The organism is Methylobacterium sp. OAE515 (assembly GCF_041806315.1).
Taxonomy (GTDB): domain Bacteria; phylum Pseudomonadota; class Alphaproteobacteria; order Rhizobiales; family Beijerinckiaceae; genus Methylobacterium; species Methylobacterium tardum.
This window is the reverse complement of sequence record NZ_JBGMUV010000001.1, coordinates 4075001-4129863: the sequence shown is the minus strand read 5'-3', so window position 1 is coordinate 4129863 and position 54863 is coordinate 4075001. Positions and strand designations below refer to the sequence as shown.

Here is a 54863-nt window from a genome sequence, read left to right as displayed (position 1 = left end):
GTGCTGGTGGTGGTGGTGTTCCTGCTCATGCAGCGCGAGGACCTGCGCAACCGCATGATCCGCCTGTTCGGGTCGAGCGACCTGCATCGCACGACAGTGGCCATGGACGACGCGGCCGGCCGCCTCGGCACCTACTTCCTGGCCCAGCTCGGCATGAACGCCGCCTTCGGGGTGCTGATCGGCATCAGCCTCTGGTTCATCGGCGTGCCCAACCCGATCCTGTGGGGCGTGTTCTCGGCGATCATGCGCTTCGTCCCCTATATCGGCGCCTTCGCCTCCGGCCTGCTTCCCGTAGCCCTCGCCGCCGCCGTCGACCCGGGCTGGTCGATGGTGATCGCGACCGCAGCGCTGTTCCTGATCGCCGAGCCGATCTTCGGGCAGGTGATCGAGCCGCTGCTCTACGGCCATTCCACCGGCCTCTCGCCCTTCGCGGTGATCGTCTCGACCCTGTTCTGGGGCTTCCTGTGGGGCCCGATCGGCCTGATCCTGGCCACCCCGTTCACCGTCTGCCTCGTGGTGCTCGGCCGCCACGTCGACAGCCTGGAATTCCTCGACGTCCTGCTCGGTGACCGGCCGCCGCTGACGCCGGTCGAGAACTTCTACCAGCGCATGCTGGCGAGCGACCCGGACGAGGCGCGCGACCTCGGCGAGGCCATGCTGAAGGAGCGCTCCCTGTCCTCGTACTACGACGAGGTGGCCCTCAAGGGGCTGCAGCTCGCCGCGAACGATTTCGCGCGCGGGGTCGTGACGCCGGCGCAGCTGGAGAACATCCGCAACTCGGCCCGGGCGCTGGTCGAGGATTTCGAGGACCACCCCGATGCCGAGCCGGCCGGGGACGACGCGACGGTCAACCCGAGCGCGACCCCGACCTTGGCCGAGCGGACCCACACCCGGACCGAGGCGGTGCCCGGCCAGGCGCCGCCGCGCGAGGCCCTCCCGGAGGCGTGGCGTGGGGAGGCGCCCATCCTGTGCGTGGCGGGGCGCGGCCCCCTCGACGAGGCCTCCTCGGCGATGCTGGCCCAGTTGCTGCGCAAGCACGGGCTCGGGGCCCGGGTCATCGGCTACGAGGCCGTCTCGCGCGACCGCATCCGCGACCTGGACCTCGCGGGCGTGGCGATGGTGTGCATCTCCTATCTCGACATCAGCGGCAGCCCCGCGCATCTGCGCTACCTGCTGGAGCGCCTGAAGCGGCGTGCTCCGCAGCTGCCCGTGCTGGTGGGCCTCTGGCCTGTGGGCGAGAAGGTGCTCACCGATGCCGCGCTCGGCCGGGCGATCGGGGCCGACGTCTACGTGTCCTCGCTGCGCGACGGGGTCGAGGCCTGCCTGCGGACCGCGCAGGCCTCCTCGGGCAGGGGCGCAGAGGCCGCCTGAGGGCCCTGTCGTGTCGGCGTGCCGCGCCCAGGCCGGGCCTGTCGGAGCTGGGCTGCGCCGCTAAGCCCGGCCGGACCCCATCCGGGGCGTCGATACTTCTGCTATGGATCGCTGTCGGAGCTTCGCGTTGAGGAGGCGTTGGGTGTCGCGTTGCGTCGTCGCCATCCGGGATGGTGAAGGGTCGGCTGAACCGGATCCGGTTCGGCGCGCGTGCTGGCGCGCCCCGTGCGCGGCGCCGCGCCGCGGCCCGATCGTCGCCTGGGCGCCATGACCGGCCCGGACGCCGCCACGGACCCGGGCTCGGCTCCGCCGCCGGCGCGCTACCGGCTGCAATGTGTCGTGCACCGGGAGAGCGCGAGCGGCATCATCATCCACGACGAGCCGATTTTCGGGCTCTCCGAAGACGCTGCGGTTGCGGACGCGAAGGCGCGGTTTGCGCATCTGCTCGCCGGCCGCTCGGGCTCGGCGGCCCTGCGGGATGCGGCCGGACGGGTCGTCTGGTCCACGCAGCAGAAGGCTTCGGCCGGGGTGCCCAAACCCCTGTAACGGCCTGTCCGGTCGCGCGGTGCCGCCGGCAGCCCTCAGCGATTCGGTTCCAGGTCGATCACCGGGCCGCCGACATCGAAGAACTCGTCCTCGAAGGACAAGCTTTCTCCAAGTTCATCGTCCTCTCTCCGCCGCAAAGGCACGATCGAGGACAGTACTCCGAGGCAGAGCGCTCCGGCAATGAAGGCAATCAGGATGGCGATGCTCATGACGGAACACCCGGACGCAGCGTGCAGCTGCAGCAAGCACCGACAAGATTAAGACTCGGTTCCCGGTCGACGCAATCGAAATCGGCGCCGCCGGTGACCGCAGGCCGGATCCGGCCCCGAACGGCAGGGTCCGGCCCTCGCCCGGCGGCCGTCAGCCCAACGGCCGGTGCAGCCCCGAGCGGGACCGGAGTCCCTGCACGCGGGCCGTGATTCGCGCCCGGCTCAACCCTGCGCGGGGACCTTATCCTTCTGGTGATCGACCTCGTCGCGGATGCCGTGGCCGGCCATCAGGATCTCGGCCATGAACGCGCCGATCGCCGCCACCGTGCAGACCAGCGCCGCCCCGAAGCACGCGAACAGGATCGACGCCGTGGCGGCGTCGCGCAGCGCCCCGACGAACAGGGTCAGCACCGCCATGCCGATCAGGCCGCCCCCCAGCGAGGCCAGCACGACGGCGAGGTCGAGGACGAAGGAGCGCCGCCGCAGGAAGGTCAGGCGGCGGCCCAGGCGTGCGGCCTCGGCGCTCGTCGCCTTGGCGGCCTCCGCCGAGAGCGCGTCGACCTTGTCGGAGATCCGGCCGAGCCGGGTCGAGAACACGTTCAGCAGGGTCGCGAGCGCCGAGAGCAGGAACGCGGGCGCGAGCGCCACCTGGATGATATGCGCGATGCTGTCGGGCTCGGTGGAGCTGAGGGAGAATCCGAACATCGACGCTACGCCCGCGGCCGCGTCATGCCCGGGCAGATCGCGGGGCCGATCCCGGGGATGGGCCGGAAAGCGGCAGGGACTCGCGAATGGACCATGCCGGGAGGGTCACCACGGGAGGCCCTCCGCGTGCAACCCGACGACGAGCAGCGCCAGGGCCGTGAGGAACGCGACCGTGAGGTAGGGAGCCGGGGTGTCGGTCACCGGAGCCTCCACACCCGCGGATTGGTGGCGACCACCGCCAGGACATAGAAGGCCACGCCGAGCGGCGTCCCGTAGGCCACGACGGCAACGCCGATCCCGATCCAAGCCGACAGAAGGGCCAGCATCGACAGCAGCGCGAGCGGGTTCATGCGCGTCTCCCCGAGGTTTCAACCGCTGGCCCGGATCGTCATCGCGCGGGCGCCCGTGCCTGCGCGACGAACGCCGTCGGCACATAGCGCCGGATGCAGGCGAGGGAAGCCGCGAGCGCGGGCCGGCTGAGGAACGGCCCGAACACGACCGGCGCATCGCCCGGCGGCGCCGCGAAGGCGTCGCCCGCATCGAAGCGGGCCGAGAGCCCGCAGCCCCGGCCCGCTTGCGCGATCGCCGCGCCCGCGGGCGTGGGGTCTTCCGGCCCGATGAAGCGCGTCAGCAGCGTGCTGCGGATCGAGCCGGCATAGATCCACCAGCCGACCGTCTCCTCCTCGACCGCCCCGGCCGGCCTCGACAGCCCGGACAGCGCGGCGGCGACGAGCCCGCACGCCGCGAGCTGCCGCGCGATCCGCCCGTTTACCCTCGGCATCCGTCGCTTCTCCACAGGTCGCCTGTCCCGTCCCCGCACAAGTCCTGCCGACGGCAGAGCGTGTGTGGCCTGCGGTTCCGACCCGCAACCCGGCGGGTTCGAGCCAGGTTACGATGATCAGAACGGTGATGCCAAGAACTGGTCCGCGCCGGGACAGTTTCCGAGCGCAGGGACTTCGCCGCGCGCCTGGATCAGGACTGTGCGGCGACCGCACCGGCCCGCAGGACAACGTCCCGGATGCGGACCGAACCCGGACGGCGATTGCCAGGCTGCCGGCCGTTCACGCCGGCACGGCAACCGGCCGCGTCGTAAATTAATGTTAACCGCGTTCCGCACCCCGGAGCAGGCTTGCGGGCCGATCGCCGGTAGGATCTAAGAAATGATGAAGCTTCCTGGTTGGTCCTGGGAACATTCACGAGCGAACTCAAGCCCCGTCCGCCACCGTGCGGCGGGGCTTTTTGTTTCCGGAAACATTCGGATACGCTCTCGCATCGCTGCTTGAGCCGCCGAAAAGCGGGATGTGCTCTAACGCACCAGGCCGCCTCGGCCCGAAAGCCTGGATTCCAGGCTGTTGCAGCGCTGCACTATCGCGTCCTCGCATCCTGTCGTTCTTGTCGCCGGGTCAACATCCCGCCCAACGGGAGACAGAGGACCAGATGATCAAGACGCTTCTTCTCGCGAGCGCCGCCACGGCTCTCCTGGCCGGCGCCGCCTCGGCCGCCGACCTGCCGCGCCGCGCTGCTCCGCCGCCGGTGTTCACCCCCGTCCCGGTCTTCACCTGGACCGGCTTCTACGCGGGTTTCAACGCCGGCTACGCCTTCGACGCCAGCAGCAACAACACCAACAGCTTCGCCGTGCCGGGTGGCCCGGGTGGCTTCACGGGCGGCGGACCGGGCACGACGGCCTTCTTCAGCCAGCGGAACCAGGAAGGTTTCACCGGCGGTGGCCAGATCGGCTACAATGTCCAGTTCACCCCGGGCTCGGGCGTGGTCGTCGGCATCGAGGCCGACGCGCAGTACCTCGACTTCGGCCGCAACCGGAACAACGGCTTCGCTGCCGGCCTGTCGCCCGCCTACTACGTGACCGACCCGCGCGGCCTGTCGAGCCTCGACTTCTTCGGCACCGTGCGTGGCCGTATCGGCTACGCCTTCGACCGCGTGCTGGTGTACGGCACCGGCGGCTTCGCCTACGGCTCGGGCAGCGCTGACCGCTCGTTCGGCGGCTTCGCCGGCAACGACAGCTTCCGCACCGGCTACGCGGTCGGCGGCGGCATCGAGTACGCCCTCCCGACCGACTCGTTCCTGAACTTCTTCCGCTCGTCCGCCGTGACGCTGAAGGTCGAAGGCCTGTACGTGAACCTCGACCGCAACACCCGCAACCAGGGTGCGCTCGTGATCAACGCCGCCTCGAACGCCCCGGCCTATTACAGCCCGGTCGGCCGCCGCGACGACGAGTTCGCCGTCGTCCGCGCCGGCCTGAACTACAAGTTCGGCTCGTACTAAGGGCGCTTCGCGAACGCTCCCTTCGCGCCGAACGGCGCGGAGGGGGCCTCCCGGTGATCGGGACCTTGCGTGGCCTCCGGCCTGCCGCACCCCGCTCGACCTTGAGCATCCCCAGCCCGATCAGACTGGCCGCTTGAGCCGAGGAGCGTTCCGGGAGTCACTCCCGGGACGTTTTGCTGTCTGGAGAGCCTCTGGCCGGGTTCAGGCGTGGACGGCGTGCTCGAGCTGCGCCTTCGACATCCGCGACCGGCCCGGCACGTTCTGCGCGCGGGCCTTGCGCATCAGCTCCGCCTTCGTCGTGGTGTCCTTGTCGCCCTTGCCGGTCTTGCGCGCCGCGGCGGACTTCTCGGCGGCCGCCTTCGGCTGCTTCGAGAACTGCTTGCCCTTGCGCGTGTCGGCCCGCTTCTTGGCCGTGCTGGCGGCGTATTCCGTGTCGGTCAGGCTCTCACGGGCCTTCTTGGGCAGATAGCGCTCGCCGGTCTTGCCGCTCGCCTTGCCCGACTTCGTGCCCCACTCCTCGTCGGTCCACTGCTTGAGGTGGTTGTCGTCCGCCTTCTTGCCGGCGTAGCCGCCCCCTTCCTTCTTGTATTCGGCCGTCGCCATCTGCGCCTTGCGCGCCGACCACTGGCCAGGCTTGCCGCCCTTGTTCGACTTCGTGACCTGCGTCTTGACCTTGTCCCACAGCTTGGGATCGGTCCTCTTGGCAGTTCCTGACATCGCCGCGCCTCGCGAATTAAGATTTGGCGGACAACACGGGACCTGCTGCTCCGTTCCTGCGGTCCGGTGACCCGGCACGAAGCCGGGCCCCGGGGCGGGGGCGATCCCGGTCACGGCGGCCGAAGGACGCGCATCCTGTTCCCGGCCCATCCGCTCCTGGCGCCTTGCTCGCGGCCCTGCAGAACGTCCCGGATACGTCGGCGGTCTTGCCGGGTTGGCCACGAGGGACAGGCGCGCCGGACGTCGACCTCACGGACTTCGAAAAGGATGCAGCATGGCCGACGCGCCGAACGACACGCAGGCCCAGCGGATGCCCCACGGCAAGCCTGAGAGCGAAGGGCTGGCGAACGCGCCCCTCGACACCGCGACCGGCACGGTCAAGCCGCAGGACGGTCCGATGGAACGGGCCGGTACCGAGAAGGAAGAAGCGCGCCGGGGTGGAACGAGCCTCGGGGCGGAGCGGGACCGGCCGAGCGGCAGCCGGGGCTGAGCGCGGACGGCGCGTCCGGGTCCGGACCCGGACGCGCGATCATGGAGAGAGGAAGACGCATGCGGATTCGGCACAAGCCCCTGCGCGAGCAGGTGATCGTCATCACCGGCGCCTCCAGCGGGATCGGCCTTGCCACGGCCCGCGCGGCCGCGCGCCGGGGCGCCCGCGTCGTCCTGGCGGCGCGCAACGCCGCCGCCCTCGACGACATCGTTCACGACATCCGGGAGCAGGGCGGCGAGGCATGCGCCGTCGTGACCGACGTGTCGCGCCGGGAGGATATCGAGGCCCTGGCCGCCGAAGCCGTGAGCGCCTATGGCGGCTTCGACACCTGGGTCAACAATGCCAGTCTCTCGATCTTCGGCCGCCTCGAGGAGGTCTCGGACGCGGACCATCGCCGGCTGTTCGACGTCAATTTCTGGGGGATCGTCTACGGCTCGACCGTGGCGCTGCAGCACCTGAGGCGATCGGGCGGCGCGCTGGTGAACCTGGGCTCGGTGGCCTCCGATCTCGCCTTCCCGATCCAGGGCATGTACTCCGCCTCCAAGCACGCGATCAAAGGCTTCACGGACGCGCTCCGGATGGAGCTGCAGGAGGAGGGCGCTCCGGTCTCGGTGACGCTCATCAAGCCGGCCTCGATCGACACGCCGTTTCCGGAGCACGCCCGGAACTACATGACGCGGGCCCCGAAGCTGCCGCCGCCGGTCTACGATCCGGCGGATGTCGCGGAGGCGATCCTGTACGCCGCGGAGCACGGTCCGCGGGATGTCTATATCGGCGGCGGCGGCAAGCTGATGAGTTCGCTGCGCAAGCGCGTTCCCGCGGTGACCGACTGGATGGGCGCCGCCGTGGTGTCCAAGACCCAGAAGGCCGGGGTGGCTGGGCGGGACCGGAACGGAGCCCTCTACGCGGCCGGCCGCGACGGCGCCGTCCGGGGAGGCTCGCCCCACCACGTCATGCGCAGCGTCTACACGCGGGCCTCGATCAACCCGGTCCTCACCGGGATCCTGCTCGCGGGCGCCACGGCGGCCGCGGCCTCGCTGCTGGGCCGCCCGGGCCGGTCCTAGGCGCCCGCGACGCGAGGCCGTCCCGGCCGGCAGGGAAGCCGATCTTTCAGCGCGGGATCGCGCGCATCCGAGCGCGCGATCCCGCTTCTGTCGGGAGAGTTCATGGCCCGATCAGAGCGGCGGCGCGACGCCGTCTCCCGAGGAACGGGCGGCGGGGGCCCGCGCCGGCCGGAAGCACCTCGGCGAGGACGGCCGGCCGCAGACGCGCCCCACCCCCGAGGCGCAGGAGGCTGACCGCACCGCGATGACGGTGGCCGGGAAGCCGGAGCCGATCCCGCGCGCCACCGAGGACGGCCTGGACGAGGCCTAAGCTCTTCACGGGCGCGTTCGCCGGCGACGGCCCGGGAATAAAGCCGGCGGCCTGTCGGTTCTTGATCCCGTGACTCAGGGCTGCAGGGTGGCGCCCCATGGCTTCGCTGGATCTCGACGGAGGCCCCCCGGCCCGCTGCGCCGCCGGGTGGACCCTATGACCACCCTGGCGCGCGCGCGCTTCAGCCAGCTCGTCCTGCCGCGCCTCGACGAGGGCTACCGCCTCGCGCGCTGGCTCACCGGCAACGCCACCGATGCCGAGGACGTGATGCAGGAGGCCTGCCTGCGCGCCTACCGGGCGATCGAGGGTTTCGCCGAGGGCAACGCCCGGGCGTGGTTCCTGACCATCGTCCGCAACACGGGCTATTCCTGGCTGCAGCGGCACCGGCCACGGGCCGTGATCTTCGCCGAGGACCTCGCGCCGGAGGCCCAGGCCGCGCTGGAGACCGGAGGCCTCCTGGCCCAGGCGCCGGAGACGCCCGAGGCGGCGCTCATCGCCCGCGACGATGCGGGGCATCTCGCCCGGGCGGTGGAGGCCCTGCCGGTCGCCTTCCGGGAGGCGCTGGTCCTGCGCGAGTATCACGGCCTCAGCTACCGGGAGATCGCCGCCGTGACGAACGTCCCGATCGGAACCGTGATGTCGCGCCTCGGCCGCGCGCGGCAGCACCTGCTGGCTCGGCTCGCGGAGGACGGGCGATGACCGACGACGACGAGACCCTCCTGCTCCTCAGCGCCTACGCGGATGGCGAGCTGTCGCCCGGCGAGGTCCTGGCCATGGAGCGCCGTCTCGCGGCCGAGCCCGGAGCACGGGTTACGGCGGAGCGTCTGCGCACCCTCTCGACGGCGCTGCGCGAGACCCTGGCCGGCCCCCCCGCCCCGGAGGCCCTGCGGGCGCGCGTGATCCAGGAGATCGGCTTCGCAGATCCGCCGCCCGAGCACGCATCGGAAGGCGCGTGGGGCGGCCGTTCGGGAGGAGGCTGGCGCGGGTCCTGGCGCGGGTCCTGGCGCGGATCCTGGCGCGGATCCTGGCAGGCGCTGGCCGCGACGCTCCTTCTCGGCCTCGTCGGCGGCGCCGCGCTCGGCAGCGGCGCCTATCGCGATCGCCCCGAGACACCGGCCACGATCGAGGCCGTGCTGGCCGGCCACCTGCGCGGCCTCGCGGCGCCGCAGCCCTTCGACATCGCCTCCTCCGACCGGCACGTGGTCAAGCCCTGGTTCAACGGCCGGACGACCATCGCCCCCGACGCGCCGGATCTCGCCGACCAGGGCTTTCCGCTGATCGGCGGCCGGGTCGACATCGTCACCCACACGCCCGTGCCGACCCTCGTCTATCGCCGGGACCGGCACGTGATCAGCGTCACGGTGGTCCCGGCCGCCGACAGCCCGCCGGCCGGCGAGGAGCGGCGGGACGGGTCCACGATCGAGCGCTGGAGCCTCGGCGATCTGACCTACTGGGCGGTTTCGGACCTGAACGCGCGCGACCTGCGCGGCTTCGTCGACCTGTACCGGTCCCGGACCGGGCGACCGGGATAGGACGTCCCGGGAATACAATCATCGTCCCACGGTTTATCACTCTATCGCCCCATCGATTTGATGAGGATCCGCGCGTGATCGCCGAACTTGGACCGAATAGGGCAATAGCCGGAGACGTATCCGGATCCGAGCCCGGACCCGTGCGGGCCTGGTGGCTCATTGCCGGCGGGAGCGACCGCACCGCCTTCGACCCGGTGCTCGTCGAGACGGCGCTTCACCTGCTGATCGAGCATTTCGAGCAGGGGCTGGCGGTCACCGACCGGTGCGGACGCGTGCAGTTCCTGAATCGCGCCGCCCGCGCCTATCTCGGCCGGGGCCTCCTGCGCCTCGAGCGAGGCTGCCTGCGCGGGACCAAGCCCGCGGATTCCGCGGCCCTGCGCAGGATCATCGCGGATGGCGTCGCCGGGCATTGCGGCTCGGTGCGCCTCGAAGGCGACGGCGCTCCGCTGCTGGTCGCTGCCTGCGCGATCCCTCCGCCCGCCGGCGCAGTGCCTGAGGGCGCCGTGCTCCTGCGTCTCGTCGATCCCGCGGCGGCGCGCCTGCCGACCGCCGCAATGCTGCAGGACCAGTTCGGCTTCACCCCCGCCGAGGCGGCTCTGGCGGTGGACATCCTGGCCGGACACGACCTCGCGGCGAGCGCGGCGCACCGCCGGATCACCCGGAACACGGCGCGCGTGCATCTGCGCCACCTCTTCGAGAAGACCGGCGCCCGCCGGCAGGCGGAGCTGATGCGCCTGCTCCTGCTCTGCCCGCAGCCGATCGCCGCCGCACAATCTGGCGGCACCGAAATATCCGCTTTCGGGCCGTTCAGTAGTTCAAATGGAGGATGCAAATACAGATCAATACAGCGAAGTTGACTCGGCCGATCGTGGATAGACCACAGATCTTTCGGCTCAACGGAGGCTGAATAATGATCTTCTCGCTCCTGAGCTCTATCCAGAAGCGTCGCACGGCGGCGCGGAATTTCCGTGTCCTCTCGGCTCTCGACGACGAGATGCTCCACGATATCGGTCTGGACCGGCGGACGCTCCACGCCTTCTGCGAGAACGGCTGCACGCACACGCCCGTCCCGCCGAGCCGGCCGGACGCGCCCTGGGCGGCCGTGATGCCCGGCCCGCTGGGGGCCGCCTTCCGCTGAACGCCCGATCCGTCCCCCCGGGGCCGCTCAGATCTCGACGCAGATCTTGCCGAAGTGGCGGTTGCTCTCCTGGTGGCGGAACGCCGCGACGAGCTCGTCGAGCGGATAGCGACTGTCGACCACCGGCCGCAGCCCGCAGGCCTCGATCCCACGGACCATCTCGATCTGGTGGCGGCGGCTTCCGACCAGCACGCCCTGCAGGCGGATCTGCTTCAGAAGCGCCGGGACCAGCGGTAGCTCGCCCGCCACGCCCGTCAGGATGCCGATCACCGAGATGTGGCCGGCGACCCGGACGGCGGCCATGGACTGTTCCAGCGTCGCCGGCCCGCCGACGTCGAGGACGTGATCGACGCCGCGCCCGTCCGTCAGGCGCCGGGCGGACTCGCCCCAGGCCGGGTCGGCGCGGTAGTTGATGACGTGGTCGGCGCCGAGCGCGCGCAGGCGCTCCAGCTTGGCGTCGCTGGAGGAGGTGGCGATCACCGTGGCGCCGGCCGCCTTGGCGAATTGCAGGCCGAACAGCGATACGCCGCCGGTGCCCTGCACCAGCACGACGTCGCCGCTCTTCAGGCCGGCATCGGCGTGCAGCGCCCGCCACGCGGTCAGGCCGGCGGTGGTCAGCGTCGCCGCCTCGGCGTGATCCCAGCCCCGGGGGGCGCGGGTGAAGGCGGTGGCCGGTGCGGTCACCCGCTCGCGGGCGTAGCCGTCGACCCCGTCGCCCGGAACGGTGGCGAAGCCCTCGACCAGCGGCGTGCCCTCGAGCCAGGTCGGGAAGAAGGTGCTGACCACCCGATCGCCCACGGTGAATTCGGTCACGCCCGGCCCCACGGCCTCGACCGCGCCGGCCCCGTCGGACATCGGGATGCGCGGCTCGCTCGGGCCCCACATCCCGCTGACCACGGCGTAGTCGTGGTAGTTGAGGGAGCTCGCCCGCAGGCGGACGGTGATCGCGCCGGGCCCCGGCTCCGCTACCGGCCGCTCCCCGAAGGTCACGCGTTCGAAGCCGCCGCCCGGCTGGACGATGACGGCCCGGGCTGTCGATCCGGTCATGACGCACCTGTCGCTCCGCGGCCTCCGCCGCCGGGAGGCGGACCCTGGCAGGCGGCGCGGCCGACGTCGAGGGGCCGGGCGGCCTCGGTCAGCCCGAGCCCGTAGCCCGCGGCGGACGTTCCGGCCCGGATGGGCGCGCATGCGCCGCGCGCCCTTGCCGCTGCGCTGCGGCACCGGCAAGGTCATAGGTCAGATTCCGTCCGTCGAAGGAGGACAGACCGTGTTGACCGAGCGCGTCGTTCTGACCGAAAGCATAGCGCCGACAGCGTCCAAGGTCTTCACGCAGGCCGGGATCGGCGACATCCGGCAATGGCCTCGGGCCGTCGGCCCCGGGGATGCCGGTGATCTTGCCGGCGCCACCGTCCTGGGCATCCGCTCGCGCACGAAAGTCACCGCCGCGCTGCTCGACGCGCTGCCCGACCTGACCGCCGTCGGGTGCTTCAGCGTCGGGACCAACCAAGTCGACCTCGAGACGGCGCGCGCCCGCGGCCTGCCGGTCTTCAACGCGCCGTTCTCGAACACGCGCAGCGTCGCCGAACTCACGATCGGCGAGATCGTGATGCTGCTCCGGCGCATCCTGCCACGCTCGGAATCCGCCCATGCCGGCGGCTGGGACAAGTCGGCCACCGGTGCCTTCGAGGTGCGCGGCAAGACCCTCGGGATCGTCGGCTACGGGAATATCGGCGCGCAGCTCTCGAACCTCGCCGAGGCGATGGGCATGCGCGTGATCTTCTACGACCTGACCGACAAGCTCCGTCACGGCAACACCGAGCCGGCCGAGAGCTTCGAGGCGCTGCTCGCCGCCAGCGACGTCGTCAGCCTGCACGTCCCGGAGACGCCGCTGACCCACGGGCTCATGAGCGCGGACCGGATCCGCGCGATGAAGCCCGGGGCTTACCTGATCAACAACAGCCGCGGCACCGTCGTGGACCTGGACGCGCTGGCCTCGGCCCTGCGCGACGGGCATCTCGCCGGGGCCGCGATCGACGTCTTCCCGGTGGAGCCCACCTCCAACGCGGAGCGCTTCGTGTCGCCCCTGCAGGGCCTCGCGAACGTCATCCTCACCCCGCATGTCGGCGGTTCGACGGAGGAAGCCCAGGACCGCATCGGCGCGGAGGTGGCCCGCAAGCTGGTCGACTACGTCCAGACCGGATCGACGCTGGGCGCGGTGAACTTCCCGCAGGTGCAGCTGCCGCCGCGCCTGTCCGGCGCGCGCTTCCTGCACGTGCACCGGAACGTGCCCGGCGTGCTCGGGCAGATCAACGCGATCTTCTCGGGCCGCGCGCTCAACATCGACGCGCAGTACCTCCAGACGGACGGCGAGTTCGGCTACGTCGTGGTCGATGCCTCGGTGCGGCCGGACGAGGCGGAGGCGGTGCACCGCGCGCTGCGGGCCATCGACGGCACGGTCCGGACGGGGCATCTCCGGCCGGCGGGGTGAAGAGCCCGGATTCGAAAGGTCCGGGACCTGCTGCGGGTGCAGGACGAAGCCCTGCCGAGACACAGCATCAGGGCTCCGCCCCGATACCCCGCCCAAGGGCATGCCCTTGGGGATCCCGCAACAGGGCGCCGGCTCAATGCCGCGGCAGGGTGTGCAGCGCCCTTAGGAAGGCGTCGACATCCGCGCGGGTGTTGTAGAAGGCGAGCGAGGCCCGCACCGACTGGTCGACCCCGAACCGGCGCAGGGCCGGCAGGGCGCAGTGGTGGCCCGAGCGCACCGCGATGCCGTGCGCGTCGAGGTGGTGGGCCACCGCCTCGTTCTCCTGCCCCTCGATCACGAAGGACATCACGCTCGCCTTCTCCCGGGCGGTACCGATCAGGCGCAGGCCCTTCACGTCGGCAAGGCCGCCCTGCGCATACGCCAGGAGGTCGTGCTCGTAGGCGGCGATCGCCGGCAAGCCGAGGCCCGCGAGGTAGTCGAGCGCCGCTCCGAGACCGACCGCCCCGGCGATGTCGGGCGTGCCCGCCTCGAACTTCTCGGGCGCGCCCTTGTAGACGGTCTTCGCGAAGGTGACGTCCTCGATCATGTGGCCGCCGCCCTGCCAGGGCGGCATCGCCTCGAGCAGGTGGGTCTTGCCGTAGAGCGCGCCGATGCCCGTCGGCCCGAACACCTTGTGGCCGGAGAAGACCAGGAAGTCGGCGTCGAGGGCTTGGACGTCCAGCGGCATGTGCGGCGAGGATTGCGCCGCGTCGACCAGCACCGGCACTCCGTAGGCGTGGGCGAGCTGGATGATCTCCCGCACCGGGTTCACGGTGCCGAGCGCGTTGGCCACCTGCGTCACCGAGACGATCTTCGTGCGGCCCGACAGCAGCGCCGCGTACTGCTCGAAGATGATCTCGCCCCGGTCGTTGACCGGGATCACCCGGAGCGTCGCCCCGGTCTGCTGCGCCAGCAGCTGCCAGGGCACGATGTTGGCGTGGTGCTCGATGGTCGAGACGATGATCTCGTCGCCCGGGCCGATATGGGCCCGGCCGTAGGAATTGGCGACGAGGTTGATCGCCTCCGTGGTGCCGCGCAGGAAGACGATGTCGTCCTTCGACGGGGCGTTGAGGAAGCGGCGCACCGCCTCGCGGCCGCCCTCGAACAGGTCGGTGGAGCGTGCCGCCAGGGTGTGGGCGGCCCGGTGGATGTTCGAGTTGTGCCGCCCGTAGAATTCCGCGGTCGCGTCGATCACGGCTTGCGGCTTGTGGGTGGTGGCGGCGTTGTCGAGCCAGACCAGCGGGTGGCCGTTGACGCTCTGGTGCAGGGCCGGGAAATCCCGGCGGACATGCTCCACGTCGAAGGGCGCCGCCACCGGGCTCGACCCGTGCGACGTCACCCGCGGCGCCGGGCCCGGGTCGCGGGCCGGTTCGACCCGCGGGCTCGCCGGCACCCTGCGGGCCGGCCCGGGGCCGAGGTTCAGGAAGTAGTAGTCGGAGGGCGGCGCCTCGGGCGCCCGGGACAGCCGGCCGGTCCGGGCGGAGCGCTCCTGCGCCGCATCGCGCCCGGCCTGCGACGGGTCGGCCGGCACGAGCTGCGGGGCGAGGGCGTGCGCGAAGGCGTTGGCGCGCGGGTGGTCCGCGGCGATCTGCCGGTGCAGCTCCGGACCGCCGGGGAGGGCGGCCGCCAGCGCCGGGGCGCCGGCGAAGGCGAAGTCCGGCAGCACGGGGCGCGGGCTCGCCGGGTGGACCGGCGGGATCGCCGCCGGGATCACAGCCCTTTCCGCGAAGGCCGGGCTCGCGGGTGCGAGATTCGGCAGGGTCGGCCCGGAGAGGCCCGGCAGGCCGACCGTCGGCGCCCCGAAGGAGCGCGCCGCCAGCGCCGACGCGTCGGGCTGCAGGCCGGCGGGCTGGCCGCCGGCAGGCGCCGAGGGCACGCCCAGGGACGCGCTCGGCAGCGGCGCGCCGCCCGGGCCTTGGGGCAGGCTCTCGAGAGCCTGCCGGACCTGGGGGCTGGCGGGGATCGACGGGGCGAAGGGCTGGCTCGCGGTCTGCCCCTGCCCGACGATCTCCCGGGCGAGGCGCCCGACGAGATCCGCGTGGAGACGGTCGGACGGCGCCAGATCGCCCGGGCTCGCCCCGGGCAGCCCGAGGGCGAAGGCCTCAGGCGTAGTCATGGTAATTGCCCAGCAGCACGTTATCGAGGCGGGCGATCGCGTCCTCGACCAGCACGGCGGCCGAGAAGTAGCGGGTCACGAGGTGCGAGGCGATCGAGTGGTCGTTGGTGCCCATGTAGCGCACCGACAGGCCGGGCTCGATCTCGCCGGTCACGCCGGACTTCTGCAGGCCGACCACGCCCTGCTCGCCCTCGCCGACCCGCAGCAGCAGGATCGAGGTGGTCTCGGCCCCGGTCACCGGGTCGATGTCGATCGGCAGCTTGTCGCTCGGCACCAGCGGCACGCCGCGCCAGGTGATGAACGGCGCGCCGAACAGGTGGACGACGACCGGCGGCACGCCGCGGCGGGTCGCCTCCCGGCCGAAGGCCGCGATGGCGCGGGGATGGGCCACGAAGAAGGCGGGCTTCTTCCAGACCAGCGTCAGCAGCTCGTCGAGGTCGTCCGGGGTGGGCGGGCCGCCGCGGGTGGGGATGCGCTGGCGCGGGCCGACCTCGTGGAGCAGGCCGAACTGCGAATTGTTCAGGAGCTCCCACTCCTCGCGCTCCTTCACGGCATCGACCGTGAGGCGGATCTGCTCGCGGAGCTGGTCGATCTCGTTGGAGTAGAGATCGGTGACCCGCGTGTGGGTGTTGAGGATCGTCTGGATGGTCGAGAGGTGGTACTCGCGCGGATCGACCTCGTAATCGACGAAGGTCGTGGGCAGGCGCGGCTCGCCGGCATGGACCGCCAGCAGCTCGATGCCCTGCTCGCCGTAGGAATTGGTGTGCCCTTTGAGGCGGTCGCGCTCCTCGCGGTACTGCGCGATCTTGGCGCGGATCTCCTCGCTCTGCACCGCCGCGGCGTCGAGGGTCAGGAGGGTCACGGCCGACAGGGCCTTCACGGCCGGGGCGGGGGCGCGCTCACCGGCGAGACCGGCATCGCCGAAATAATCGCCCTTCGTGGCCAGGCCCTGGCGCAGGCGGCCCTTGTAGGGGCCCGACAGGGTCAGCTCGACCGTGCCGTCGGCCACGACCGTGAGGCTGCGGCCCGCGGAACCCTCCTCGTGGATCACCGCGCCGGCCTGGTGCCGGCTCTCGGTGAACTTGGCCGCCAGCGCGGCGAGCTCGGAATCGCCGAGCCGGCTGAACAGCGGCACGGCGCGCAGCGAGGCGGGACGGATCACCCGGTTCTTACCATCTCCCTTGCCGTCGCCCTTGTCCTCGGCGGCGAGATCGATCCGGCCGGGCTTGGCCAGCACGACGGCGCGGCGGTTGACGCGGTAGACCCCGCCCGCCAGGTCCACGAAGGGCAGGAGCCGCAGCAGCCAGCGCGGCGTGTTGGCCGCGTTCTGGACCGAGGTGACGGTCGCCGTCGCAAGATTGCGTGCCGCCGTGGCGCTCACGCTCAGACCCGGTCCGCTCATCGTTCGTCCTCACTCCAGTCAGGGTTGCAGGCGCGCCGCATCGATCCGCTCGGCGGCTTTTCGCCCCGCAGCCTGTGCAGGGCGGTCGTAAAACGTCACGATCAAGAATTGATGACGAGAACGGCCCGTCGAAGCCGCATCGTCGATAGATGAGTCAGGTGTTTTCCGGCGTTCGGATCACATTTCTTCGCCGCTCATCCGGCCTCAATGCATCCCGTCTCCGTCAGAGCCTGGATAAAGTCTGATTCGGCCGGGGGTCAACGAAATGATTTACCCATTTTGATCTGAAACCTGGAAGGCGGTCCTCTGGCATGCACAGCGCATAGGACATCACATTCGTCCGGACGCGAGTTCCGAGAATTTAATTTTGTCGGGTGAGCGTGCGCGGCGGCGGCCGGACGGCTTTGTTTCAAGAGAAGAATTTCTCGGCGCGTCTCAGATCCCGTCCCCGTAGCCGAAGGACTGGTCCATGCTGAGTGCCGGCTCCTCGTCCACGGGCAGGCGCGAGACGACCCGGGCCGGCACGCCCGCCACGGTCGTGTGGGGCGGCACGTCCTGCAGCACCACCGCGGCGGCCGCGACCTTGGCGCCCGCGCCGACCCGGATGTTGCCCAGCACCTTGGCGCCGACGCTGAGCAGCACCCCGCGCTCGATCTTGGGATGCCGGTCGCCGCTCTCCTTGCCGTTGCCGCCGAGCGTCACCGACTGGAGGATCGAGACGTCGTCGGCGATCACCGTGGTCTCGCCGATCACCACCCCGGTGGCGTGGTCGATGAACACGCCGGAGCCGATCCGGGCCGCCGGGTGGATGTCGCAGCCGAAAACCTCGGAGATCCGGCTCTGGACGTGCAGCGCCAGGGTCGCCCGGCCCTGGTGCCAGAGCCAGTGACCGACCCGGTAGGCCTCCAGCGCCGCCAGACCCTTGTAGAACAGGAACGGGTCGAGGTAGCGGCGGCAGGTCGGGTCGCGCTCGCGGATCGCCACGAGGTCGCGCACCGCGTGGGCGCCGGCCTGCGGGTCGGCCTCGAAGGCCGACAGGCACAGGTCGCGCATCGACAGCCGGGCCAGGTCGCCGTCCCCGAGCCGGTGGGCGAGGCGGTAGGCGAGGGCCTGGGCCAGCGAGCGCTGGTCGAGGATCGTCGCCTGGATGATCCCGGCATAGAGCGGCTCCTCGATCAGGGCCGCCTCGGCCTCGGCGCGCAGGGCCGCCCAGACCTCGGATTCCGTGGTGCTGCGGCTCGTGGCGCGCAGGGGCGGCTGGGTCGAAGCCAGGGCGGTCATCGCAGAACGATCACGGCACGGGCCGGAACAGGTCGGGCAGGTAGCGCTCCAGGATGGCGTACCCCTGGAACTCCACGTCCACCGTGGCCGGTGCGTCGCCCGCGCGGTGGATGCCCACCACCCGGCCCCGGGCGTGACGCCAGATGCCCAGGATCTCGGCGAGGTCCGGCCGCGCGAACACGACCGCGTCGCCCTGCATCATCGTCGCTGAGGCCATCCGGCCGGTCCCCCTGGATTGGCCGCGCGCGGCGGCCCGATTCTGCGGCGGTCGTCGCCGGACCTGCGATCGGCCCGGTCGCGAAAAGTCGTTTTCGGATGCCCCGGGCGGCGGAGAACGTTTCGGTCGCACAGGGCCGGAACGGGAGCATCATTTTTCGCTAAGCCGTTGTAACGGAACGATATTTATGGATCGGACCGCATTTGGCAAGTCCCGCGCGCAGGGACGTGTCCGCCGGTGCGGGGCGCGTGATCGCACGCAGCCGCGGCGGCCGCTCCCGCGCCAGACCTCACCTTCTGCTCCGGGATGCGCCTTCGACGAACAACCTGCGCTGCAAGTCATCGCCAATTTGGCAGCACATTCTCGAGCCCGGCCCCTAGATTGAAGGGATCGACGGACAGTCGATGCAGAGCCGGATGAGGTTTGCCGTGAGCGCCAGCAAAGATCGGATCGCCCTGATGACTGTGCCGTGTCTGCCGTGTTGCCGCGCCCAGGAGAAGGAGACCGCACGACATCAGTCACGAGAGGCGACCAGCGATGCTGACCTATGAGACGGCCCGGAACACCCAACCTGACCTGAGCGCCGAAACGGCCGCGTCCCTCGGCCGAGCCCTGTCCCGGAGCGTCCGCTCCCACCCCTCCCATGAACGCGCCGCCCTGGCGAGCGCCCTCGACGACGGGCTGATGCCCGACGAGGTGGCCCGGATCCTCGCCGGCCGGCGGGTGGCCGAGGCCTTCCCGGTCCGCTGGGGCGAGAGCCCGGAAGCCTACGCGTCCCGGACCGTCTCCGAGATGTTCGTCGCCTACCTCCAGTAGCCGCGCCCGCCGCCCCGATCACCTGGACTGGAAACCTGCCATGTCGGTCTTCCCCCGCGGGTGGAAGCGCCGGACGGGAACGGCTGCCTGCGCGCTTGCCCTGGCGCTCGGCACCGCGGGCCCGACCGCCGCCGGGCACCTTCCGAAGGGCCGCGCCTCTGCGGCGGGCGGGCCGGACATCCCGGCCCGGCTCACGATCGGCCCGGGCGGCCGGGACCTGCGGCTCGCGGGCGACCTCACCGAGGGCGTCGCCGCGCGGGTCGCGGGGATCCTCGCCGCGCAGCCGCAGATCGGGCGCATCCACCTCACCAGCGACGGTGGCCTGGTGGAGGAGGGGGCGGCGATCGGGGCGCTCGTGGCGGCGCGGGGGCTGTCCACCTACGTGCCCGATGCCTGCGCGTCAGCCTGCACGCTGATCTTCGTCCGCGGCCGGACCCGCGCCCTCGCGACCGGAGGACGGCTCGGCTTCCACGCGCCCTACGAGCTCGGCGCGCACGGCCGGATGCGCCCGGTGGATTCCGCGCCGGAGCGGGCGGCCTATCGCGCCGCCGGCCTGCCGGCCGCCTTCGTGGCGCGGGCCCTGGCGGTGCCCCCGGCCGGGATCTGGATCCCGGAGGCGGAGGAGTTGCGCGCGGCCGGCATCGTCACCGAGATCGTCGGACCGGACCGCTTCCCCGATTCCACCCTCGACGCGGATCCGAGCGAGGCCGGGGCTCGGGCCGCGATCCTGCGCGCCCTGCCGATCCTGCGGCAGGGCGAGGCGGCGGGGCTCGATCCGATCGCCCGGTGGTACCGGGACGGCTACGCGGCGGGACGGCCGGAGGCGGAGGCGGCGGCGGGCCTGAAACGGCTGGCGGCCGCCTATCTGCGGCGGCGCTTCCGGGCGGCCGATGACGGCGTCGTCCGGGCGCTGGGGCGCCGGGTCCTGGCGATGATGCGGGCCGCCGAGCCGCGGGACGCGTCCGCCTGCGGGGCTCTGGCCGCCGGCGACTTGGTGGCGCTCGACGCGCGGCTCCGCGCCGAGAGGCCCGGCGCGTTCGGGCTGGCCCCGCTCCTCGCGCGGACGCGCGGGGCGCAGCCGGGCCGGAGGGACCCGTCCGATCCCGTGGCGGGCGCCCCGATCCCGAGCCCGCTCCGATCGGAGAATTGCGCCGGGCGGATCGCCGGCGCGACGCACGCCCTCGCGCTGCCGCCCCGCCAATCGGCGGCGGCGCTCCGGTCCCTGTTCCTGGCCGAGCCGCAGCAGACGCTCGCCAACGGCGCTGCGCCGTAGCGCCCCCCTCGACACGCGGCGCCGGCGCCTATCTTCGCACCGTCGGTCGGGCCACGGCAGGGCGCCGACCGGTCGGGAGGGAGGACGGATGCCGGATTATCGCCTGCGCGGGGCGGCTCGTGGCGAGGACGGGGAGATCGGCGCGCCGATCGTCGACGAGGTGCTCACGGCGGTCGACGCCAAGGAGGCGGTGCGGCTGGCCAACAGCCGCTCGGTCACGGTCGACGACGAGGCGGTCAACGCCCTCTGGCTGGTCGATGCGAACGGGACCCTGCTCTGGTCCCTGCGCCGGGCCGACCGGGAGAGCTGACGGCGCCGTCCCGCGTCGCCCGGCGCGGTCGTCAGGCCGGCGCGGGGACGCGCGAACCGGGCGACCGGTCGGAGGCGGGGCGCGCGGCGCCGCCGAGATACAGGGCCTGGACGTCGTCCCGCGCCCGCAGGGCCGCCGCGCTGCCGGCGAGCGCGCTGCGTCCGTTCTCCAGCACCACGGCGTGGTGGGCGTGGCGCAGGGCGAGGCGGACATTCTGCTCGGCCACCAGCAGGGTCAGGCCCTCCGTCCGGTTCAGGCCGGTGAGCACCCGGTAGATCGCCTCCACCACCTTGGGCGCGAGCCCCATGGAGGGCTCGTCGAGGACGAGCAGCCGGGGCCGGCCCATCAGCGCCCGGCCGATCGCCGCCATCTGCTGCTCGCCGCCCGAGAGCAGGCCCGCGGCGACGTCCCGCTTGGCGGCGAGAGCGGGGAACAGGCCGTAGACCCGCTCCAGGTCGGCGCGCACGGCCCCGCGGCTCGAGCCGCGCCCGAGGCCGCCCGCGACGAGATTGTCCCGGACGCTCAAGCCCCGGAAGCAGTGGCGCCCCTCCAGCACGCCCACGAGCCCGGCGCGGACGAGGGCATCGGTCCGGGTCCGCGTCACGTCCCGTCCGTCGAAGGCGAGGCGCCCGGCCGTGACCTGCCCGCGCAGGGCCGGCAGCAGGTTCGACGCCGCCCGCAGCAGCGTGGTCTTGCCGGCGCCGTTGGCGCCGACCAGGGCGGCGATCTCCCCCGCCCGGACCGCGAGGCCGACGCCATGCAGGGCGTGGACCGCCCCGCCGTAGACGACCTCCAGCGCTTCGACCTCGAGGAGCGGCCGACCGGCGCCGTCGCTCATCGGCCCGCCGCGGCGGCCTGCTGGCCGCCCTTGGTCTCGGCGGCCTCCTCCGCCGCGCAGTCGCGCGGGGTGAGGCCGTGCTCCTTGGCGTAGGCGGTCGACGAGGCCTCGATGATCGGGCGCAGGCTCGCCCAGTCGGGGGCGATCCAATCGGACACGACATTCCACTTCGCCCCGTCCCATTGCTGGAAGGTGACGCGGCCGTCGCCCTCGTGGTTGGCGCAGGTGACGTTGATCGAGTGGAACAGACCCTTGGCGCCCAGCGCCGCCACCCGGGCCTCGTCGAGGCGGAGGTGCTCGAAGCCCCAGCGCACCTCGTCGCCCGTGAGGGTCCGGTGGCCGAACTTGCCTTGCGCGATCCGCACCGCCTCGACGTTGAGGATGCCGTTCAGCACCCCGAGATTGTGGTAGACGCTGCCGATCCGCTTCCGGTCGGCGAGGTTGCCGTTGCCGGCCCCGTAGACCTTGCCGACGACCTCCTGGATCACCGGGTAGGCGGTGCCCGAGGCCTGGGTCGTGATCGCGACGTAGCCCTTGGCGGCCTCGCCCGCCGGGATCACGTCCTCCTCCGAGTTCGACCAGACATTGCCGACGATGCGGTCGGCCGGGAAGCCGGTCTTCTGGGCGGTCTTCAGGGCCACCGGGTTCATCACGCCCCAGCCGCGCAGCACCACGAAGTCGGGCCGCAGGCGCCGGATCGTGAGCCACTGCGACTGCTGCTCGTTGCCGGGATGGGGCACCTCGATCTGCGCGACGGTGAAGCCGTAGCGCTTGGCGAGCTGCGCGTAGATCGGGATCGTCTCCTTGCCGTAGGGCGAGCCGTGGTAGAGCACCGCGACGGTCTTGCCCTTCAGCTTGTCGAGCCCGCCCGCCCGGGTGCCGAGATACTGGATGATGCCGCTCGTCTCGCTGTAGGGGTTGAGCAGCAGCGGGAAGACGTAAGGAAAGACCCGGCCGTCGGTGGAATCGGTGCGGCCGTGGTTGATCGTGATCAGCGGCACCTTGTCGGCGGTGATCCGATCGATCATCGCGTAGGCGATGCCCACGGAGAGCGGGTTCCAGGCGGCGATCCCGGGCCGGGATTTCAGCCGCTCGTAGACCTCGACGCCGCGCTCGACCTCGTACTGGGTCTCGCCCTCGCTCCAGGTGAGCGTCACGCCGTTCACGCCGCCGTCGCGGGCGTTGATCAGGGTCAGGTAGTCGATGAAGCCCCCGAAGAAGCCGGTCCCGCCGGCCGCGTAGGGGCCGACCCGGTAGCTCTGGAGCGGGAAATACTGCTCGTCGGCGGTCGCGGCACCGGCGAGGAGGGTCGCGCCCGCGAGGAGCGCGGCGCGGAGGCGGATCTTCGGCATCATGGGCGTCCTGTGGTTGGTCGGGCAGGGGGAGGCGGGTGCCAACCCCGTCAGTCCGGGGCGCCGCAGGCGAGCCCGGACCCGAAGGGGCACGCCGGAGGCGGGCAATCCAGAACCACTGGCGGTGCCGTGACTTGGCATGTCGGCGGCTCTGGATCCGGGGCTCCGCTGCGCGGCCCCGGGATGACGGGGTGTTGCGCGGGGCAAGCCGATTGGCCGTCGGCGAACTGGGTCCGGGTGGTGCGGCGGCGCAGGCGATCGGATCGCCTGACGGCGGCCACGGCCCGGTCGAGCAGGGCCGCGAGCCCCGCGGGCTCGCGGATCAGCACGGCGACGATCAGGGCGCCGAGCACGATGCGCTGGACCATCTCCAGGGTGCCGGAATCGAAGCCGTCGCCGAGGAGCGCCGCGCCGAGGCGGGCGAGCAGCAGGGGCAGCACCACGATGAAGCCCGCGCCCAGGAAGGCGCCGCGCAGGGTGCCCAGGCCGCCGATGATGACGATGAACAGGATCTGGAAGGAGCGGTCGAGGTTGAACCCCGCCGGCTCGACGGTGCGCAGATACGCGAAGGCCCACAGCACCCCGGCGATCCCGATCACGAAGGACGAGACCGCGAAGGCCAGGAGCTTGGTCCGGGCGACCTTCACGCCGACCAGGCGTGCGGCGGTCTCGTTGTCGCGGATCGCCACGAGGTTGCGGCCTGTGGGCGCGCTCACGAGGCGCCACGCGAGGAAAGTCAGCAGCGTGACCGCGCTCAGCGAGAACAGGTAGCGCCCGCGCGGATCGTCGAAGGACAGGCCGGCCACCACCAGCCGGGGCGCCGTGATGATGCCCGAGGGGCTGTCGTTGGAGATCCAGCCGATCCGGTTCAGCGCCCAGGCGACGAAGAACTGCACGGCGAGCGTCGAGACCGCGAGGTAGAAGCCGCGCAGCCGCAGCGCCGGCAGGCCCGCCGCCAGCCCGGCGAGGGCGGAGACGAGGCCGGCGAGCAGGATCGCCGCCGGCAGGGGCAAGCCGGGCAGGCGCAGCGACAGGTTGAAGGCCGCGTAGGCCCCCACCGCCATGAAGGCGGCCGAGCCCAGCGAGAGCAGCCCGGCATAGCCGGTGAGCAGGTTGAGCCCGAGGCCGGCCAGCGCCAGCGCCAGGAACGGCGTCAGCAGCGCCTCGAACAGGTAGCTCGTGCCGACGCGCGGCACGATCCCGTAGGCCACGACCAGCAGGGCGGCGAGGCCGAGGGCGCCGGCGGACAGGCGGGGGCGCGGCACGGCGCGGGAGAGGGCGACCATGGCGGCTCAGACCCGCTCGACGGCGCGCAGGCCGAACAGGCCCGAGGGCCGCACCAGCAGGAATCCGAGCGCCGCCACGTAGGCGATCCAGCCCTCGATCCCGCCGCCGATGACCGGCCCGAGATAGACCTCCGACAGCTTCTCCACCGCGCCGACGATCAGCCCGGCCACGATCGCCCCGGCGATCGAGTCGAAGCCGCCGAGGACCAGGACCGGCAGGGCCTTGAGCACCACCAGCGACAGGGAGAACTGCACGCCGAGCCGCGCGCCCCAGAGCAGGCCCGCCACCAGCGCGACGATCCCGGCGGCGATCCAGACCGCCGACCAGATCCGGGGCAGGCGCAGGCCGGTGTTGAGGGCGGCCAGCGGATCGTCCGCCACCGCCCGGAAGGCGAGGCCCGTGCGGGTGTAGCGGAAGAAGGCGGAGAGGAGCGCCACCATCAGGCCGGCGGTCGCGGCGGCGAACAGGTCGAACCGGCTGACCAGCACGCCGCCGAGATCGAGCGGCGTGTCGTCGATGCCGAGGTCGAGCCCGTGGACCTGGGTGCCCCAGGCGAGCTGGGCCGCGCCCTCGATCACGTAGGCGACCCCCAAAGTCGCCATGAACAGGGTGATCGGCGGCTGGTTGACCAGCGGCCGCAGCACGATGCGCTCCACGCCGAGCCCGACCACCACCATCACGGCGAGCGTCGCGGCCAGTGCCGCCGGGAAGGGCAGGCCGCGCTCGGTCAGGCTCACGAAGGTGAGGGCGGCGAACAGCACCATCGCGCCCTGCGCGAAGTTCAGCACGCCGGAGGTCTTGTAGATCAGCACGAAGCCGATCGCCACGAGGGCGTACATGACGCCCGAGAGCAGGCCGCCGACCACGACCTCGACCAGGAAGGCGAGATCCGGGCTCATGCGGTCTCCGCGTCCGCATCGGCATCCGCGAGCCCCAGATAGGCGGCGATGACGGCCGGGTCGGCCTGCACCTCCGCCGGCGTGCCGGTGGCGATGCGGCGGCCGTGGTCGAGCACGGTCACCCGGTCGGAGAGGCGCATCACCACGCCGATATCGTGCTCGATCAGCACGATCGCGGCCCCGGAATCCTCCCGCGCCGCCTGGATGAAGCCGGACATCTCGGCCTTCTCGGTGGCCGTCATGCCGGCCATCGGCTCGTCGAGGAGCAGGAGACTCGGCCGGGCCACGAGGGCCCGGCCGAGTTCGACCCGCTTCTGGAGCCCGTAGGGCAGGCGGCCCGCCGGTCGGTCGGCCACGGCGGCGAGGCCGAGGCGGCCGATCACCGTCTCGGCGGCGTCGCGGTGCGCCCGCGCCTCCCGCCGGGCCGCCGGCAGGCCCAGGATCTGAGCCCAGAGCCCGGCCCGCCGCGCCGCGGCGAGCCCCGACAGGACGTTGTCGCGGACGCTCAGGCCCGCGAACAGGGCGAGGTTCTGGAAGGTCCGGGCGACGCCGAGCGCGGCGAGCCGCCCCGCCGGGACCCGGGCGAAGGCAGCCTCTCCGATCCGCACGCACCCGGCCCCCGGCGCGTAGAGGCCGGTGATCGCGTTGATCAGCGAGGATTTCCCGGCGCCGTTCGGCCCGATCACCGCGTGGATCTCCCCCGCGCCGACCGCGAGATCAATCTCCGCAAAGGCCACCGTCCCGCCGAAGGCGAGGGACAGGCCCTCGACCGACAGAACCGGCTTCAGGCGGTCCTGATCCGCCGCACCGCGCGGCGCCGACTGTCTGCCCGCGCGGGCAGCCAGTCGGTGGTCGGGCCGGGGCACGACCTTCCTGTCCCGTCCCGATCGGACGCGGCGCAGCGCAGGCTGCATGATCTCGAAATCCGTCCCGGACGCGGCGACCGCGTCGGCAGAACCCGGCGGCGCCTGTTTAGAGAAGACGATACGCCAGACGACGGCCGATCGTTGCTTGACAGGCCAGCGTCTTGACACGCCAATCTTTGATGCGGGACTTCCGGCAAGTCAAAAGCATAGCCGTTCTTATTTCGGCAGACCGCGCGAACATTCTCCCGCGGCCAGCCCGGCGCGCGGGATCATTTCCGCCTTGCCCGGCCCGGCCGCGGGGCAGCGTCATAGCCTGTCGGCTTGGACCGACCGGTTTGGACCGGCTGGCTTGGACCGGCCGCAGAGCGCGCCGGCGGAGGATCGATCAGCCTGCGTCCTACGGCGGCCCTTTCGATACCATAATCTAATCTGTATAAGTATTCACTGGCTGTATCTCAATGTAGGCCCCTGTTCCCACGCCAATGCGGAGAACCAGTCGTGTCAAATCCGCTCGTGCGCAAACTGGAACGCTACGTCCATCTCCCGGAGGCGGACCGGCTGTGCTTGGCCGGATCGATCGGCCCGGAGCGCATGGTCGCCGCGCGCACCGACATCATCCACGAGGGTGACGACCCGCGCGCCGTCAACGTCATTCTCGACGGCTGGGCCTGTCGCTACCGGCAATTCGCCAACGGGCGCCGCCAGATCGTCTCGCTGCTCCTGCCGGGCGATCTGTGCGACCCGCACATCTTCCTCCTCGACGAGATGGACCACACGATCGGGGCGATCACACCCGTGCTCCTCGGCCAGATCTCCGGGCCCGCGCTCCAGGCGGCCGTGGCGCGCAGCCCGCAACTGGACCTCGCCTTCCACCGCGAGGCGCTGGCCACCGCGGCGATCCAGCGTGAGTGGACGGTCAGCCTCGGCAGCCGCACCGGCATCGAGCGCCTCGCCCACCTGTTCTGCGAGCTGCACGCCCGACTGTCCGCCATCGGCCTCGCGGACGGACAGACCTGCCCGATGCCGATCACGCAGAACGACCTCGGCGACGCGATGGGGCAGACCAGCGTCCACATCAACCGGACGCTGCAGGAGCTGCGCGGCATGGGGCTGATCACCCTGCGCAGCCGTCGCCTGACCATCCACAATCCTGCGGCCCTGGCCCGGCTCGCGCATTTCGACGTCGCCTACCTCCACCTGACGGCGGAGAACAACCGCCCCGTCGCACGCCAGGCGTGAACCGCGCCCGCGTCGCGGCGATTGAGCCCAGTTGGACGACATCCGGAGAGGCCCTGCATGACAGACCCCCGCGACCTGGCCGCCCGCGACATGGCGGAGCGCCTCGCCGCTCTGGAGGCCGACAATACCCGCTTGCGCCGGCTGCTCGACGAGGCCGGCGTGCCCGACAGCCTGCGCCACGGGATGCGCAACACGATGGCGATGATGCGGACGGTTATCCACCGCTCGGCCGAGCAATCCGCGGATGTCGAAACCTATGTCGCGCATCTCGACGGCCGGTTCGGGGCCGTCATGCGCGTGCAGGCCGCCACGGACGCGTTCGGCGATGCCGACCTGCACACCCTGATCTCCGACGAGCTGATGTTCCACCTCGTGCGCGAGGGCGAGCAGGCCGCGCTCACCGGGCCGCGGGTGCGGCTCCGGCCGAAGGCCGCCCTGGTCCTGGCGCTGGCGCTGCATGAGCTGACGAGCAACGCGGTGGAGCACGGGACCCTGGCGCTCCCGCAGGGCCGGGTCACCGCCGCGTGGCGGGTCGCCGACGCGGAGCCGGGGCCGCCGGTCCTGACCCTGGACTGGGCCGAGACCGGAGGCAGCGGGGTGCAGGCACCGGCCCGGCGGGGCTTCGGCACGGACGTGCTAGAGGACATGCTGGCCTACGATCTCGGCGCGCAGACGAGGCTGCGCTACGCGCCGGACGGGCTGCGCTGCACGATCCGCCTGCCGCTCACCGCCCGCGTCGGGCACAGCGTGGCGGAGGATCCCGAGACGGCCTGGGAGAGCGAGGCCCGGTGAGGCATGCCCGCACGGGGACGCGTCCGCGTCCCTAGAGGCGCTTGAACGCGCACACCTGCGCAGTGAACCGGCGTCTCCTCCGGCGGAGCGCGCTAGGCGCCCCCCGCGGGGCCGTAGATGGCGCCCGCCAGATCCTCCAGCTTCTCGCGGTCGACCACCGTGATGCGCCCGCGCCGCGCCCGGATCATGCCGGCGCCTTCGAGCAGGTGGGTCGCGGTCGTCACGGTGGGCCGGCGCACGCCGAGCATCTTCGAGAGCACTTCGTGGGTCAGGGGCAGCTCGTCCTGCTCCAGGCGGTCGTGGATCATGAGGATCCACCGGGCGAGCCGCGCCTCGACGGTCAGGTCGGCATTGGCGTAGACGGTCTGCCCCACCTGCACGAGCAGGCTCTGCACGTAGCGGCCGAGCACCCGGCGCAGGCTGGCGCTCGCGTCGAGGGCATCCTCCAGCGCGCCGGCCGCGATGCGCAAAGCCTCGCCGCTGGCCTGCACGATCGCCGTCTGGGGCGTGGTCTGCGCGCCGAGCACGATCGGCACGCCGATGAAGCCTTCCCGTCCGGTGAGGCCGACCTCGATGCGGCCCTCGCATGTGTCGGCCACCAGGGAAACGATCCCCTCCTCGACGAAGTAGGCCTGCGCGATCGGCTGCTGGGGCGCGATCAGCACCGCGTGCAGCGGCAGCGGGACCGGCTCGAGCTGCGCGGCGAGACGGCTGAAATCCTCCGGCGCCAGGGCGGCGAGCAGACGGTTGCGGACGGCAGATTGCTGCGGCTGAGCCATGGGCTGCTCCCGGTCCGGGCAGGAGCACGGGCGACCTCCCAGTCACCCGCGCCCGACGATCCGGCGGATGATCGCCACTGTCTCACACCAGACCGAAGGCCAGTATGGGGTAGATTAGTTTTCGCCAGCCGATCCAACCGGATACCTGTTTCGCGGCGCCCGCGGCTCCGGATTCGTGCCTCCGGCGCCGCCGGGACAGGCAGCTGCCGGCCCGCGAGACGGTCGCGCGGCGGCGACTGCCTAAATATGTGGCACATGAATTGCGAGGCCGCAGCGTCTCAACGAAGACGACGAAGGGCACCGCCGTGAAAGCATTTGGAACTTGGGCGTCAGCCGCCGCGCTGGCTGCCGGGCTCGCGATGAGCACGCTGGGGGCGGGCGCCGCCCGGGCGCAGGAGACCATCAAGGTCGGCATCCTGCACTCGCTCTCGGGCACGATGGCGATCTCCGAGACCACCCTCAAGGACGCGATGCTGATGCTCATCGCCGAGCAGAACGCCAAGGGCGGCGTGCTCGGCAAGAAGCTGGAGCCGGTGGTGGTCGATCCGGCCTCGAACTGGCCGCTCTTCGCCGAAAAGGCCCGCGAGCTGATCAGCAAGGACAAGGTCGCGGCCGTGTTCGGCTGCTGGACCAGCGTGTCGCGCAAGTCGGTGCTGCCGGTGTTCAAGGAGCTCGACAACATCCTGTTCTACCCCGTCCAGTACGAGGGCGAGGAGAGCGAGCGGAACGTGTTCTACACCGGCGCCGCCCCGAACCAGCAGGCGATCCCGGCGGTGGATTACCTGATGTCGGAGGATGGCGGCGGCGCCAAGCGCTGGGTGCTGGAGGGGACCGACTACGTCTACCCGCGCACGACCAACAAGATCCTTGAAGCCTACCTCAAGTCCAAGGGTGTCAAGGACGAGGACATCCTGATCAACTACACGCCGTTCGGCTTCTCGGACTGGCAGACCGAAGTGTCGAAGATCAAGGCGTTCGGCTCGGCCGGCAAGAAGACCGCCGTGGTCTCGACCATCAACGGCGACGCCAACGTGCCGTTCTACAAGGAGCTCGGCAACCAGGGCGTCAAGGCGACCGACATCCCGGTCGTGGCCTTCTCGGTGGGCGAGGAGGAGCTCGCCGGCATCGACGCCAAGCCGCTGGTCGGCCACCTCGCCGCCTGGAACTACTTCGAGTCGATCAAGACGCCGGAGAACGAGGACTTCATCAAGAAGTGGCAGGCGTTCCGGAAGAACCCGAAGGCCGTCACCAACGACCCGATGGAGGCCCACTATATCGGCTTCAACATGTGGGTGAAGGCGGTGGAGAAGGCCGGCACCACGGACCCCGACAAGGTGATCGACGCGCTGCCGGGCATCGAGCAGAAGAACCTCACCGGCGGCACCGCGAAGATGCTGCCGAACCACCACATCACCAAGCCGGTCTTCATCGGCGAGATCGAGGCGAACGGCCAGTTCGACGTGGTGTGGAAGACCGAGGGCCTGATCCCCGGCGAGGCGTGGTCGAAGCAGCTCGAGGGCTCGAAGGACCTCGAGGCCGACTGGGTCAAGCTCAAGTGCGGCAACTACAACACCAAGACCAAGTCCTGCGGCGGCGCCTGAGGCGCTGCTCGTCCCCTCCCCAGGCGATCCCGGGCCTGCCCGGGATGCGCTCAAGCTTGCGGGGAGGGGTAGGGGTGGGAGTGGTTCAGAAGGCACCGCTCCGCTCGATCCTGCACCACCCCACCTCCGGCTCCTCCCCGCAACGGGGAGGAGAGTTCGGCCGCGCCAGAAGTGCCATGCTCCGTCTCCTCACCCTCCTCCACCTGCTGCTCTGCGCCCCGGCCCTCGCCCAGGCGCCGGATCCCTACGCGCAGCTCGCCGGTGACGGCTATGCCGAGATCGAGGCCGGCGTCTCCGGCCTCGCCGCCTCCGGCGCCCCGCGCGCCGACGCGATCCTCTCGGCCCTGTCGGACGGCCGCCTGCTGGTGAGCCCGGACAAGACCCTGCTCATCCGGCAGGGCGGCGCCGTCGTGGATGCGAAGACCGGCGCCCCGGCCGCCGACAGCCCCGACCTCAAGCCGGTGCGCGCCAACAACCGCGTCCGCCGGGCGATCGAGGCCGCCCGCGGGCAGCTCGACCTCGCTAGCCCCGACCCGGCCAAGCGCCGCGCCGCCGCCGACGCGGTGTTCAAGGCGCGGGATGCGGCGGCGCTGCCGGCCCTCGACGCGGCGCTGGCCCGCGAGACCAATCCGGGCGTCCGGCAGGCGCTGACCGAGGCGCGGGCCGCCGTGCTGCTCGCCAGGTCCGGCACCGCGGAACCCGACCGGATTGCCGCAATTCCCGCCATCCAGGCCCGGGGCGATGGCGACGCGATGGGCATCCTGCGCGGTCTCGCGGCGGATCCGAGCGAGGCGGTGCGGGGAGCCGCCGCCCGCGGCATCGCGGCGATCGAGACGCGGCTCGCGATCCTCGGGGCCCTCCAGAACGTCTGGTACGGCATCTCGCTCGGCTCGGTCCTGCTGCTCGCCGCCATCGGGCTCGCCATCACATTCGGGGTGATGGGCGTGATCAACATGGCGCACGGCGAGATGGTGATGCTCGGCGCCTACACGACCTATGGCGTGCAGGAGCTGATCCGCACCCAGGCGCCGTCCCTGTTCGGCTGGTCGCTCGCGATCAGCATCCCCTGCGCATTCCTGGTCGCCGGCCTCGTCGGCGTGCTGATCGAGCGGTTCATCATCCGCTTCCTGTACGGGCGGCCCCTGGAGACGCTGCTCGCCACCTTCGGGGTCAGCCTCGCGCTGCAGCAGGGGGTGCGTTCGCTCTTCGGCCCGACCAACCGCGAGGTCGGCGCACCGGCCTTCATGAGCGGCGCCTTCGATTTCTACGGCCTGTCGATCACCTGGGGTCGGATGTGGATCATCGTGTTCGCGATGGCCGTGTTCCTCGGGCTGCTCTTCGTCCTGCGGAAGACGTCGTTCGGCCTGAAGACCCGGGCGGTGACCCAGAACCGCCGCATGGCCGCCGCGATGGGCATCCGCACGCCCTACGTCGACGCGCTGACCTTCGGACTCGGCTCCGGCATCGCGGGGATGGCCGGGGTGGCGCTCTCGCAGATCGACAACGTCTCGCCCAATCTCGGCCAGGGCTACATCATCGACTCGTTCCTCGTGGTGGTGTTCGGCGGCGTCGGCAACCTCTGGGGGACGCTGGTGGCGGCCCTGACGCTCGGCGTCGTGAACAAGCTGGCCGAGCCGTATATCGGCGCGGTCCTGGCCAAGATCGGCCTCCTGATCTTCATCATCCTGTTCATCCAGAAGCGCCCGCGCGGCCTGTTCGCGCTCAAGGGCCGGGCGGTGGAATCGTGAGCCCCATGCCGCCCCGCACCCCCCTCATCGACCTGAAGGGCTGGATCTTCCTCGCCGTCCTGGCCGCCTTCTGCCTCGCCGTGCCGGTGCTGAACCTCGCGGTGCCGGAGGGCTCCGGCCTGCACCTGCCGACCTACCTCGTCTCGCTGTTCGGCAAGTACCTCGCCTACGCGCTGCTCGCGGTCAGCCTCGATCTCGTCTGGGGCTATTGCGGCATCCTCTCGCTCGGCCACGGCGCGTTCTTCGCGCTCGGCGGCTACGCGATGGGCATGTACCTGATGCGCCAGATCGGCTCCCGGGGCGTCTACGGCAACCCGGTCCTGCCCGACTTTATGGTGTTCCTGAACTACAAGGCGTTGCCCTGGTACTGGTACGGCTTCGACCACTTCGCCTTCGCGGCCCTGATGCTGCTGCTGGTGCCGGGCCTGCTGGCCTTCGTGTTCGGCTGGCTCGCCTTCCGGTCGCGGGTCACGGGCGTCTACCTGTCGATCATCACCCAGGCGCTGACCTACGCGCTGATGCTCGCCTTCTTCCGCAACGACATGGGGCTCGGCGGCAACAACGGGCTGACCGACTTCAAGGATTTTTTGGGACTCTCGGTTCAGGCCCAGAATTTCCGTGTCGGCATCTTCGTGGCGACGGGCCTCGCGCTGGCTTTGGGCTACCTGATCGCCCGGATCATGACCGTGTCGGCCTACGGAAAGATCCTGATCGCCGTGCGCGATGCCGAGAGCCGCACGCGCTTCCTCGGCTACCGCCCGGAGCACTTCAAGACGCTGGCCTTCACGGTCTCGGCCATGATGGCGGGCGTCGCCGGCGCGCTCTACGTGCCGCAGGTCGGCATCATCAATCCGGGGGAGTTCGCCCCGACCAATTCCATCGAGACGGTGATCTGGGTGGCGGTGGGCGGCCGCGGCACGCTGGTCGGCGCGGCCCTCGGTGCGGTGCTGGTCAACTACGCCAAGACCGTGCTCACCGGCGCGATGCCCGACGCGTGGCTGTTCGCGCTCGGCGGCCTGTTCGTGGTGGTGACGCTGTTCCTGCCGCGCGGCCTCGTCGGCACCGCGATCGAGCGGTTCGGCTCCCGGCGCGCCGCCGCCAAGCTGCCGCCGGAGCCCGACATCGCCCCGAAACTCGCGGAAGAAGGGCAGGGCTCGTGAGCACCGACCTCCTCGAACGACCGGATGCCCGCGGCCCCGCCAACCGGAAGCGCGAGACCGACGCGCTCCTCTACCTCGACGACCTGCGGGTGACCTTCGACGGCTACAAGGCCCTGCGCGGCCTGTCGCTGACGCTGGCCCGCGGCGAGCTGCGGGCGATCATCGGCCCGAACGGCGCCGGCAAGACCACCATGATGGACTGCATCACCGGCAAGACCCGGCCGGACAGCGGCATCGCCCTGTTCGACGGCACCCACGACCTGCTCAGGAGCGACGAGCCGGCGATCGCCGACCTCGGCATCGGCCGCAAGTTCCAGAAGCCGACCGTGTTCGAGAGCCACACGGTGGCCGACAACATCCTGCTGGCGCTCAAAGGTCCGCGCGCGGCCTTCGCGTCCCTGTTCGGCTGGCGCAACCGGGTTGAGGCCGCGCGGATCGATTCCCTGCTGGAGACCGTCGGCCTGCTGGCCCACCGGGGCCGCCCGGCGGCCGACTTGAGCCATGGCCAGAAGCAGTGGCTGGAGATCGGCATGCTGCTCGCCCAGGACCCCAAGCTCCTGCTGGTCGACGAGCCGGTGGCCGGCATGACCGACGCCGAGACCGCCGAGACCGCCCGCCTGCTGCGGCGGATCGCCGGCGAGCACGCCGTCTTGGTGGTCGAGCACGACATGCACTTCGTCCGCGACCTCGGCTGCCGGGTTACCTGCCTGCACGAGGGCGCGGTGCTGGCCGAGGGCTCGATCGACGCGGTCTCGGCCGACCCGCGGGTGGTCGAAGTCTATCTGGGACGATGACCATGCTCTCCGTCGACGGCATCGACCTCTATTACGGCGCCGCGCAGGCGCTCCGCGGCGTCTCCCTGACGGCCGAGGCCGGGCGGGTCACGACGGTTCTGGGCCGCAACGGCGTCGGCAAGACCTCGCTGCTGCGGGCGATCGTCGGCCAGCAGCCGGTCCGCTCCGGCGCGATCCGCCTCGACGGCCGACCGATCCAGGGGCTCGCCCCCTACGACCGGGCCCGGGCCGGGATCGCCTTCGTGCCCCAGGGCCGCGAGATCTTCCCGCTGCTCACCGTCAAGGAGAACCTCGAGACCGGCTTCGCCCCGCTCAAGCGCCGCGACCGCCACATCCCCGGGGAGATCTACGATCTGTTCCCGGTGCTCAAGGACATGCTGCACCGGCGCGGCGGCGACCTCTCGGGCGGCCAGCAGCAGCAGCTCGCCATCGGCCGGGCGCTGGTGACCCGGCCGAAGCTCCTCGTGCTCGACGAGCCGACCGAGGGCATCCAGCCCTCGATCATCAAGGATATCGGCCGGGCGATCACCTACCTGCGCGGCAAGGGCGAGATGGGAATTGTGCTGGTCGAGCAGTATTTCGAATGGGCCCGCGACCTCTGCGATTCCTATGCGGTGATGGATCGCGGACAGGTGGTGCTGGCCGGGCCCCGGGCCGGGATGGTCGAGGCCGACGTGCTGCGGTGGATGTCCGTCTAGCTCCGGCGACGCGCGAGGGCCGCCAGGCGCCGCGACTGCGCGGAGTGCGTCGGCGGCGCCGTCGGGCGGCCGCAGCACAGGCGCATAGGGGCGACGGAGGCGCCGGTCCGCGGAGGGGCTCCAGGCTGAAAACCGTGCCGATGATGTCGAAGGCGGCCACCTTCGGACGCTGTGCCATGGAGGCCTCGCGGCGCGGCGGCCGGCGGGAACAGGCCCGCGTCCGCTTCCGGACGTATTCAGGAATCGCGGACGATTACACGAACATGTCCGGCGGAAACTGTGGATTTTGCCCTAATTGGCCAAGTTAAACCACAATTCGGGTTCGCCATGGTGGCTCAACACAGGAGCGCCCATGACGATCCTCGATCCGATTACCGGCGAACTGGTCACCATCTCCGTGCCGCGGCCCCGTCCGCGAGGCGGCGCCCGCTGAGCGGGCAGGGCGGGATCCCGGTGACCGCCCCCGAGCGCCAAGCCCACCGACGCGCCGGCGGCCGGACCCGGCCGGCCGTGCGGCTCCAGATCCGGACGGCCCCGCCGGGCCTGCTGCTGGTCAGCGGGGATCCGGGCGGCGAGCGGACCGGCGCGGACCTGATCGCGCAGGCCCGGGCGGCCCGCCGGGAGGCCGCGGACCGCGCCGCAGATACCGCGGACCGGGGCTGACGCGTCCCGGCCGCGACTCAGGCGGGCACCGCCTGGATCACGTTGCGCAGGGTGCCGAGGCCGACGATCTCGGTCTCCATGACGTCGCCGGGCTTGAGGAATTCGGGCGGCTTGCGCGCGTTGCCGATGCCGGGCGGCGTGCCGGTGGCGATGATGTCGCCGGGCACGAGGGTGAGCCCGCGCGACAGCTCGGCGATGATGCGGGCGACCTTGAAGTACATCTGCTTGGTCGAGGCGTCCTGCTTCACCACACCGTTGACCCGCGTGATCAGGTGCAGGTCGCCCGGATCGAGATCGGAGGCCGGCACGATCCAGGGGCCGATCGGGCCATAGCCGTCCAGGCTCTTGCCCTTGAACCACTGGCCGCCGTGGAGCTTGATCTGCATGTCGCGGGCGGTGGTGTCGTTGATGACGCTGTAGCCGAAGACGTGGCCCATCGCGTCGGCTTCCTTGATGTTGCGGCCGGCCGTGCCGATGATCACCGCGAGCTCGACCTCCCAGTCGATCGCGGTCGAGACCTCCGGGTCGTACGGGATCGGGTCGTAGGGCCCGTTCACGGTGTTCACGCCCTTGGTGAAGAACACCGGATGCGCCGGGTACTCGGCGTTCGTGCCGCGGACCGCCTGCCCCTCCGCGAAATGCTCCAGGTAGTTCCAGCCGACCGCGTAGATGTTGCGCGTCGGCGCGGGGATCGGCGCCAGCAGCCGGACGGTCTCGACCGGGGGGCCGTCCCCCGAGGCCGCGGCCTGGCGGACGGCCGCGAGGGCGGCGGGCCCCGCCTCGATGAGCGAGACCATCCGGGCCGGGTCGAAGCCCTGCGCCGCGCCGCGCGACAGGTCGACGACGCGCCCGTCCGCGCGCACGGCGCCGAGGCGCGGCGCGCTGCCCGCGTCGGGCCTGAAGGTGACGAGGCGGAGCGCATCGCCGCCGGCGGGCGGGATCGGATGCCCCGGGCCGGAGGCGGCGGAATTCTGCGCCGGGGCCTGCGCGAGGGCCGGCCCGGCCAGGGCACCGGCGGCCGTCGCGGCCGCGGACAGGTGCAGGAAATCACGCCGGGTGCTCATGGGTCGCTCTCCTCCGCGCCCGCCCTTCGACGGGGCGATGCGCGCGGAGCTTCGAATACCTGCATTCAAAATGCAATCACGGGGCAGGGGGCTGCGGGGTGCGGATCGAGAACACGTGACCGGGCCGCGCAGTCAGGCCGGCGGGTCGCCCGCGAGCGCCTCGGCCGCGTAGCGCGCGCGGGCCGCCGCATCCGGCGACAGCCCGGCCCGCGCGCACCAGGCCGCGAAGGCGTCCGGCGCGATCGGGACGCGCACGACCGAGACGCCGCTGCGCTGGACCTCCCGCTCCATCTGCTCGGTGGCGACGCGCCACGTCTCGTAGAGCGGCGGCAGCTTGTCGCCATCCGCGAGGCGCGCGCGCAGCGCCGCGTAGGAGTCCTCTTCATACCAGGGCAGGCCGACAGAGCGGGGGCGGTCCATCATGGGCCTCTTCGAACGGTCACGCTGACGGGCGTCAACGGTCCGAGACCGCCGCCGGTTCGGCGCCGCCCCTGTTCAGCCTTCCGCCGGTCCGAGGGTGTCGGCCGCGTAGGCCTCCCGGGCTCCGAGCGGCTTCGGCCGACCCGTCGTGCTGTCGCGCGCCGTCTGCCGCTCGATCTCGGCGTTCAGCTCGGCGCCGAGCAGCACGATGACGACCGAGAGCCAGATCCACGTCATGTACCCGACGGCGGCGCCGAGGGAGCCGTAGACCCGGTTGTAGCTGTCGAAGCTGGCCACGTACCAGGAGAAGGTGACGGAGGCGCACACCCACGCGACGGAGGCGGCGACGCCGCCCCAGCTCACCCAGCGCCATTTGGCCTCGCGCCGGCTCGGGCCGTAGCGGTAGGTCAGGGCCAGCCCGAGGCCGACGAGGAGCAGCAGCCCGGGCCAGCGGACGATGCGCAGCGTCACGTCGGTCAGCACGCCGAGGCCGAGCCGGTTGAGGACGATCGGCAGGATCACGACCATGCCGGTGGCCGTAAGGGCGAACAGGATCCCGGTGAGCGTGAACAGGAGCGTCGTGGCGTAGAACCGGACCAGCGAGCGCTTCTCGCGCTCCTTGTAGATGACGTTGAGCGCGTCGAAGAGGGCGCTCACCCCCGAATTCGCGCTCCAGAACGCGATCGCGACGCTCGCGAGCGAGGCCGTGCTGAGGGCGCCGGTCCCCTGCCGGGCGATGCGGACGAGCTGGTCGGACAGGAGCGTGAGGACATCGTTCGGCAGCACGCCCGCGAGCAGGCGCACGTGCTGGCTGATGACGTTCGGGTCCGAGAACAGGCTGTAGACCGACACGATGGTGGCGAGGGCCGGGAAGGTCGACAGCAGGGTGAAGAAGGCGACGCCCCCCGCCGTGGCGAGCACGCGGTCGCGCGGCACGGCGCGCAGGACGCGCCAGAGGATGTCCCGCCACCCCGGGGCCGGGATCTGGGCGGGATCGTCGGCGTCACGCCCGCGGCCGGGCTCGCGCGCGAGGCGGCGGGCATCCGCCGGGTCGGGCCGCCGCGTGCCGACGGAGCGCCAATCCTCGGCCTCGTCCTCGTCCTGAATCTCGTCCGGGCTCACGAGAGATCCTGCGCGGCGTTTCCCCGGCCCGCACTATGACGTGGATTGGCGGCGCGCCAAAAGCCGCGGGCGCCCGGAAACCGCCTGTTAAGCCTCTTGGCGCTTCCTCGTGGCCCGGAAGGCTCGCCCCGCCCGGGCGCGCGAGACCACTCGAGACGCCGCGCTTGTCCCACGCACGCGCCCACGACCCCGCCGCGCATTGCGGCGTGGAGACCGGCATCGGCCGCGCGGCGGCGGGCCCGGATTGCCTGCTGACGATCCTGATCCCCTGCCTCAACGAGGCGGAGACGCTGGCGGCCTGCATCCGCCACGCCCTGGCCTATCTCGCGGAATCCGGGGTGGCCGGCGAGGTGCTGGTCGCCGACAACGGCAGCACCGACGGCTCGCAGGCCATCGCGGCGGCGCTCGGCGCCCGGGTCATCCCGGTCGCGGTGCGCGGCTACGGCGGCGCCCTGGCCGGCGGCATCGCGGCGGCGCGCGGGCGCTACGTCATCATGGGCGATGCCGACGACAGCTACGACCTGCGCAACCTCGACGCCTTCGTGACGGAGCTGCGGGCCGGGGCCGACCTGGTGATGGGCAACCGCTTCCGCGGCGGCATCGGGGCCGGCGCGATGCCGTTCCTGCACCGCTACCTCGGCAACCCGGTCCTGACCGCGATCGGCCGCCTGCTGTTCCGCAGCCCGGTGCGCGACTTCCACTGCGGCCTGCGCGGGTTCGACCGCGCCCGGATCCTCGGGCTCGGCCTGCGAACCACCGGCATGGAATTCGCCAGCGAGATGGTCGTCCGGGCGAGCCTCGCGGGCCTGGTGATCCGGGAGGTGCCCACCACCCTGCGCAAGGACGGGCGCAGCCGGCCGCCGCACCTGCGCACGTGGCGCGACGGCTGGCGGCACCTGCGCTTCCTGCTCCTGCACAGCCCGCGCTGGATGTTCCTCTATCCCGGCCTGGCGCTGTTCCTCGGCGGCGCGGTGCCCGCCCTGGCGCTGCTCGGCGGCCCGCGCCACATCGGCCCGCACCTGTCGCTCGACATCCACACCTTCGTCGTCGCCTGCGTGGCGATGCTCGTCGGCATCCAGATCGTCACCTTCGGCATGATCGCCCGGCGCTACGCCGCGCGGCAGGGGCTGCTGCCCGGTGGCCGCCACGGCCGCGTGCTCGGCGCGCTCAGCCTCGAGACCCTGCTCATCGCCGCCCTCCTGCTCCTGGCGGCCGGCGGCGCCGGGATCGGGTGGTCGGTCCTCGCCTGGAGCCGCACCGGCTTCGGCGAGCTCGCCGGCGGCGCGCTGCTGCGGCCGCTGATCCTCTCGGCCTGCTCGGTGGCGGCTTCGGTGCAGCTGGCCTTCTCGGCCTTCCTGCTGGGCATCCTCGAGCTGCCCGGCGGCGACGCCCGCGCCCGCCTGGCGAGCCTGCACGCGGCGATCGGCGCGGTCGAGGCCTAGCCCATGGCGGAGATCCGGCACCTGATCGTCACCGGGGCGAGCGGCTATGTCGGCCGCGGCCTCGTCGCCGCGGCGCTCGCCGAGGGACGCGCCGTCACGGTGCTCGGGCGCGGGGCGCGCGGGCTGCCGGCCGGCCTCCGGGTCGTGCCCTGGAGCCTCGGCGACCCGCTGCCGCCCGCCTGCCTCGACCCGGCCCTGCCGCCGGACCACCAGGCGCTGGTCCACCTCGCCCATGACTGGCGCGAGCGGGCGCCGGGCGACGACCGCAACCGCGTCGGCACCCGCCTGCTCCGGGACGGGGCGCGGGCCCTCGGCCTCGGCCGGATCGTGTTCGCGTCCTCGCAATCCGCCCGGCCCGACGCGCCCAACGCCTACGGGCGCGCGAAATGGGCGATCGAGCAGCTGTTCGACGGCCCCGGCGAGCTCTCCCTGCGGATCGGCCTCGTCTACGGCGGCCCGCCGATGGCGATGTACGGCCTCCTCCGGCGTCTCGCGCGGCTTCCGGTCATCCCGATGGTCGCCCCCGGCACGCGCGTCCAGCCGATCCATCGAACCGAGGTCGCGCGCGGCGTCCTGCTCGGCCTCGACGGGCCGCTCCGCGGTGCCGTGGGCCTCGCCGGTCCGGTCCCGGTCACGTTCGGGGCCGTGCTGACCGCGCTGGCTCTCGGCACCGGCGGCCGCCGGCCGATCATCGTGCCGATCCCGCTGCGCCTCGCGCTCCTCGGCTGCGCGGCGCTGAACGCGATCCCGTTCGGCCCCCGGATCGACCGCGAACGCATCCTCGGCCTCGCCGGCACGCGCCCGATGCCGAGTGCGGCGGATCTGGCGCGCCTCGGCCTGCCGGTCCGCCCGCTCGCGGACGGCCTGCTCGGCGAGCCCGCCGCCCGCCGGGCGCTCCTGGAAGAGGGCCGGATCCTGGAGCGCTACGTCCTGCGCGCGCGGCCGGGCGGCGCCCTGGTCCGGCGCTACGTGCGGGCCCTGACCCGCGACGGCGCGGTCGCCCCGCTGGCGCTGCCCCGGCCGGTCCGGGCCGCTCCGGGGCTGCTGCGCTTCATCGAACCCCTCGACCGGAACGCGCCGCTCGCCCGGCGCCTCGCCCTCGCCACGCGGCTCGTCGAGGCGAGCCCCGCCGGCGAGGCGGCGCTCGGCCGGCCCGGCCGGGCGCGGCGGCTCGCCGGCCTCGCCGCCGACGGCGCGCTCGAGATCCTGGCGATGCCTTTCCGCGCCACCCGCGCCCTGCTGCGATGACGGCACCGGACGCCGACGTGGTCGTCGTCGGCAGCGGGCCTGCGGGCGTCAGCGCCGCCTGGCCGCTGGCGGAGGCAGGCCTGCGCGTCCTCCTGCTCGACGCCTCGGAGCCGGGCGCGGGTCCCGGCCTCGCCCCGGCTCGGGACCGGGCCGATCCGGACCATTGGAAGACGCGCTTCGGCGCCGACCTCGCTGCGGTCGAGGCGCCGCCGGACGTGTCGCCGAAATTCGGCACGCCCCGCGCGCGCGCCGCGCGCGCCGGCTTCCCGGATCGGATCGGGCTCTCGACCGCCGGCTTCTTCGCCGCCGGCTCCCTCGGGCGCGGCGGCCTCTCGACGATCTGGGGGGCGCTCGCGACGCCGTTCACCGCCGCCGAGCGCGCCGACCTGCCGTTTCCCGCCGCCGAGCTCGACGCCGCCTACGCCCGCGTCGCCCGCAGGATCGGGCTGGGCCCGCCCGCACCGCCATCGAGTGCGGCGGCCCGGTTCGTCCTGGCGCGGCACGCCTCCAGGCCCGGGCGGACCGATGTCCGGCTGGAGCCGGCCCCGAACGCCGTGCTGGACGCGCCCCTCGACGGCCGGCAGGCCTGCAACCTGTGCGGGCTGTGCCTCTACGGCTGCGACCGCGGCAGCATCTACGCCAGCGACCTGGAACTGCCGGCCCTGACCCGCCGGCCGAACGTCGCGTACCGGCCCGGCCATCTGGTCCGCGCCGTCGAGGCCGACGGCGCGGGCCACCGCCTCCGGATCGAGACGCGCGGCGGGGCCGTGACCGTGACGGCGCCCCGGGTGGTGCTCGCCGCCGGCACGATCGCCACGACCGGGCTCGCCCTGGCGCGGCTCGGCCTGTTCGACCAACCGGTGCGGCTCCTCAGCAACCCGGCGGCGGCGGCGGCCTTCCTGGTGCCGCGCCTCGTCGGGAGCGATCGGCCCGCGGGCGGCCTGGGCCTCGGGCAGGTGTTCTACCGGGCGGGCGACGCGGCGGGCGTGCTCTACGGCGCCGACACGCTCCCCCTCGACATGCTGGCCGGGCGCCTGCCGCTGGGGCGACCCTTCGCCCTGCGCATGGCCCGCGCGCTCGCACCGGCGCTGCTGCTGGCGACCTGCTACCGGCCCGGCGCGCAGAGCCGGAACACCCTGACGGTGTCGCGGGTGGACGATGCGACCCGGCTGTCGATCCGCGGCGCGCGGACGGCCGAGGCCACGGCGAGCCTCACGGCGGACCTGTCCCGGCTCGGGCGCGCCCTGCGGCGCGCCGGCGCGCTGGCGCTGCCGGGCTCGACCGCGCTCCTGGAGCCCGGGGCGGACGCGCATTACGCGGGAACGCTGCCGATGGGCGGGGGCGGCCCGGCCGCCACGAGCGCGGACGGCGCGCTGGCCCGGGCGCCGGGCCTCTACATCGCCGACGGCGCCGCCCTCCCGACGCTCCCGGCCACGCACCCGACCCTGACCATCATGGCCAATGCCGACCGGATCGGCCGCGCGCTCGCCCGCCGCGCGCGCTCCGGCGAAGCGCCGCGATGACCGGCGCGCTCCCCCTGCAGCCGGATCGGCCCGGGCGCTCCGGGCTCCCGGTCCGATCCGGGGTCCCCGCGATCCGCGCCGGGACGGGCGGCGCGGCCCTGCCGGAGCGCGGGCCGCGCTGGATCGACCGGACCGCCCTCGGACTGACCGCCACCGCGTTCCTGGCCTATCTCTGGGTCGCCCTCGCGGCCTCCCTGAAACCCTACTGGATGGACGAGGTCCTCGCGGTCTGGACGGCGCGCCGCGGCAGCGTTGCGGCGGTGTGGGAGGCGCTGCGTCAGGGCGCCGAATTCTCGCCCCCGCTCTACCATGTCGTGCTGCGGGCGATCCTGGCCGCCGGGTTCGACGACCCGGTGATCCTGCGCCTGCCCTCGATCCTGGCGATCGCCGTCGTCGCGCTCGCCGCCTTCGTGCTGGCGCGTCGACGGTTCACCCTCCCGGTGGCGTGCCTCGCCCTGGTCTTCTGCCTGTCGGGGCCCCTGGTCACCTACGCCATCCAGGCCCGGCCATATGCCGGCGTGGCGGCGTGCTTCGCGCTGGCCTGCCTGCTCTGGGACGGGCCGGCCGCGCGGCCCGTCTCCGGCCGGCGCGCGCTCGGGATCGCGCTCCTGCTCGCCCTCGCCGTGGGGATGCATTTCTACGCGATCCTGCTGGCCGCCGCCCTCGGCCTGATGGAACTCGCCTGGATGCTCCGGCACCGGCGCATCCGGTGGCCGATCGTCCTGGCGCTCCTCGCCGCCGCGGCCTCGCTCCTGCTCTGGCTCCCGATCATGCGGGCGGTGAGCGCCTACAACCATGGCGACACGGCCGCGCCGGACTACTACGCCCGGCCGACGATCGAGCGCCTGGTCGCCACCTATGTCGAGCTGGCCGGCGGGGACGATCTGCTGCCGCCGGCGCCCCTCGTGATCCTGCTGGCCGCGATCGGCGCCCGGCTGCTCGCCGGCCGCGGCGGCGCGCGGGCGGACGGCCTCGGCCCCGTCGCCGGAATCATCTGCGCCGTCCCCCTGCTGGTGTTCGCCTTCGCGGCCGTCGTGACCGGGACGTTCAACGCCCGCTACGTGATCGTGACGGTGCTGGGCGTCAGCCTCCTCGTCGCGCAGGGGGTTGCCGCGCATCGGCGCAGCGGCGTCATCGCCTGTGCCCTGATCGGGGTCTCGGCCGCCGCCCTCCTCTGGACGGCGGGCAGGCCGTGGACCTTCCGCAGGGAGGCGGCGATCGACCTCGCGACCCGTGCCCCGGCGGGCCTGCCGATCGCGACCGGCAACGGGCTGCGCTTCTTCGAGATCTACGACGGCGTCGACCGGGCGACGCGCAGCCGGCTGGCCTTCCTGCAGGTCCCCGATCTCAGCCGAAGCCCGGATCCGACCAACGATCATCAGGTCGAGCGCTGGGCGCGGATCGATCCCGCGCTGCCGATCGGGCCGATGGACGCGTTCCTCGCCGCCCATCCCGAATTCCTGTTCTACACCGACACGACCGCCCCGGATCAGGCCGCGGACCTGCTGCGGGCGCGCGGCTACGCGGCCGCGCCGGTCCTCGCACGCGCCGGGATGAGCCTCCAGCTGGTCCGCCGCCCGGCCGCGGGGCGTCCGGATCCGGACGCGAGCCGGCGCTGACGCTCGGCGCTCCACGCCGCGGCATCCGACACGCGGGCGCGACGGCTGTGGCCCGGATGGCCGGCCAACCGCCGAGCCCGATGCGCCCCCGGACCGGAACCGCGCTCCGCGCCCGGGTCCCGGCGCCTCAGTGGCGCGGCTCGTCCTCCGGCTCGGGCAGGAAGCGGGCGAGTTCGAAGCCGATCTCGATCATCAGGTGCTCGATGCGGTCCGTGAGCGCGGGCCGGTGCAGGGCGCGGGCGAGGTCGCGCAGGGCGATGATGTGCTCCGCCATCCGGTTCACGACGCGCTCGCTCTGCACGAGATTGGCCGCCTGCTCCTCGGTCCGGTCGATGGCGATGCCGCGGCCCCGGATCGCCCGGCCGGTGGGATCGCGCTCGATCCGGCCGCGCATCAGCAGCGTGCGGATGCCGGTCCGGGTGTCCCGGGTGCGGAACTCGGCCTCCATGGGACCGCCGGTCTCGGCCACCGCGTGCAGGTAGCTCTCGATCCGGATGCGGTCCTCGGGATGGGTGCGGTCCAGGAAGGCTTCGAGGGACACGCCGCGCGCCGCCGCCTCCGGGTCGAGGCCGAGCAGGCCCGCCAGGGAGGCCGAGAGCGCCAGCTGTCCGGCCCAGTAATCGTGGACCCACGTGCCGACCACGCCCGAGGCGTCCAGGACGGATTGCGGGATCGGGGCTTCGGCCATGCCATTCCTCGCCGAGACGTCCGAGATCTCTAAACTTGAGGTTTCCACCTCCAGCAAGCTCCTCATCTCACCTGCGAGCACGCTACGGTATCCTGGTGGCGCTGGGAAGGCTGTTAACCCATTCTACGCCAGAAATCTTAACCTGAAGTTTAAGAACCTGTCGCCGAGGACTGCCACGCGCAGGTAAAGTCCTGGCAGGACGCCCTCTTAACCCCCCGTTAACCATACCGGCCGCACCGTACCCGGGAGCATCCTTGGGTCACAGGATCGTGGCACGCCGCGACGCAGTCACCTGAGGTTGATCCCGTCGGTGCAGCGACCGGGAGTCGCGGCCGCCCGGACGGAGTCACGGGGCCTTCTGGAGGACGCCCAGGATGAAAGCGATCACCTTCGTCACGCAGAAGGGCGGCAGCGGCAAGAGCACGCTGTGCATCTCCCTGGCGGTGGCCGCCCGGGAGGCGGGCCATACGGTCTGCATCCTGGAGATGGACCGCCAGGCCACGATCTCGGACTGGCTGGACCATCGCACGGCCGACGGGCCGGAGGTCGCCCAGATCGACGCCACGCAGATCGACGCGGTGATGGAGCGCCTGCGCGACTCGGCCTACGACTACGTGTTCATCGACACGCCGGGCGTCGATTCCACCGGCACCCTGTCGGCGATCCGCGCGGCGGATCTCTGCATCATCCCGTGCCGGCCGACGCCCGCCGACCTGCGCGCCTTCAAGCCGACGCTGGCGGCCGTCTACCGGCTGGAGAAGAAGTTCGCCTTCGTGCTGAACCAGACCCCGCCGCGCTCGTACCGGGTCCGCGATGCGGCGGACGGGCTCGCGGTGCTCGGCATCCTGCCGGACGTGAACATCGTCGCCCGCACCGACCATCAGGACGCGATCGGCCTCGGCCAGGGCGTCACCGAATTCAACCCCAAAGGCCAGGCCGCCGGGGAGGTCCGCCGCCTCTGGTCCTGGATCGAGCGCCGCACGCAGTCCCTGAGGACGGGTCAGAATGTCCAAGCCGCCTAAGCTCAGCCTCGCGGCCATCGTCGCCTCGGCGAGCCCACCGGCCCGATCCGTCCCGGCCCATCGGCCTCAGGGCGCCGAGATCGTGGCGCTGGCCCTCGCGCCGCCGGCGCCGAAGCCGGCGGCCACGCTCAAGCAGCGCGCCCGCCAGATGTCGGTCTACCTGGAGCCGCCGGTCTACGATCAGCTGCGGGATCTCGCCTATGCCGAGCGGACCAAGATGCACGCCCTCCTGCTGGAAGGTCTCGACCTGCTGTTCAAGCAGCGCGGCGCCCGGTCCATCGCGCAGCTGACCGAGACGCAGCCGCGCTGAAAATCCGGCCGCGCGCCAGAGCGGCCGAGTACCGCAGCGCAAATTCAGGTGCTTTCTCAACGCGTTCGGCGTTGTTCTTACCGCACAGCATGAACGACGTGGATCGCCTGAACGGCGGCCGAACCCCGCCGCCGTTCAGGCTTCCTTTACGCGACCGATACAATTCTCGGTGGACCGGCTGACCGCCTCCAGGGCCAGCCGGTTCCGGTCCGGTTGCCGGGCCCCGGTCACGCGTAGAGTTGGTGAAGTCCACGATGGTGCGCACGACGCTCCCCCGGCCGGCGCGCCTCGCCCTGCGGCTCATGGCCGTGTCGGGCGTGGCCCTGGCCACGGCGAACTGCGCCACCGCGCCCCAGCAGAAGCTGGCCGCCGGCAACGGCATCGATCCGAAATACGGGGTCAAGGCCAGCCCGCGCCTCTACAACGAGGGCGACGTGATCCCGAAGGGCGGCGGCCGCCGCTACACCGGCAAGCCCTACGTGGTCGCCGGCCAGACCTACGTGCCCAAGGAGGATCCGAACGGCTACGTGCGCGAGGGCCTCGCCTCCTGGTACGGCTCGGCCTTCCACGGGCGCATGACCGCCAACGGCGAGGTGTTCGACCGGCACTCGATCGCGGCCGCCCACCCGACCCTGCCGCTGCCGAGCTACGCCCGGGTGACCAACCTCGACAACGGCTACTCGATGGTGGTGCGCGTCAACGACCGCGGCCCCTACCATGCCGGCCGCGTCATGGATGTCTCGGAGGAGGCGGCCGACGCGCTGGGCTTCCACCGCCGCGGCACCGCGCATGTGCGCGTCGAGTATGTCGGCAAGGCCTCGGTCGCCGGCAGCGACGACCGCAAGCTGCTCGCGAGCCTGCGCACCGACGGCCGGCCGGCCGGCCGCTCCACCGTGATGGTGGCCGATCTCGGCTCCTCGGCGGAGACCGAGCGCTACGCGCGCTCGGCCCCCGCGCCGCTCGCCTTCAAGCCTGTCCAGGAACCCGCACAGGAAGCCGCACAGGCGCGCGAGGAGCCCGCCGAAGCGCCGGCGCCCCGTCCCGAGAGGCCGGCCCCGATGCGCGCGCCGATCGTGCTGGCCTCGGCGGCCGTGACGGTTCCGGCGGCCGTGCAGCCCACCGCCCCGCGCGTGCGGGAGTTCCGGCCGCACCCCGTGCAGGCTGCCGCGTCACGGGGCACCGCCCCGACGGTGGCGGGCCTCAACCCGGCCCTGGCCCACGGCGCGCCGCCGGCGCCGGGGCGCGGGGCCGTCCTGAAGATTGCGGCGGGCCACGCGGCGCCCGTGCAGGCCGCCCTGCGGCCGACCGCATCGCCTGCCCCCGCGCGGCTCGCCAAGGCCGCGCCCGCAGCGCTGCCGCCCTCGGCCAAGCTCGCCATGGCGCGTCTGGCCAGCGCGGCGGCACCGAAAGCCCCCGCGGGCGCGGCGGTCCCGTCCAAGGCCCCCGGAACCGCGGGGATCACCAAGGCCGCCGCGACCGCCCGGCCGGCGGCCCCGGCCAAGGGCGCGGCCCCGAGCAAGACGGCGGCGCCTGCCGGCGCGCACCACGCCCGCCTCGCCGGGATCTACTGAGGACGGCCCGGCGGCGCCCCCCGCAGCCTCTTGATCGCGATGCGGCATTTCGCATTCGATCCCGGCGCGAAACCGTAATATGGTCACGCTTGTTATCCGGAAACGGCCGAGGCTCTCCCGGCCCGACGGCAGGCGCGGGACGGAACGGCGATGCGCAGACCCCTTCTCACCCTTCTCGCGGCCGCCTGCGCGCTGGGCGCCGGCCTCGCCGCCGCCGCCGCGCAGGGCTTCCAGACCGCGGCCCCGCACGCGATCCTGATCGACGCCGATTCCGGCTCGGTCCTGTTCGAGAAGGCCGCCGACGAGCGCTTCTCCCCGGCCAGCATGGCCAAGCTGATGACCACCGACATCGTGTTCGAGGCGCTGAAATCCGGCCGCCTGTCGATGGACACGGAGTTCACCGTCACCGAGGACGCGTGGAAGCGCGGCGGGGCGGGGGGCGGCGGCTCGTCGATGTTCGCGCAGGTCAACAGCCGCATCAAGATGGCGGATTTGCTGCGCGGCCTGATCGTGCAGTCGGGCAACGACGCGGCGATCACCATCGCGGAGAACATGGCCGGCTCAGAGGAGGCCTTCGCCGGGCTGATGAACCAGCGCGCCAAGGAGATCGGGCTGACCAACTCGACCTTCCGCAACGCCACCGGCTACGCGGCGCCCGACCAGAAGGTCACGGCCCGGGACATGGCGAAGCTCGCGCTGCACATCATCGAGACCTACCCGGACTACTACAAGATCTTCGCCGAGAAGGAGTTCACCTGGAACAAGATCCGTCAGCAGAACCGCAACCCGCTGCTGGCCCTCGACATCGGCGCGGACGGGCTCAAGACCGGCTACCTGGAGGAATCCGGCTACGCGCTCACCGGCTCGGCGGTGCAGAACGGCCAGCGGCTCGTGCTGGTGGTCTCGGGCCTCAAGACCGCCCGGGACCGCGCCGCCGAGTCGCGCAAGCTGATGGAATGGGGCTTCCGCGCCTTCGAGCCCCGGCAGGTCTTCGCGCCGGGCGAGACCGTGGCCGAGGCCTCGGTGTTCGGCGGCCAGTCGGGCTCGGTGCCGCTGGTGGCGAAGAAGCCCGTGCGGGTGCTGCTGCCCCGCGGCTCCAGCGACCGGGTCAGCGCCAAGGTGATCTATACCGGGCCGCTCGTCGCTCCCGTGGAGGAGGGCCAGCGGGTCGGAATCCTGCGCATCCAGCGCGGCGACACCGTCGCCCTCGACCAGCCGCTCGTGGCCGGCGCCGCGGTGGAGCCCGGCACCCTGTCGCAGCGGGCGATGGATGCGGCGCTGGAATTCGGCACCGGCCTCGTCCGCAAGGCCCTCGACCGGGCCGGCAAGGGGAGCGACAAGGGCGGTGACAAGGGCGCTGCCGGGGCGGCCAATCCGTCGTGACGGCGCGCGCGTGACCGTGCCGCGGCTCGGGGATCCCGCGGAAGCGGGCGGCGCCTTCATCACCTTCGAGGGCGGGGAGGGGGCCGGCAAGTCGACCCAGATCGCCCGCCTCGCCGCGACCCTGCGCGCGCGCTCGGGCCGGCCCGTCTGCGTGACGCGCGAGCCCGGCGGATCGCCGCGGGCCGAGGAGATCCGCACGGCGCTGCTCGACGGCGTCGCCAAGCCCTACGGCCCGTTCGCGGAAGCGCTGCTGTTCAGCGCCGCCCGGATCGATCATCTCGACCGGCTGATCCGCCCGGCTCTGCGCCGGGGCGAGACCGTGCTGTGCGACCGCTTCATCGACTCGACCCGCGCCTACCAGGGCGCCGCGGGCGGGCTCGATCCCGGGATCGTCGACGCCCTGGAGCGGGTCGTCGTCGGCCCGACCCGGCCCGACCTCACCCTGATCCTCGACCTCGCCCCCGAGGCCGGCCTCGCCCGCGCGGCCGGGCGCGGCGCCGGGACGGGGCAGGGGGCCGACCGGTTCGAGGCCGAGGCTCTCGACTTCCACATCCGGCTGCGGGAGGCGTTCCTGGCGATCGCCCGGGCCGAGCCGGAGCGCTGCGCGGTGATCGACGCGTCCCGCGAGCCCGACGCGGTCGAGGCGGCGATCCGCGCCGCCGTCGCGGCCCGGCTGCCGGCGCTCCTGCCCGACCGGCCGGCGGGGGAGGACCGGAGCGGCGATGCGGCGTGAGTTGCGGTGTGCGGCTATACCCGGCCCGACCGATCCCATCCCAGCCAGCAACCGTGTCGGCGGCCCCGGCGGGAGCGACGAACCGCCCCGAACCCGCAGGCAGCGCCCTGAAGCCCGTCCCATGAAGCCCGTCCCATGAAGCCCACCGACCGCGCCGCCGACGACGTCGAGCCCGGGGACCTCGCCGGGATCCCGCGCCCGCGCGAGACCCTCGGGCTCGTCGGCCACGCGGCCGCGGCCGACGCCTTCGCGTCGGCGATCGCGGCGGGGCGCCTGCACCACGCGTGGCTGATCGGCGGCGCCCCCGGCATCGGCAAAGCGACCCTGGCCTACCGGGTCGCCCGGCGCCTGCTCGCCTACCCCGCGGGCGGGGGCCCGGCGGGCCTCGCCGTGCCGGCGGGCGACGCCGTCCTCGGCAAGGTGGCGGGCCTGTCGCACCCGAATCTCGTGGTCCTGCGCCGCCACCGGGTGGCGGGCGCCAAGGCGCTGCCGACCAAGATCTCGGTCGACATGGTGCGCCGGGCGCTGGACCTGTTCGCCACGACGGCCGCGGATTCCGGCTGGCGCGTCTGCATCCTCGACAGCGCCGAGGACCTGAACGCCAACGCCGCCAACGCCCTGCTCAAGGTGCTGGAGGAGCCCCCGCCCCGGGCGCTGTTCCTGATCCTGTCCCACCAGCCCGGCCGGCTGCTGCCGACGATCCGCTCGCGCTGCCGGGCGCTGATGCTGCGCCCCCTCCCGGCCGAGGACGTCGCCCGGGTCGTGCGCGGCCTGCCCGAGCCCTTCCCGCAGCCCGACGAGACCGCCCTGGCCCGGGCGCTGGCCCAGTGCGAGGGCTCGGTCGCCCGCGCGCTGGCGATGCTCGATCCGGTCACCGCCGGCCTTGTGGCCGAGATCGAGACCCTGCTGGCGCGGGCGCGCAATCCCGACTGGGGCCGGGTGCTCAAGCTCGCCGAGACCCTGGCGGGCCGCGACGCCGAGGCGCGGTTCGAGGCCGCCCAGGACGCGGTGCTGCGCTTCGTCTCGGCCGAGATCGACCGGCGCCGGGACGAGCCCCCCGCACGCCTCGCCGCCCTGGTGGAGGTCGCCGACCGGTTCGGCCGCGCCGCCCGGGAGGCGGCGATCTACAACCTCGACCGGCGGCCGGTGGTGCTGTCCCTGTTCGGGGATCTCGCGGAGGTGGCGTAGGCTTCGCCCCTGGGCAGCCGGGGCGGCTGGCCAGGGGCGAAGCGGGTTACGGGACGGACCGGGGACGTCGCGTCGCCCGCCGCCCGACCGTAGCGGAGAGCCGGCGGACCTAGAGCGACCGGAGGGCCGGGATCGAGGGCGCAAAGAAATACTCTCCCCCCTCCATGCGCACGAAGCTCCTTAGAGTCAGATCGGGCTTCCCGGCGACGTTCCGGGAAATGGGCGCGGCACCCCTGAAGGGCCGGACGGCGCTCGGACTCTGCCCGATGATCGGATCGATCCCGCTCCCTTCCTGCGAGAAGTCCGCCGCGTTACTCCATTGCTGCTGAACGAACTCGAACTGGCCCTCGATGGACGTGACATAACACTTGAAGAGAAGCCCGCGCGTGTGATCCCCGCCGTTCGAGGTTCCCGACAGGGCTTCCTCCTCGGTCAGCTCAGGACCGAACGCGATCCCGCGCCGCAGCATGCGATGGGTCTGCGTGAACGCCTCCGCCCGATCCACATCCGCCGGCGGGGGGCTGGTGTCATGACGGACATCGTCCCGCGGATAGGTTTTGCGGATATGGGCGGCCCAGGGGCAGATCAGCCCCTCCCGATCGTCCCCGAACTCGAATTTGTTCGCGTCGGGCGTGTTGTCACCCAGGGCACGGTTGTCCCGCGTCGGGGCCTGGATGAGCGCAGCGCCGCTCTTCCAGCGGCCGACCAGCTGCGCGCCGAGCAAGTCGGGGTCGGCCTGATCGGATGAGGCCGGAAGGCTCTGGGAAGCCCGCTTCACGGAGGCATTGAATTCCGGAACCAACTGGGCCAGGCGCCGGATGACGAGAAACGATCCATTCAGCATGAACGGGATCGGGGGCGTCCTCTCAGGCCCCTTCTCGGGGAACGAAGCGGCTCCGGGATTCTGGGCCGGATAACCGAACACGAATTCGCCGGGCCACAGCACGTCCTGACCGGGGGCGGCCTGATCCGGCTCGCTGTCCTGGCCGTTGCTGTCCTTGAGCCCGGGATTCAGCGCGACCGTCTCGGCGATCCGCCCCCGAATGCCGGGTTGCGAGACCCCGTCCGCATAGCCGAAATGCTCGTGGCCCAGGACCGGCTCCGGGCGGACCTGCCCCACCTCCTCATCGATCAGGCGCCATCCGTTGGCACCGGGAGGCGCCAGGCGAAGCGACATCACGTTCGCGACCTCGGCGTGCGTGGCTCCGGTCACGATGAAGACACCGTGCAGCCGCTTGGACGGCCGCAAGGAGCGCCAGGATGAAGCGGGCGGATCGTTCAGAACGGCTTGCCGGCTGGCCATTCCGCCCTTGAAAGCGTCGATTCCGGTCGCACCGGAGACCTGGCTGACGCCAATCCGGGCCAGTCCTGCGGCCGTGAACGCGATGTTCAAACCGGGGGTCGGGATGAGCGCGTTACTGACCTGCCTCTGTGCGGCGATCTCGTCGCGGAACCGCAGACAATCCTGCATGCTGGTGATGTCGAGCCGCTCAAGAAATTCCTTGAAGGCCGCGACGTCGATCACCTCGAAAAACATGAGATGCTCATGACGTTTCGGCAGACCGACCAGGATGTCACCCTGTATATCGGCAATCGGAAACAGGGGCTCCAAGCTAGCGTCATGAGACATTGAAAAACCTCCCCGCATATCGGCACGAATGGGCCACGATCAGGTTTGATCTCAACCCGAATCAGTCATCAATGTCCGTATTCTGGTTCCGATAGAAAATTCCAGCAATGCAATATCCGCATCGTCTATTCGAAGGACGCTGAATATGAGAATTTGGATATTTAATACATAAATTGAAGACATTATTTCGGGGGCAGGCGTGCGAATCGTGTCCCCATTCCGGCAGAATGTCCTCACGTCGCGGAGCCCGCCGGTCGCTGCCCGGCGTGATGCTGCCGGATTGCGCCTCCGACCCCGAGACCCTGAAGACGGGATGGCGCAGTCGACCGGCCAGGGCGGTCGCGCTCGGGTTTCAGACACCACCCGGCGCGGCGCAGGGCACGCTCCGACCTTGACAATGTTCCTATTTTGTGCTCATTAGCCGCCACCTGCCCACGGCGGCCCGGGAGCGATCCCGGGGCGTCCTTGACGGGGCCCGCCCGGTGGCTGATCGGGCAGGTCCGTGGCGCGGGGCGGTGCCCGCGTCGGTGGCTCTCAGCCGCCATCGCCCCGGGCGGCGTGCCGGTACGGGGCGTGTCTCGGTGGCGGGCGTGAGACCGGGCGGCAGTCTGCCCGGCGGGGGCCGAAATGTCCCCGCGCCGACCCGCCACTGGGCCGACCCTACGCACCCTGCGGATCCGCCCACTACGAGGCGGGCACACGGCTGGAAGGCCACGGCATTGATAGCGGGTTCCGGAGGCGCGTGCGCCTCGCCTGAGACCGCTTGGCAGGCCGGCGCAGGACCGGGACGTTGGAGACACCGCGACGAGAAAGACGGCACCGGCCAGGGACCCTGCCCGGTCGATGCCGCGGGCGCCGCGGGGATCGGATCCCGCGCGTTGACTGGCCGACACCTGGGTTCCCGCGGCGTCCCGCGTCCCGCGTGTTCGTCTCTTGGGCCATGCCCCCGGCGCCGAACGGCGCGCGGGGACGATCGCGCATGGCGGGAGACGACCGAGATTCCCCCGCCGCCCGGGCCGGCCGAGGACGCGGTTCCGACGGGCCCGCAGGCTGCAACGGTTGCGTCCCGGCTCCGGCCGCGCGACAACGCGGACAGCCTCCCGCGCTCATCCGGAACACCACAGACGTGACGTCCAACGCCCCGGCGAATCCCCGAAAGACCTTCGGTCTCTCGACCGCGATCTCCTACCCCAACGGCGCGCCCCATATCGGCCACGCCTACGAGGTGATCGCCGCCGACGCGATCGCGCGCTTCCACCGGCTCGACGGCTACGACGTGCTGTTCTCCACCGGGACCGACGAGCACGGGCTGAAGATCCAGCAGGCCGCGACCCGGGCCGGCACCACGCCGCGCGCCTTCGTCGACGGCACCGCCGCCCGGTTCCAGGCGATGGCCGACCGGATGGACTGCGCCTACGACCGCTTCATCCGCACCACCGAGCCCGGCCATTACGAAGCCGCCCAGGAAATCTGGCGACGGATGGAGGCCAACGGCGACATCTACCTCGACAAGTATGCCGGCTGGTACTCGGTCCGTGACGAGGCCTATTACGACGCGTCCGAGACCCGGCTCCTGGAGGACGGCAGCCGCCGCAGCCTCGCCACCGACACGCCGGTCGAGTGGATGGAGGAGGAGAATTTCCTGTTCCGGCTCTCGGCCTACCAGGACAGGCTGCTGAAGCTCTACGACGAGCAGCCCGGCTTCATCGGGCCGGAGACCCGGAAGAACGAGGTGGCGAGCTTCGTGCGCTCCGGCCTCAAGGACCTCTCGGTCAGCCGCACCAATTTCGACTGGGGCGTGCCGGTGCCCGGCCACCCGAACCACGTCATGTACGTGTGGGTCGACGCGCTCACCAATTATCTCACCGTCACCGGCTTCCCCGACGCGGAGAACCCCAAACGGAAATTCTGGCCGATGGACCTGCACGTGATCGGCAAGGACATCGTGCGGTTCCACGCGGTCTACTGGCCGGCCTTCCTGATGTCGGCCGGGCTGCCCCTGCCCAAGCGCGTCTTCGGCCACGGCTTCCTGCTCTCCAAGGGCGAGAAGATGTCGAAGTCGCTGGGCAACGTCCTCGACCCGTTCGAGCTCGCCGACACCTACGGCGTCGACCCGGTGCGCTACTTCGTGCTGCGCGAGGTGCCGTTCGGCGGCGACGGCAGCTACAGCCACGAGGCGATCATCGGCCGGATCAACGCCGATCTGGCCAACGATCTCGGCAACCTCGCCCAGCGCTCGCTCTCGATGGTCGCCAAGAACTGCGACGGCGCGGTGCCGGATCCGGGCAGCCTGGACGCGGCCGCCACGGCCCTGCTGGCCCAGGCCGATGCCCTGCCGGCGCGGGCCCGGACCCTCATGGGCGAGCTGGCGCTCCACACCGTCCTGGCCGAGATCTGGGCCGTGGTGGCCGAGGCCAACCGCTACTTCGCCGCCCAGGAGCCGTGGAAACTGCGCAAGTCCGACCCGGCGCGGATGAACGCGGTGCTGTACACGACCCTGGAGAGCTTGCGCGCCTTCGGCATCCTGACCCAGCCCTTCGTGCCGGGGGCGGCGGAAAAACTCCTCGACCTGCTGGCAGTGCCGGCCGACCGGCGCCAGCTCGCCGATGTGGGGGAGGGGGGGCGCCTCGTGCCCGGCACGGCACTGCCCGCCCCCGCGCCGATCTTCCCGCGCTTCGAGCGCCCCGAGACGCCCTCAGCTTGACGGCCCTCCGAGACCCGATGCTCATCGACAGCCACTGCCATCTCGACTTCCCGGACTTCGCCGCCGACCTCCCGGGCGTGATCGCCCGCGCCAAGGCCGCGGGCGTCACCGGCATGCTCACGATCGCCACCCGGGTCGCCAAGGCCGACACCTACCGGGCGATCGCCGAGGCC

At 72.1% G+C, this 54863-nt stretch carries 53 protein-coding genes and 1 pseudogene (2 of these 54 running past the window's edge); 33 read left to right on the top strand and 21 right to left on the bottom strand.

Annotated elements, in window-relative coordinates:
- A protein-coding gene (locus ABIE45_RS20150) for an AI-2E family transporter (protein ID WP_192709265.1) crosses the window boundary here: on the top strand, positions 1–1371 show its 3' portion. The gene continues 588 nt to the left of window position 1, outside the view; the window shows 1371 of its 1959 coding nt (coding positions 589–1959); its start codon lies off the left edge, out of view; it ends in the stop codon at positions 1369–1371.
- 210 nt (positions 1372–1581) lie between these two features.
- The gene (locus tag ABIE45_RS20145) at positions 1582–1917 is read left to right on the top strand and encodes a hypothetical protein (protein ID WP_373622502.1); all 336 of its coding nucleotides are present in this window, start codon (positions 1582–1584) and stop codon (positions 1915–1917) included.
- A gap of 35 nt (positions 1918–1952) precedes the next feature.
- Here the strand turns inward: ABIE45_RS20145 and ABIE45_RS20140 are convergent, their stop codons facing one another.
- The 4 genes from ABIE45_RS20140 to ABIE45_RS20125 form a co-directional block, all read right to left on the bottom strand.
- Positions 1953–2126, bottom strand: a complete 174-nt coding sequence (locus ABIE45_RS20140) for a hypothetical protein (protein WP_192709266.1) — start codon at positions 2124–2126, stop codon at positions 1953–1955.
- 222 nt (positions 2127–2348) lie between these two features.
- Positions 2349–2831, bottom strand: a complete 483-nt coding sequence (locus tag ABIE45_RS20135) for a DUF2721 domain-containing protein (RefSeq protein WP_192709267.1) — start codon at positions 2829–2831, stop codon at positions 2349–2351.
- A 197-nt stretch (positions 2832–3028) separates the two neighbouring features.
- Positions 3029–3181: a hypothetical protein gene (locus ABIE45_RS20130; RefSeq protein WP_192709268.1), complete on the bottom strand. Its 153-nt coding sequence runs from the start codon at positions 3179–3181 to the stop codon at positions 3029–3031.
- Between the two features lie 38 nt (positions 3182–3219).
- Positions 3220–3612 carry a hypothetical protein gene (locus ABIE45_RS20125; RefSeq protein WP_192709269.1) on the bottom strand — a complete coding sequence of 131 codons (393 nt, stop codon included), beginning with the start codon at positions 3610–3612 and terminating at the stop codon, positions 3220–3222.
- 656 nt (positions 3613–4268) lie between these two features.
- Here ABIE45_RS20125 and ABIE45_RS20120 point away from each other — a divergent pair.
- Positions 4269–5114: a porin family protein gene (locus ABIE45_RS20120; protein WP_192709270.1), complete on the top strand. Its 846-nt coding sequence runs from the start codon at positions 4269–4271 to the stop codon at positions 5112–5114.
- A 201-nt stretch (positions 5115–5315) separates the two neighbouring features.
- On the opposite strand, the gene ABIE45_RS20115 is transcribed toward ABIE45_RS20120, so the two are convergent.
- A complete protein-coding gene (locus tag ABIE45_RS20115) occupies positions 5316–5831 on the bottom strand; it encodes a DUF5872 domain-containing protein (protein WP_192709271.1) in 516 nt (171 codons plus the stop codon).
- 274 nt (positions 5832–6105) lie between these two features.
- On the opposite strand from ABIE45_RS20115, the gene ABIE45_RS20110 reads away from it, so the two are divergent.
- From ABIE45_RS20110 to ABIE45_RS20085, 6 genes are all read left to right on the top strand, one after another.
- Positions 6106–6321, top strand: coding sequence for a hypothetical protein (locus tag ABIE45_RS20110; protein WP_192709272.1), 216 nt, complete (start codon positions 6106–6108; stop codon positions 6319–6321).
- Between the two features lie 59 nt (positions 6322–6380).
- Entirely contained in the window at positions 6381–7385 is a 1005-nt protein-coding gene (locus ABIE45_RS20105) for an SDR family oxidoreductase (RefSeq protein WP_192709273.1), read from the top strand.
- A gap of 466 nt (positions 7386–7851) precedes the next feature.
- On the top strand, positions 7852–8394 hold the full coding sequence (locus ABIE45_RS20100; protein ID WP_192709274.1) for a sigma-70 family RNA polymerase sigma factor: 543 nt from the start codon (positions 7852–7854) through the stop codon (positions 8392–8394).
- On the top strand, positions 8391–9227 hold the full coding sequence (locus ABIE45_RS20095; protein ID WP_192709275.1) for an anti-sigma factor: 837 nt from the start codon (positions 8391–8393) through the stop codon (positions 9225–9227). Before ABIE45_RS20100 ends, ABIE45_RS20095 begins: the two co-directional genes overlap by 4 nt.
- 140 nt (positions 9228–9367) lie before the next feature.
- Positions 9368–10084 (top strand): helix-turn-helix transcriptional regulator, encoded by a 717-nt coding sequence (locus ABIE45_RS20090; protein WP_373622501.1) that lies wholly within the window; start codon positions 9368–9370, stop codon positions 10082–10084.
- Between the two features lie 53 nt (positions 10085–10137).
- Complete coding sequence (locus ABIE45_RS20085; RefSeq protein ID WP_192709276.1) at positions 10138–10365, top strand: DUF1127 domain-containing protein; 228 nt, start codon at positions 10138–10140, stop codon at positions 10363–10365.
- Between the two features lie 27 nt (positions 10366–10392).
- Here ABIE45_RS20085 and ABIE45_RS20080 read toward each other — a convergent pair whose 3' ends face one another.
- The gene (locus tag ABIE45_RS20080; RefSeq protein WP_192709277.1) at positions 10393–11412 is read right to left on the bottom strand and encodes an NAD(P)-dependent alcohol dehydrogenase; all 1020 of its coding nucleotides are present in this window, start codon (positions 11410–11412) and stop codon (positions 10393–10395) included.
- A 220-nt stretch (positions 11413–11632) separates the two neighbouring features.
- Between ABIE45_RS20080 and serA the strand changes: the two genes are divergently transcribed.
- Entirely contained in the window at positions 11633–12853 is a 1221-nt protein-coding gene (gene serA / locus ABIE45_RS20075; protein WP_192709278.1) for a phosphoglycerate dehydrogenase, read from the top strand.
- 133 nt (positions 12854–12986) lie between these two features.
- Here the strand turns inward: serA and ABIE45_RS20070 are convergent, their stop codons facing one another.
- The 4 genes from ABIE45_RS20070 to ABIE45_RS20055 form a co-directional block, all read right to left on the bottom strand.
- Entirely contained in the window at positions 12987–15008 is a 2022-nt protein-coding gene (locus ABIE45_RS20070; protein WP_192709279.1) for a family 2A encapsulin nanocompartment cargo protein cysteine desulfurase, read from the bottom strand.
- Complete coding sequence (locus tag ABIE45_RS20065) at positions 14995–16410, bottom strand: family 2B encapsulin nanocompartment shell protein (RefSeq protein WP_192709280.1); 1416 nt, start codon at positions 16408–16410, stop codon at positions 14995–14997. The genes ABIE45_RS20070 and ABIE45_RS20065 overlap by 14 nt, the downstream gene beginning before the upstream one ends.
- Before the next feature lie 435 nt (positions 16411–16845).
- Complete coding sequence (cysE, locus tag ABIE45_RS20060) at positions 16846–17691, bottom strand: serine O-acetyltransferase (RefSeq protein WP_192709281.1); 846 nt, start codon at positions 17689–17691, stop codon at positions 16846–16848.
- Between the two features lie 10 nt (positions 17692–17701).
- The gene (locus ABIE45_RS20055) at positions 17702–17908 is read right to left on the bottom strand and encodes a hypothetical protein (RefSeq protein ID WP_192709282.1); all 207 of its coding nucleotides are present in this window, start codon (positions 17906–17908) and stop codon (positions 17702–17704) included.
- A gap of 537 nt (positions 17909–18445) precedes the next feature.
- Between ABIE45_RS20055 and ABIE45_RS20050 the strand changes: the two genes are divergently transcribed.
- From ABIE45_RS20050 to ABIE45_RS20040, 3 genes are all read left to right on the top strand, one after another.
- Positions 18446–18724: a hypothetical protein gene (locus ABIE45_RS20050; RefSeq protein ID WP_192709283.1), complete on the top strand. Its 279-nt coding sequence runs from the start codon at positions 18446–18448 to the stop codon at positions 18722–18724.
- 40 nt (positions 18725–18764) lie between these two features.
- Complete coding sequence (locus ABIE45_RS20045) at positions 18765–19997, top strand: hypothetical protein (protein WP_192709284.1); 1233 nt, start codon at positions 18765–18767, stop codon at positions 19995–19997.
- Positions 19998–20085: 88 nt separating this feature from the next.
- Positions 20086–20307, top strand: a complete 222-nt coding sequence (locus ABIE45_RS20040) for a hypothetical protein (protein ID WP_192709285.1) — start codon at positions 20086–20088, stop codon at positions 20305–20307.
- 31 nt (positions 20308–20338) lie between these two features.
- Here the strand turns inward: ABIE45_RS20040 and ABIE45_RS20035 are convergent, their stop codons facing one another.
- The 5 genes and pseudogenes from ABIE45_RS20035 to ABIE45_RS20015 all read right to left on the bottom strand — a co-directional run bounded on the left by ABIE45_RS20035 (position 20339) and on the right by ABIE45_RS20015 (position 25597).
- Complete coding sequence (locus ABIE45_RS20035) at positions 20339–21145, bottom strand: ABC transporter ATP-binding protein (RefSeq protein ID WP_192709286.1); 807 nt, start codon at positions 21143–21145, stop codon at positions 20339–20341.
- Positions 21142–22497: an ABC transporter substrate-binding protein gene (locus tag ABIE45_RS20030; RefSeq protein ID WP_373622893.1), complete on the bottom strand. Its 1356-nt coding sequence runs from the start codon at positions 22495–22497 to the stop codon at positions 21142–21144. The genes ABIE45_RS20035 and ABIE45_RS20030 overlap by 4 nt, the downstream gene beginning before the upstream one ends.
- Positions 22498–22760: 263 nt before the next feature.
- A pseudogene (locus ABIE45_RS20025) lies at positions 22761–23783 on the bottom strand (branched-chain amino acid ABC transporter permease); the annotation flags it as partial.
- 6 nt (positions 23784–23789) lie between these two features.
- The gene (locus ABIE45_RS20020) at positions 23790–24683 is read right to left on the bottom strand and encodes a branched-chain amino acid ABC transporter permease (RefSeq protein ID WP_192709288.1); all 894 of its coding nucleotides are present in this window, start codon (positions 24681–24683) and stop codon (positions 23790–23792) included.
- Positions 24680–25597: an ABC transporter ATP-binding protein gene (locus ABIE45_RS20015; protein WP_192709289.1), complete on the bottom strand. Its 918-nt coding sequence runs from the start codon at positions 25595–25597 to the stop codon at positions 24680–24682. The genes ABIE45_RS20020 and ABIE45_RS20015 overlap by 4 nt, the downstream gene beginning before the upstream one ends.
- Before the next feature lie 450 nt (positions 25598–26047).
- On the opposite strand from ABIE45_RS20015, the gene ABIE45_RS20010 reads away from it, so the two are divergent.
- Both ABIE45_RS20010 and ABIE45_RS20005 read left to right on the top strand, forming a co-directional pair.
- Complete coding sequence (locus ABIE45_RS20010; RefSeq protein ID WP_192709290.1) at positions 26048–26788, top strand: Crp/Fnr family transcriptional regulator; 741 nt, start codon at positions 26048–26050, stop codon at positions 26786–26788.
- Positions 26789–26845: 57 nt separating this feature from the next.
- The gene (locus tag ABIE45_RS20005) at positions 26846–27580 is read left to right on the top strand and encodes an HWE histidine kinase domain-containing protein (RefSeq protein ID WP_192709291.1); all 735 of its coding nucleotides are present in this window, start codon (positions 26846–26848) and stop codon (positions 27578–27580) included.
- A 92-nt stretch (positions 27581–27672) separates the two neighbouring features.
- On the opposite strand, the gene ABIE45_RS20000 is transcribed toward ABIE45_RS20005, so the two are convergent.
- Positions 27673–28359: a Crp/Fnr family transcriptional regulator gene (locus ABIE45_RS20000; RefSeq protein ID WP_192709292.1), complete on the bottom strand. Its 687-nt coding sequence runs from the start codon at positions 28357–28359 to the stop codon at positions 27673–27675.
- 359 nt (positions 28360–28718) lie between these two features.
- Here ABIE45_RS20000 and urtA point away from each other — a divergent pair, with 359 nt between their 5' ends.
- The 6 genes from urtA (at position 28719) to ABIE45_RS19970 (ending at position 35023) form a co-directional block, all read left to right on the top strand.
- On the top strand, positions 28719–29960 hold the full coding sequence (gene urtA, locus ABIE45_RS19995) for an urea ABC transporter substrate-binding protein (protein WP_210331847.1): 1242 nt from the start codon (positions 28719–28721) through the stop codon (positions 29958–29960).
- Between the two features lie 176 nt (positions 29961–30136).
- Positions 30137–31708, top strand: a complete 1572-nt coding sequence (gene urtB, locus ABIE45_RS19990; RefSeq protein ID WP_192709294.1) for an urea ABC transporter permease subunit UrtB — start codon at positions 30137–30139, stop codon at positions 31706–31708.
- A 5-nt stretch (positions 31709–31713) separates the two neighbouring features.
- Positions 31714–32868, top strand: a complete 1155-nt coding sequence (gene urtC / locus ABIE45_RS19985; RefSeq protein ID WP_192709295.1) for an urea ABC transporter permease subunit UrtC — start codon at positions 31714–31716, stop codon at positions 32866–32868.
- Positions 32865–33662 carry an urea ABC transporter ATP-binding protein UrtD gene (gene urtD, locus ABIE45_RS19980; protein WP_192709296.1) on the top strand — a complete coding sequence of 266 codons (798 nt, stop codon included), beginning with the start codon at positions 32865–32867 and terminating at the stop codon, positions 33660–33662. Before urtC ends, urtD begins: the two co-directional genes overlap by 4 nt.
- A gap of 2 nt (positions 33663–33664) precedes the next feature.
- Positions 33665–34360 (top strand): urea ABC transporter ATP-binding subunit UrtE, encoded by a 696-nt coding sequence (gene urtE / locus ABIE45_RS19975; RefSeq protein WP_091681479.1) that lies wholly within the window; start codon positions 33665–33667, stop codon positions 34358–34360.
- 453 nt (positions 34361–34813) lie between these two features.
- On the top strand, positions 34814–35023 hold the full coding sequence (locus ABIE45_RS19970) for a hypothetical protein (protein ID WP_192709327.1): 210 nt from the start codon (positions 34814–34816) through the stop codon (positions 35021–35023).
- A 17-nt stretch (positions 35024–35040) separates the two neighbouring features.
- Here the strand turns inward: ABIE45_RS19970 and ABIE45_RS19965 are convergent, their stop codons facing one another.
- The 3 genes from ABIE45_RS19965 to ABIE45_RS19955 form a co-directional block, all read right to left on the bottom strand.
- A complete protein-coding gene (locus ABIE45_RS19965; protein WP_192709297.1) occupies positions 35041–36087 on the bottom strand; it encodes a fumarylacetoacetate hydrolase family protein in 1047 nt (348 codons plus the stop codon).
- 132 nt (positions 36088–36219) lie between these two features.
- Positions 36220–36510: a hypothetical protein gene (locus tag ABIE45_RS19960; RefSeq protein WP_373622496.1), complete on the bottom strand. Its 291-nt coding sequence runs from the start codon at positions 36508–36510 to the stop codon at positions 36220–36222.
- Between the two features lie 72 nt (positions 36511–36582).
- Entirely contained in the window at positions 36583–37629 is a 1047-nt protein-coding gene (locus ABIE45_RS19955) for a YihY/virulence factor BrkB family protein (protein ID WP_192709298.1), read from the bottom strand.
- A 164-nt stretch (positions 37630–37793) separates the two neighbouring features.
- On the opposite strand from ABIE45_RS19955, the gene ABIE45_RS19950 reads away from it, so the two are divergent.
- From ABIE45_RS19950 to ABIE45_RS19935, 4 genes are read left to right on the top strand one after another with little or no spacing between them, the layout of a single operon-like run.
- Positions 37794–39071 (top strand): glycosyltransferase family 2 protein, encoded by a 1278-nt coding sequence (locus tag ABIE45_RS19950; protein WP_373622495.1) that lies wholly within the window; start codon positions 37794–37796, stop codon positions 39069–39071.
- Positions 39072–39074: 3 nt separating this feature from the next.
- Positions 39075–40319 (top strand): NAD(P)-dependent oxidoreductase, encoded by a 1245-nt coding sequence (locus ABIE45_RS19945; protein ID WP_192709300.1) that lies wholly within the window; start codon positions 39075–39077, stop codon positions 40317–40319.
- On the top strand, positions 40316–41842 hold the full coding sequence (locus ABIE45_RS19940; protein WP_192709301.1) for an FAD-dependent oxidoreductase: 1527 nt from the start codon (positions 40316–40318) through the stop codon (positions 41840–41842). Before ABIE45_RS19945 ends, ABIE45_RS19940 begins: the two co-directional genes overlap by 4 nt.
- The gene (locus tag ABIE45_RS19935) at positions 41839–43461 is read left to right on the top strand and encodes a hypothetical protein (RefSeq protein WP_192709302.1); all 1623 of its coding nucleotides are present in this window, start codon (positions 41839–41841) and stop codon (positions 43459–43461) included. The genes ABIE45_RS19940 and ABIE45_RS19935 overlap by 4 nt, the downstream gene beginning before the upstream one ends.
- A 127-nt stretch (positions 43462–43588) precedes the next feature.
- On the opposite strand, the gene ABIE45_RS19930 is transcribed toward ABIE45_RS19935, so the two are convergent.
- Positions 43589–44149, bottom strand: a complete 561-nt coding sequence (locus ABIE45_RS19930; RefSeq protein ID WP_192709303.1) for a PAS domain-containing protein — start codon at positions 44147–44149, stop codon at positions 43589–43591.
- A gap of 374 nt (positions 44150–44523) precedes the next feature.
- Between ABIE45_RS19930 and ABIE45_RS19925 the strand changes: the two genes are divergently transcribed.
- The 6 genes from ABIE45_RS19925 to ABIE45_RS19900 all read left to right on the top strand — a co-directional run bounded on the left by ABIE45_RS19925 (position 44524) and on the right by ABIE45_RS19900 (position 50356).
- On the top strand, positions 44524–45171 hold the full coding sequence (locus ABIE45_RS19925) for a ParA family protein (RefSeq protein WP_192709304.1): 648 nt from the start codon (positions 44524–44526) through the stop codon (positions 45169–45171).
- Entirely contained in the window at positions 45155–45481 is a 327-nt protein-coding gene (locus tag ABIE45_RS19920; protein ID WP_192709305.1) for a ribbon-helix-helix domain-containing protein, read from the top strand. Before ABIE45_RS19925 ends, ABIE45_RS19920 begins: the two co-directional genes overlap by 17 nt.
- Before the next feature lie 254 nt (positions 45482–45735).
- Positions 45736–47052, top strand: coding sequence for a septal ring lytic transglycosylase RlpA family protein (locus ABIE45_RS19915; RefSeq protein ID WP_192709324.1), 1317 nt, complete (start codon positions 45736–45738; stop codon positions 47050–47052).
- Positions 47053–47202: 150 nt separating this feature from the next.
- Positions 47203–48435, top strand: coding sequence for a D-alanyl-D-alanine carboxypeptidase family protein (locus ABIE45_RS19910; RefSeq protein WP_192709306.1), 1233 nt, complete (start codon positions 47203–47205; stop codon positions 48433–48435).
- 10 nt (positions 48436–48445) lie between these two features.
- Complete coding sequence (tmk, locus tag ABIE45_RS19905) at positions 48446–49168, top strand: dTMP kinase (protein ID WP_192709307.1); 723 nt, start codon at positions 48446–48448, stop codon at positions 49166–49168.
- A 135-nt stretch (positions 49169–49303) separates the two neighbouring features.
- On the top strand, positions 49304–50356 hold the full coding sequence (locus ABIE45_RS19900; RefSeq protein ID WP_192709308.1) for a DNA polymerase III subunit delta': 1053 nt from the start codon (positions 49304–49306) through the stop codon (positions 50354–50356).
- 109 nt (positions 50357–50465) lie between these two features.
- Here ABIE45_RS19900 and ABIE45_RS19895 read toward each other — a convergent pair whose 3' ends face one another.
- A complete protein-coding gene (locus ABIE45_RS19895) occupies positions 50466–51968 on the bottom strand; it encodes a Dyp-type peroxidase (RefSeq protein WP_373622492.1) in 1503 nt (500 codons plus the stop codon).
- Between the two features lie 1144 nt (positions 51969–53112).
- Between ABIE45_RS19895 and metG the strand changes: the two genes are divergently transcribed.
- Both metG and ABIE45_RS19885 read left to right on the top strand, forming a co-directional pair.
- A complete protein-coding gene (gene metG / locus ABIE45_RS19890; RefSeq protein ID WP_192709310.1) occupies positions 53113–54690 on the top strand; it encodes a methionine--tRNA ligase in 1578 nt (525 codons plus the stop codon).
- Positions 54691–54707: 17 nt separating this feature from the next.
- Positions 54708–54863 carry the 5' portion of a TatD family hydrolase gene (locus ABIE45_RS19885; RefSeq protein WP_192709311.1) on the top strand. The gene runs 645 nt beyond the window's last position, so only the first 156 of its 801 coding nucleotides appear in the window; the start codon lies at positions 54708–54710; the stop codon falls past the right edge of the window.

Excerpts from the sequence above, each read along its gene's own strand:
- ABIE45_RS20140 (WP_192709266.1), bottom strand. The coding sequence starts at position 2,126 with ATGAGCATCGCCATCCTGATTGCCTTCATTGCCGGAGCGCTCTGCCTC.
- ABIE45_RS20135 (WP_192709267.1), bottom strand. The coding sequence starts at position 2,831 with ATGTTCGGATTCTCCCTCAGCTCCACCGAGCCCGACAGCATCGCGCAT.
- ABIE45_RS20130 (WP_192709268.1), bottom strand. The coding sequence starts at position 3,181 with ATGAACCCGCTCGCGCTGCTGTCGATGCTGGCCCTTCTGTCGGCTTGG.
- ABIE45_RS20125 (WP_192709269.1), bottom strand. The coding sequence starts at position 3,612 with ATGCCGAGGGTAAACGGGCGGATCGCGCGGCAGCTCGCGGCGTGCGGG.
- ABIE45_RS20120 (WP_192709270.1), top strand. The coding sequence starts at position 4,269 with ATGATCAAGACGCTTCTTCTCGCGAGCGCCGCCACGGCTCTCCTGGCC.
- ABIE45_RS20115 (WP_192709271.1), bottom strand. The coding sequence starts at position 5,831 with ATGTCAGGAACTGCCAAGAGGACCGATCCCAAGCTGTGGGACAAGGTC.
- ABIE45_RS20110 (WP_192709272.1), top strand. The coding sequence starts at position 6,106 with ATGGCCGACGCGCCGAACGACACGCAGGCCCAGCGGATGCCCCACGGC.
- ABIE45_RS20105 (WP_192709273.1), top strand. The coding sequence starts at position 6,381 with ATGCGGATTCGGCACAAGCCCCTGCGCGAGCAGGTGATCGTCATCACC.
- ABIE45_RS20100 (WP_192709274.1), top strand. The coding sequence starts at position 7,852 with ATGACCACCCTGGCGCGCGCGCGCTTCAGCCAGCTCGTCCTGCCGCGC.
- ABIE45_RS20095 (WP_192709275.1), top strand. The coding sequence starts at position 8,391 with ATGACCGACGACGACGAGACCCTCCTGCTCCTCAGCGCCTACGCGGAT.
- ABIE45_RS20085 (WP_192709276.1), top strand. The coding sequence starts at position 10,138 with ATGATCTTCTCGCTCCTGAGCTCTATCCAGAAGCGTCGCACGGCGGCG.
- ABIE45_RS20080 (WP_192709277.1), bottom strand. The coding sequence starts at position 11,412 with ATGACCGGATCGACAGCCCGGGCCGTCATCGTCCAGCCGGGCGGCGGC.
- ABIE45_RS20070 (WP_192709279.1), bottom strand. The coding sequence starts at position 15,008 with ATGACTACGCCTGAGGCCTTCGCCCTCGGGCTGCCCGGGGCGAGCCCG.
- ABIE45_RS20065 (WP_192709280.1), bottom strand. The coding sequence starts at position 16,410 with ATGAGCGGACCGGGTCTGAGCGTGAGCGCCACGGCGGCACGCAATCTT.
- cysE (WP_192709281.1), bottom strand. The coding sequence starts at position 17,691 with ATGACCGCCCTGGCTTCGACCCAGCCGCCCCTGCGCGCCACGAGCCGC.
- ABIE45_RS20055 (WP_192709282.1), bottom strand. The coding sequence starts at position 17,908 with ATGGCCTCAGCGACGATGATGCAGGGCGACGCGGTCGTGTTCGCGCGG.
- ABIE45_RS20050 (WP_192709283.1), top strand. The coding sequence starts at position 18,446 with ATGCTGACCTATGAGACGGCCCGGAACACCCAACCTGACCTGAGCGCC.
- ABIE45_RS20045 (WP_192709284.1), top strand. The coding sequence starts at position 18,765 with ATGTCGGTCTTCCCCCGCGGGTGGAAGCGCCGGACGGGAACGGCTGCC.
- ABIE45_RS20040 (WP_192709285.1), top strand. The coding sequence starts at position 20,086 with ATGCCGGATTATCGCCTGCGCGGGGCGGCTCGTGGCGAGGACGGGGAG.
- ABIE45_RS20035 (WP_192709286.1), bottom strand. The coding sequence starts at position 21,145 with ATGAGCGACGGCGCCGGTCGGCCGCTCCTCGAGGTCGAAGCGCTGGAG.
- ABIE45_RS20030 (WP_373622893.1), bottom strand. The coding sequence starts at position 22,497 with ATGCCGAAGATCCGCCTCCGCGCCGCGCTCCTCGCGGGCGCGACCCTC.
- ABIE45_RS20020 (WP_192709288.1), bottom strand. The coding sequence starts at position 24,683 with ATGAGCCCGGATCTCGCCTTCCTGGTCGAGGTCGTGGTCGGCGGCCTG.
- ABIE45_RS20015 (WP_192709289.1), bottom strand. The coding sequence starts at position 25,597 with ATGCAGCCTGCGCTGCGCCGCGTCCGATCGGGACGGGACAGGAAGGTC.
- ABIE45_RS20005 (WP_192709291.1), top strand. The coding sequence starts at position 26,846 with ATGACAGACCCCCGCGACCTGGCCGCCCGCGACATGGCGGAGCGCCTC.
- ABIE45_RS20000 (WP_192709292.1), bottom strand. The coding sequence starts at position 28,359 with ATGGCTCAGCCGCAGCAATCTGCCGTCCGCAACCGTCTGCTCGCCGCC.
- urtA (WP_210331847.1), top strand. The coding sequence starts at position 28,719 with ATGAGCACGCTGGGGGCGGGCGCCGCCCGGGCGCAGGAGACCATCAAG.
- urtB (WP_192709294.1), top strand. The coding sequence starts at position 30,137 with ATGCTCCGTCTCCTCACCCTCCTCCACCTGCTGCTCTGCGCCCCGGCC.
- urtC (WP_192709295.1), top strand. The coding sequence starts at position 31,714 with ATGCCGCCCCGCACCCCCCTCATCGACCTGAAGGGCTGGATCTTCCTC.
- urtE (WP_091681479.1), top strand. The coding sequence starts at position 33,665 with ATGCTCTCCGTCGACGGCATCGACCTCTATTACGGCGCCGCGCAGGCG.
- ABIE45_RS19965 (WP_192709297.1), bottom strand. The coding sequence starts at position 36,087 with ATGAGCACCCGGCGTGATTTCCTGCACCTGTCCGCGGCCGCGACGGCC.
- ABIE45_RS19960 (WP_373622496.1), bottom strand. The coding sequence starts at position 36,510 with ATGATGGACCGCCCCCGCTCTGTCGGCCTGCCCTGGTATGAAGAGGAC.
- ABIE45_RS19945 (WP_192709300.1), top strand. The coding sequence starts at position 39,075 with ATGGCGGAGATCCGGCACCTGATCGTCACCGGGGCGAGCGGCTATGTC.
- ABIE45_RS19940 (WP_192709301.1), top strand. The coding sequence starts at position 40,316 with ATGACGGCACCGGACGCCGACGTGGTCGTCGTCGGCAGCGGGCCTGCG.
- ABIE45_RS19935 (WP_192709302.1), top strand. The coding sequence starts at position 41,839 with ATGACCGGCGCGCTCCCCCTGCAGCCGGATCGGCCCGGGCGCTCCGGG.
- ABIE45_RS19930 (WP_192709303.1), bottom strand. The coding sequence starts at position 44,149 with ATGGCCGAAGCCCCGATCCCGCAATCCGTCCTGGACGCCTCGGGCGTG.
- ABIE45_RS19925 (WP_192709304.1), top strand. The coding sequence starts at position 44,524 with ATGAAAGCGATCACCTTCGTCACGCAGAAGGGCGGCAGCGGCAAGAGC.
- ABIE45_RS19920 (WP_192709305.1), top strand. The coding sequence starts at position 45,155 with ATGTCCAAGCCGCCTAAGCTCAGCCTCGCGGCCATCGTCGCCTCGGCG.
- ABIE45_RS19915 (WP_192709324.1), top strand. The coding sequence starts at position 45,736 with ATGGTGCGCACGACGCTCCCCCGGCCGGCGCGCCTCGCCCTGCGGCTC.
- ABIE45_RS19910 (WP_192709306.1), top strand. The coding sequence starts at position 47,203 with ATGCGCAGACCCCTTCTCACCCTTCTCGCGGCCGCCTGCGCGCTGGGC.
- ABIE45_RS19900 (WP_192709308.1), top strand. The coding sequence starts at position 49,304 with ATGAAGCCCACCGACCGCGCCGCCGACGACGTCGAGCCCGGGGACCTC.